We start from the raw sequence: 56,104 nt of genomic DNA, 5'->3' as shown, positions 1-56,104 counted from the left end.
TTGGCCGCGTGGCTGGCCACGGTGTTCACCATCCGCCGCGTGCTGATGGTGGGCGCGGCCGGCTTCGTGGTGTTCTCGCTGGCCTGTTCGGTCGCGCCCAACATCCAGGCCATGATCCTGGCGCGTACGCTGCAGGGCGCCTTTGGCGGCGTGCTCATTCCGCTGTCGTTCCAGCTCATCGTCACCGAGCTGCCGTCATCGAAGCATCCGTTCGGCATGGCCCTGTTCGCCATCGCCAACAATGTTGCCCAGGCGGCGGGGCCGTCGCTGGGCGGCTGGTTGACCGATGTGTATTCCTGGCGGGCGATCTTCTACCTGCAGGTGCCGCCAGGCCTGCTGCTGCTGGCGGCGATCGGCTGGTCGATCCGGCCCCAGCCCATGGCCCTGGAGAAACTGCGGACCGGCGACTGGGGCGGCATCATCGCCATGGCGCTGGGCTTGTCCGCGCTGCAGATCATGCTGGAGGAGGGCGGGCGCAAGGACTGGTTCTCATCGGCCTTCATCCTCGAAGCGGCGCTGGTTGCCGTAGTGGGCCTGGTGGCCTTTGTCACCATCGAACTTCGGCGCAGGGAACCTTTCCTCAACCTGCGGCTGCTGTCCAGCTATAACTTCGGCCTGGCCAGCCTGATGCAGTTCACCTTCGGTGCGGTGGTATTCGGGGTGGTGTTCCTGATCCCCAACTACTTTGCCGACGTGCACGGTTACAACGCCCGCCAGATCGGCCAGACCATGATCCCCTACGGCATCGTGCAGTTCATCATGTCCTTCGCCACCCCGCCGTTGATGAAGCGCACCAGTGTCAGGACCGCCATCGTGCTGGGCTTCATCATCATGGCGGTGGGCTGCCTGATGAACATCCACCTGGATGCCAACGCGGCCAGCAACGTTATCGTGCCGTCGCTGATCGTGCGCGGCATCGGTCAATCGCTGATCGTGGTGGCGCTGAGCGTGATGGCGGTGGAAGGCCTGGAGCGGTCCGAGCTGGGGTCGGCGGCCGGGGTGTTCTCGATGGTGCGCAACGTTGGCGGCGCCATCGGCATCGCGGTGGCCAGCCAGTTCATCGTCACCCGCGAACGCCTGCACGCCTTCCACATCGGCGAGGCGGTGACGCCGTTCTCGGCGGCCACCCAGGCGCGTGTCATCGAACTGGTACGGATGTTGGCCAAGGCACCGGTCGACGCTGCCTCGGCCCTGTACGGCAGCGGCCATGCACTGGAGCGGCAGCAGGCGTTCGCGTTGCTGGACAAGGTCGTGCATCGCGAGGCGCTGCTGCTGGCCTACAGCGATGCCTTCCTGGTGGCCGGTATCGCCATGCTGGCCTGCGCAGCGGCAGCATGATGCTGCGGGGGAAGCCGCGGCGTGCTTCGGGTGCGGCGCAGTAGCGGCGTCGGCCAGCGTCCGCGGTGGCGGCGGCATCGCATCAAGATCGACAATGGTGCGCGTCACGCGAACGATGCGGGAGGCGCGGTGTGCACGCTGATAGGGGCGCTGCCCCTACACCCCCGCTAGAATGCGCGCAGGACGCCATCCAGGGGGATGCATGGAGCGGGAATGACTGGAGTATCTGCCGCCATGCAGGGCCGCCGTCGGGAATTTCCGTGGATGCTTGTGTTCGGCGTTCTCTTATGGAGCACGCCATACGCTGAGGCCGAAGAATCCGCCCCCCTTTCTTTGCCTTTGATGGAGAAGGCGCCATGAACAATGAAGACTCGCTGTTTTTCACCTGCGGCCTGGTCGTAAAGGCTGGCACGGTCGTCGTTCCTGCACAGTACAACTCCCTGCCGGACGAACAGATGTCCAGGGTCGCCTTTTGCTTCGACGGGGACTGGGTGTACAACGACGTGGACAACGACGTCATCGGCGCCCTCTGCTTCAGGCGCAGCGACAACAGCCTGTGGATGCTTGGACGAAACGGCAACCTGCGGCATGTGACCTCTGGCGCGGCGGACTTCACCCTGGCCAACATCCGGGGAAAATTCCAAGACCATCGCATCGAAATCGGCCGGCTTGGCGAGCTGCTGTGCATACGGGAGATCGGCAACGAACTGTATATCTGCGGCCAGTCCTCCCAGGTCTATCGCTACGCAAACGGGGCCTGGTCGAACATGAGCCCGCCTGGGGCGAAAGTGGGCTCTCCTACCCTGGAGAGCCTGGACGGCCTGTCGCACAACGACATCTACGCGGTGGGCGAAAAGGGCCTCATCCTGCACTACGATGGGTCGCGCTGGAGCAGGCTGGACGCTCCAACCGATCGCCCGCTGTCGTGCGTTCGGTGCAAGAGCGGCGATGAGGTCTACGCGTGCGGCAACGATGGTGTGTTGCTGGTCGGAAACTGCAATGGATGGCGTGCAATCAATACAGGCAGGGCCATGAATTTCTGGGACATGGCGCTGTACAACGGGCAGCTGTACATTTCCCATGCGCATGGCCTGATTCGATACGACGGGCAAGACTTCGTCGATATCGACACGGGCATCAGCCCCGCTCCCGGCGCCCACAAACTCGATGCCCACGATGGACTGCTCTACTCCTTTGGTGCCGACCACATACTCGAGTTCGATGGCGATCGGTGGGAGCAGGTGATATGCCCGCACAACACCTGAGTTCGCCCGCTACATCGATAGTTCCACGGTGCCCCATCGGGGGGGGGCAGGGAGACGCGCATGCGGGTCCTGCAGTAGGGGGCAGGTTGTATGCCAATTCTAGGAAGGCACGCCGCGCAACTCCGCACATGCATCTTCAACGACGCTGAGGAAGCTGGGCAGTGAGAACTTCATCTTTGCATCGGCCTCAAGAATTCTGGCCAGATGAAAGAACTCGATTTCAAGCTCGCCATCAGTTCGCTCCCGATCAATGCGGCAAAGCAGTTGTGACGCAAATGATATTTCTGCAGCGAGCGATTCAAAGCTCGCAGGACTTACAATGTCAATTGAGAACTCGGCCATAGTCCACCTGTTTCTGATTATCCAAGAGTGTGCGAATCGAGCGCATCGGTTTACAGGCTCGGCGTTGTGGTGCCGGAGCCTCCGCAGCGTATAGCCCTGCGCCTTCCGGTTGGAACCGCCCTAGCCCCCACCCCGATCCAACTGCCGATACCCGATCGCCTCGGCCACATGCGCGGTGGCGATGGCGTCGCTGCCGTCCAGATCGGCAATGGTGCGCGCCACGCGCAGGATGCGGTGCATCGAGCGGGCCGACAGCTGCAGCCGCTCCACCGCGTCTTCCAGCAGTTGCTGGTCCTGGTGGGTGAGCCGGCAGTGTTCGCTCAGCTCGCCGGGCAGCAGCTGCGCGTTGGGTTTGCCGCTGCGGTCCAGTTGCCGTTGGCGGGCGGCGATCACGCGGGCGCGCACGGTGGCGCTGTCTTCGCCGGGCGGGGCGTCGTCGCGCAGCGCGCGCGGTTCCAGCCGCGGTACGTCCACGTGCAGGTCGATGCGGTCCAGCAGCGGGCCGGAGATGCGGCCGCGGTAGCGCTGGATGCTGTCCTGGCTGCAGCGGCAACGGCCGCTGCGGTCGCCGGCCCAGCCGCAGGGGCAGGGGTTCATGGCCGCCACCAGCTGGAAGCGGGCCGGGAAGGCTTCGCTGCGGGCGGCGCGAGCGACGATGACGTGGCCCGATTCCAGCGGCTCGCGCAGCACTTCCAGGGCGTGGCGGCTCCACTCGGGCAGTTCGTCCAGGAACAGCACGCCGTTGTGCGCCAACGAGATTTCGCCCGGCCGCGGCGACGAGCCGCCGCCGACCAGGGCGACCGCGCTGGCGGTGTGGTGCGGGGCGCGGTAGGGGCGCTGGCGCCAGCGCGCGGTGTCGATGCCGCTGCCGCTGCACGATGCGATGGTGGCCGTCTGCAGGGCTTCATGCTCGGTGGCCTCGGGCAGGATGCCGGGCAGCCGCGAGGCCAGCAGGGTTTTGCCGCAACCGGGGCTGCCGAGCAGCAGCAGGTGGTGGCTGCCGGCGGCGGCCACTTCCAGCGCACGCCGGGCGTGTTGCTGGCCGCGCACATCGCGCAGGTCGGCGATGGTGGCGGCGGCAACCTCGGTGGGCACCGCCGGCGGCAGGTTGCCGCTGGCCAGGCCGGCGCAGACTTCCAGCAGGGTGCGCGCCACGCGGACGTCGGCATGCCGGGCCAGTGCCGCTTCGCTGCCGTTGGCGGTGGCGATGACCAGGCTGCGGCCCTGTTCGGCCGCGGCGATCGCCGCCGGCAGTACGCCGTCGACGCCGCGCAGTTCGCCGGTCAGCGCCAGCTCGCCGAGGAATTCATGCTGGGCCAGCAGCTGGCGGTCGATCTGGTCGCTGGCGGCCAGGATGCCCAGCGCGATGGCCAGGTCGAAGCGGCCGCCTTCCTTGGGCAGGTCGGCCGGGGCCAGGTTGATGGTGATGCGCCGTTGCGGGAAGTCGAACTGCGAGCAGATCAGCGCGGCGCGCACGCGGTCGCGCGATTCGCGCACGGCCGCTTCGGGCAGGCCGACGATCTGGGTATGCGGCAGGCCGCCGGTCAGCATCACTTCGATCCGCACCGGCGGCGCGTTGACGCCGGCGCGGGCGCGGCTGTGCACCAGTGCCAGGCTCATGCGGTTTCCAGAAGACCGAGGGTAGGGCCGATGATGGCCGCGTGGCGTGCGTGGGTATGTAGGCCCAAGCCCTTGCCTGGGGTCGGTGTTCTGCCGGGTAGGGCGCGGGCCGCTAGACTGGGCGGCCCTGCCAGTACGATCTTGAACGACATGGATATGCAGCGCCGCCACGGCCCGGTCCGCCTTGTTGCCATCGACATGGACGGCACCCTGCTCAACCCGGCCCATCAACTCACGCCGCGGGTGAAACAGGCCATCGCCGCCGCCCGCGCGCAGGGCGTGCGGATCGTGCTGGCCAGCGGCCGGCCGGTCTCGGGGTTGGCGCCGTTCCTGGCCGAGCTGGGCCTGGAGGGCGAGCAGGATTACTGCATCGCCTGCAATGGCGCGCTGGTGCAGAACATCGGCACCGGCCAGCGGGTGGTCGAGTTTCCGCTGAGCTTCGATGACTTTTTGTTCTGCGAGCGGGTCGCGCGCGAGCTGGGCATCCATTTCCAGGCACTGGACGGCCGGCGCATGTATACGCCCAACCAGGACATCAGCATCTATACGGTGGCCGATTCGCATCTGTCCCAGGTGCCGTTGTCCTACCGACGGGTGGAGGACATGGACCGTTCGATGCAGTTCATCAAGCTGATGATGGTCGACGCACCGGAGGTGCTGGATGCGGCCATCGCAGGCCTGCCGGCCGCGCTCACCGACCGTTTTGCGGTGCTCAAGAGCGCGCCGTTCTTCCTGGAAGTGTTCGACCACCGCGCCGGCAAGGGCCCCGGCCTGCAGCGGCTGGCCGAGCACCTGGGGGTGGAGCCGGGGCAGGTGATGGCACTGGGCGACCAGGAAAACGATCTGACCATGCTGCAGTTCGCCGGCACCAGCGTGGCGATGGGCAACGCGATCGCGGCGGTCAAGCAGGCCGCGCGCTTCGAGACCGCGTCCAATGCCGAGGACGGGGTGGCGCTGGCGATCGAGCGGTTCGTGCTGCAGGCGCCGTAAGCGCGCCGGCTCAGGCGTCGGGCGTATCGCGGCGGCCTGCTTCCAGCGCGGCCACGGCCTGCTCCAGCGCCTCCAGCTTCTGGCGGGTCTTGAGCAGCACCGCACGCTGCACGTCGAACTCTTCGCGGGTGACCAGGTCCAGCTTGCCCAGGCCGGCCTGCAGGGCGCTCTTGAAGGTGGCCTGCAGTTCTTCGCGCGATTGGCGCAGGCCCGGCGGAACCATGTCGCTGAGGCGGCGGGCCAGGTCGTCGAGGTGGTTGAGGTCGATCATGCGGTGCTCCGCTGGGTGGTCGGCGGCAGGGCGCCATGACCGGGCTGAAGGGGTGTATACGGTAAGGATAATCCGCAGCGTGACGACCGGCACCGGCCGGGTGCATCGCGTTCATCGGCGGACAGGCGTTATCCTCGCTTGCCGGCAACAAGGAACCAAGCAGATGAAGATGGTCATGGCGGTGCTCAAGCCGTTCAAGCTCGACGACGTGCGCGAAGCGCTGGCCGAACGTGGTGTTACCGGGATCACGGTGACCGAGGTCAAGGGTTTCGGGCGCCAGAAGGGGCATACCGAGTTGTACCGCGGCGCCGAATACGTGGTCGATTTCCTGCCCAAGGTGAAGATCGAGGTGGCCGTTACCGACGGCCAGGTCGAGGAAGTGGTGGAAGCGATCGTCAAATCGGCCGGCACCGGCAAGATCGGCGACGGCAAGGTATTCGTCTACGACCTGGGCAGCGTGGTGCGCATCCGCACCGGCGAACTGGACGCCGACGCGCTGTAGTGGCGCGCCGCGGCCGGACCCTGTGTCAGGCGTGGCCCTTGAACCAGCGATAGAACCGCTTCCAGCCCACCCGCAGGCCGGCCACCCAGCGCGGGTCGGCCACCAGCGCGGCCTGCGCGGGGGTGGGTTCCAGGCCGGTCTTGCGCTGGCGCATCTTCAGCAGGTTCTTCATGTCGCTGCGGCGCAGCTGGCGCGATACCGGGTGCAGCGGCAGCCAGCGCGGGCTGCGCCAGGCCGAGGTGAAATCCACCAGCACCGGCACCCCGCCGCTGACCATCACATTGGTGCCGTGCAGGTCGTTGTGGGTGATGCCGGCCGCATGCAGGCGGCCCAGGGCGTACTGCAGCTGTTCGAACACCTCCACGCCCACCGAGGTGGCGCTGCTCAGGGTCTGGCCGGGAATGAACTCCATGCCCAGGGCCAGCCCGCCGAGGGTACCGAGCAGGGCCGGGGCGTGCTTCCAGCCGCTGAGCAGCTGCAGGATGCGCGCTTCGCGGCGCACCAGCAGGCGGGCCAGCGGGGACAGGGGAGTGCCGCGGTAGCGGGTGTAATCCTTGACCACTGCCGGCTGCCCGTTCAGGCAGGTGCGGTAGACATCGGGTTCCAGCAGGCGTTCACCGCGCTTGAGCAGCTCGGCGGGGGCGGTGTCGGGGACACACGGGGCAACGGGATGGGTCATGACGTTCTGGGCGACCCGGCGGTCGGCGCAATGCGTCAGGCGTACCGGTGCTGCTTTCAGTGGATAGCTAAGATTCCGTTAATTTTAGTACTCGGCAGTACACGAAACCAGTGTTTGTAGGAAAAATGTCGTAACCGGGGGTGGAACAGTTCGTCGCGCCGGACGCGGCAGTCCGTCCCCTTCGAACAGGGCTCCACATTCAGTCGGTTACTGCCGCCGACGCCGGCGTGATGCCGCGCAGGAACGCCAGCAGTGCATCGCGGAACTGATCCAGGCCCGGCTGCTCAATCGGGAAATGCCCGCATCGCTCAAGCAGCACCCGTTGGCGCGGTGCGGCCAAGCGGTTGAAGAAGGGGTCGCTGATCTCCACCGGCGTCCACGCATCGCAGGCGGGGTGGGCCATCAGCACCGGGCAACGGTCGAACTGCTCCGGCTCCAGTGCGGGGGCGGTGTCGAACAGCGAGGCCAGCAGGCCCAACGGCACGCGGTTGCCGCCGCCGAGCGGGTCACGGCAGACCAGGGCGGCCAGTGCCGGGTTGCGCGACATGCGCTGCATGTGGGTGAACCAGCGCACCGGCACGCGCAGGCCGCGGCTGACCCGGCTGACCCGGCTGACCCGGCTGAGCGGGCGCAGGGCGGGCAGCAGGTGGCGCATCCATGGCTGGCGGACCAGGGCGGCCTGCACGACCGGGTCGCGGGGGTCGGCCAGGGTGGTGGCCACCAGGCCGCGCACCCACGGCGATTCGGCCGCCACCAGGTAGGCCAGGTAGCCGCCGATGCTGGCGCCGAGCAGCACGATCGGACGCGGCCGCCGTGCGTGCTCGGCCGCGATCAGCGCCAGCAGGATGCGTTTCCAGGCGGCGTAATCCACCTGCGACCAGTGCCCCGCGCTGCGCCCATAGCCGGGCAGGTCCGGGGCCAGCACCTCATGGCCGGCGACCGCCAGGCGCTGCGCGAGCGGGGCGAACATCCGCCCGTAGCCGCCGGCGCCGTGGACCAGCACGACGGTCAGCGCGGCATTGTCGTCGCCGTGGCGATCCAGCTGCAGCAGCCCCTCCGGACCGCTGAATCGGTCCGCACGGGGTGCCCGCGCACCCTCCAGTGGGGCGAAAAACCCTTGGTAGGCCTGGCTGAGCGGGGGTAGGGGTGGTCGTGGGCAGGGTGTGGCATCGGCACAGTCTAGGCGAGCGGTCCGGCCACGCCGCGCGGAACCTGGCGCGATGCCTGCTTGACCGCAGCGCGGGGGGTGCCGACCATACGCTGTTGATTGCGACAACGGCGGCCGCCCCCGTCCCGGCACGTCCCCGCCCCTTGTCCCCTACCGGTGCCGGCCCCGCCAGGCACCGACCCCACCGCTTAGGGTCCAGGAATACCGATGACCAAGATCGTGCTGGCAGTGCTGTTCGTGGCCTGCGTGCTGTACATCCATTACCGCGGCAAGGTGCGCGCGCGCTGGTCGCGCCAGTTGCTGGACCATTCCAGCTTCATGGCCCCGATCAACGTGATCATGTACCTGTTCTCCAAGGTACCCACCACCCCGTTCCTGGACCCGGCCAAGGAGTTCCCGCAGCTGGAACCGCTGCGCCAGAACTGGCAAATGATCCGCGACGAGGCGCTGGCGCTGCGCGATGCGGACAAGATCGCCGCGTCCAGCACCTACAACGATGCCGGCTTCAATTCGTTCTTCCGGCGCGGCTGGAAGCGGTTCTACCTGAAGTGGTATGGCCCCTCGCACCCGTCGGCCAAGGCGCTGTGCCCGCAGACCACCGCGTTGCTGGAGTCGCTGCCGGACGTGCGCGCGGCGATGTTCGCCCAGCTGCCCTCGGGCAGCGAACTGCGCCCGCACCGCGACCCGTTCGCCGGTTCGCTGCGCCTGCACCTGGGCCTGGCCACGCCCAACGACGATGCCTGCTACATCGTGGTGGACGGCATCAGGAAGAGCTGGCGCGACGGGCAGTGGATGATGTTCGATGAGACCTTCATCCACCACGCGCACAACGAGACCGAGCACGACCGGGTGATCCTGTTCTGCGATATCGCCCGCCCGCTGCACCTGGGCCTGCCGGGGCTGTTCAACCGCGCGGTGGCCGCCACCCTGCTGGCCGGCGGCGCCTCGCCGAACCTGCCCGGCGATCCCACCGGTGGGGTCAACAAGGCCTTCGGCGGTGTCTACAAGGTGCGCCTGAAGGCCAAGGCCCTGCGCGAGCGCAGCGTGGTGGCCTACCAGGTGATCAAGTGGGGCCTGGTGCTGGCGGTGATCGCCGGAATCTGGGCGATCTGAGCCGGGATGGATGCGGTTGCCGGCCAGCGGCCGGCACTACCCCGGAACAACAAAAAAACCCGCGCTGTTGCCAGCGCGGGTTTTTTTGTTGGGCTTCCATCGCCATTCCATCCAACCAGGAGCCCCCCTTGAGTCAAGGGGGGCGCGCCGACAGGCGCAGGGGATGTGGATGCTGACAAGCCGGAGCCCCAGGGTTTGCGACGCAAACCCTGGGGTATCAACGCGAAGCGTTGATACGGCGCTTCAGCCTTTCAAGGCTGAAGCCATAAAGGGCGGGGTGACCAGCACGCCGGTATGCAGCGCGGCGGTGTAGTACAGGGTGTCGAAGGTCTTGGCGGCCGCGTCGGTCTGGCGGAAGTCGAAGCTGCTCTGGTCCTTGCGCGCCAGGGTCACGCTCCACCAGCCGGTCGGGTAGCACGGCTGCGGGAACGGCAGGGTCTTGAACGAACCGAAGCCGGCCTTGCCCATCTCGGCGCGCATTTCGTTGATCAGATCCAGCTGCATCAGCGGCGATTCGGACTGCTGCACCAGGATGCCGTCGGCCTTGAGCGCCTTGAAGCAGCTGGCGTAGAAGGCCTTGTTGAACAGGCCTTCGCCCGGGCCGACCGGGTCGGTGGAATCGACGATCACCACGTCGACGCTGCCCTCGGGGCAGTTGGCCATGTAGGCCACGCCGTCGTCGAACATCAGTTCGGCGCGCGGATCGTGGTTGGAGTCGCACAGTTCCGGGAAGTGCTTCTCGGCCATGCGGGTGACCTGCTCGTCGATGTCGCACTGGGTCACGCTTTCCACGCCCTGGTGCTTGAGCACCTCGCGCAGGGTGCCGCAGTCGCCGCCACCGATGATCACCACGCGCTTGGGCGCGGCATGGGTGAACAGCACCGGGTGGCTGATCATCTCGTGGTAGAAGAAGTTGTCCTTGCTGGTCAGCATGATGGCGCCATCGATGGTCATCAGGTTGCCCCAATCGGTGGTGGCGAAGATCTCGATCTTCTGGAACGGCGACTGGACCTCGTCGAGCTTGCCCTTCAGGCGGTAGCCGATGGCCGAGCCGGTGCGCTCGAAGTGCTCGATGTACCAGTTGTTGTTGTCAGTCATGGGGAAAGCTGTCCTGTTCGGAAGGGTAGGGGCCGGGCTGGCGACGGTGCCGCGTGGCGCTGGCCACGTCCGGACGGGTTGGCCCGTTCAGGTTTGGGGCCTGAGCACGGGCGCGGGCGCGCATGATAACGGAGCTGTCGCCGTATAGGCGTTATCATGCACCCCCTTTTTTACCAACCAGGCCCACTGAAATGACCGATTGGTCCCTCGACCAAGCCCGCAAGACCTACTCGATTCCGCATTGGGCGGATGGTTACTTCGACGTGGATCAGGCGGGGCACATGGTGGTGAGACCGACAGGCCAGGACGGCCCGGTGGTGTCCCTGCCGAAGATCGTCGATGCCGCGCGCGCCGCCGGCGCCAAGCTGCCGCTGCTGGTGCGCTTCCCGGACATCCTGGGCCAGCGCCTGGGCAAGCTGCAGGCCGCCTTCGCCCAGGCCCAGGCCGATTGGGAGTACCCGGGCGGCTACACCGCCGTGTACCCGATCAAGGTCAACCAGCACCGTGGCGTGGCCGGCACCCTGGCCAGCCACCACGGCGAGGGCTTCGGCCTGGAAGCGGGCAGCAAGCCCGAGCTGATGGCCGTGCTGGCGCTGTCGCGCCCGGGCGGGCTGATCGTCTGCAACGGCTACAAGGACCGCGAGTACATCCGCCTGGCCCTGATCGGCCGCAAGCTGGGCCTGCAGACCTTCATCGTGATCGAAAAGCCCTCCGAGCTGAAGCTGGTGCTGGAGGAAGCCAAGGCGCTGGAGGTGAAGCCGGGCCTGGGCGTGCGCATGCGGCTGGCCTCGCTGGGCGCGGGCAAGTGGCAGAACAGCGGCGGCGACAAGGCCAAGTTCGGTCTCTCGCCCCGCCAGCTGCTGGACCTGTGGAAGTCGCTGCGCGACACCGAGTACGCCGACTGCCTGAGCCTGCTGCATTTCCACATGGGCTCGCAGATCTCCAACGTGCGCGACATCGCCAATGGCATGCGCGAAGCCACCCGCTACTTCGTGGAGCTGTCGCGGCTGGGCGCGAAGATCACCCACGTCGACGTCGGCGGTGGCTTGGGCGTGGATTACGAGGGCACCCGGTCGCGCAGCTTCTGCTCGATCAACTACGGCCTGGCCTCCTACGCCAGCAACATCGTGCAGCCGCTGGCCAATGCCTGCGAAGAACACGGCCTGACCCCGCCGCGGATCGTCACCGAGTGCGGCCGCGCGATGACCGCGCACCACGCGGTGCTGATCGCCAACGTGTCCGAAGTGGAAGAGGCGCAGGAAGGCCGCGTGCCGGACCAGCACGACGACGAGCCGGCGGCGATCCGCCACCTGCGCGAAATCCATGACGAACTGGACCAGCGCCCGGCGGTGGAGCTGTTCCAGGAAGCCCAGCACTTCCATGCCGAGGGCCTGTCCAGCTACGCGCTGGGCCAGATCGACCTGCCGCAGCGGGCGCGTATCGACGACCTGTTCTACGCCATCGCCCATGCCGTGCGCGCACGCCTGAGCTATGACGAGAAGAGCCATCGCCCGGCGCTGGACGAGTTGAACGAGCGCCTGGTGGACAAGTATTTCGTCAACTTCAGCGTGTTCGAATCGATCCCCGATGCCTGGGCGATCGACCAGGTGTTCCCGATCGTGCCGATCGAGCGCCTGGACGAGCAGCCGCAGCGCCGCGGCATCATCGCCGACATGACCTGCGATTCGGACGGCATGGTCAAGACCTATGTCGAGAACGAGAGCCTGGACAGCTCGTTGCCGCTGCATGCGCTGAAGTCCGGCGAGAGCTACCGGATCGGTTTCTTCATGGTCGGTGCGTACCAGGAAATCCTCGGCGACATCCACAACCTGTTCGGCGATACCGACGCCGTGGAAGTGCTGGCCGACGCCGATGGCTACGCGATCACCCAGCAGCGTCGCGGCGACACCACCGATGTGATGCTGGACTACGTGGGCTACAGCCTGGCCGACCTGCGCGCGAGCTACGCCGCGCGCGTGGCGGCGGCGAAGCTGTCGCCGGCGCGTGCGCAGGAACTGTCCGAGGCGCTGGAAGCGGGCCTGACCGGCTACACCTACCTGTCCGACGAGCCGCTGGCCTGAGCCAGTGGCGACGGGTGATGGCCTCCGGGCCTCACCCGGCCGCCGGCAGCGCCGGGCCTGGCCCGGCGGTCCACCCCACGCATCCGGACCCTTCATGAGCGCCCGCGCGATCTTTCATCTGTTCCTGCATGCGGCCGTGCCCGCCCTGTTGGCCTGGATGTTCTGGCGCAAGCGTTTCCTGTCTGCGTGGGCGTTGCTGCTGCTGGGCTGGATCATCGATCTGGACCACCTGCTGGCCGACCCGATCTACGCCCCGAACCGCTGCAGCATCGGTTTCCACCCGCTGCATACCGCCCCGGCGATCGCGGTGTACGCGGGGTTGTGCATCCCGAAGAAGACGCGGCTGTTCGGCATCGGCCTGATCATCCACATCGTGCTCGATGCGATCGACTGCTGGTGGATGTCCGCCGGCCGGTAGATCCACGCCATGCGTGGATGACGTACAGCATCAGATCCGCTGCACGTGACCGGTAGTGCCGGCCGCTGGCCGGCTCCACGCAGCGTCGGGAGCCGGCCAGCGGCCGGCACTACCAACAGCGCCGCCAGCGACGGCGCGTTTTACCCCGCCGGCAACGTCAACGTCGCCCGCAATCCCGGCGCGGCATTGGCGAGCACCAGCGTGCCGCCGTAGCTCTCGGCGATGTCCGCCACGATCGACAATCCCAGCCCGCTGCCCGAAGCCCGCTCATCCAGCCGCACGCCGCGTTCCAGCACACGCTCCAGCTGCTCTGGCGGGAGTCCGGGGCCGTCATCGGCCACGGTGATGCGCAGTTGCATACCGTCCCGTGCCACGTCCACGCGCACCGCCTGCGCGGCCCACTTGCCGGCATTGTCGAGCAGGTTGCCCAGCATCTCTTCCAGATCCTCGCGCGCCCCGGCGAACACCCCGGCGGCGGCGCCGTCGCATGCAAAACGCAGCCCGCGCGCCGCATGCACGCGCTGCATCAGCCCGCACAGCGCGCTGGTCACCGGCGCCACCGGCGTGCGCTGCCGGCTGTCCGCGCCCAGGCCTGCGGCCAGATAGCGATCGATGCTCGCCTGCATGCGTGCGGTCTCGCTGCGCAGGGTCTGGCGCCAGTCGCTGCCGTCGCCTTCGGCTTCGGTGGTGAGCACGGTCAGCGGGGTCTTCAGTGCGTGCGCGAGGTCTTCGGCGCTGCGGCGTGCGCGCACCATCATGCGCTGGTGGTGGTCGAGCAGCGCGTTGAGCTGGCCGGCCAGCGGCGCGACTTCTTTCACCAGGCCCTGCTGCGGGAAGCGCACGTTCTCGCCGTTGCGCACCTGCGCGGCGATGCGCCCGAGGTCGGCCAGCGGCCGCAGGCCGTAATGCACCTGGGTGACCAGCACGGCGAACCACAGCGCGATCAGCACGGCCAGGGCGAGCGCGGTGCGCTGCCGGAAGCTGGCGACCTGGGCATCCAGCTGGCTGCGGTCGGTGGCGACCATCACGATCACCGGCGCGGCGGCGCGGGGCAGGGTGACCTGCTGGGCCAGCGCACGCAGCGGTTGTTTCAGCGGCCCGGTGAGATCGATGGCCTGCGCCGGCCCGGACCGCAGCCCGGCCGGCGCAGCGAGCGATTGGTCCCACAGCGAGCGCGATTGCGCGAGCGGGCGACGCTGCGGGTCCAGCACCTGCCAGTAGTCGCCGGAGAACACACGCCGGTAGCGCTCGTCGGCCAGCGCCTGGCGCCATTGCAGCCGGCCGTCGGCATCGGTCTCGGCCAGCGCCAGCACCGCGATCAGCTCGTTGCCCAGGCGCTCGTCCATCGCGCTGCGCGCCGAGCGCTCGAACATCGCGCCCAGCCACCAGGTGGCCAGTGCCGAGACCAGCACCAGGCCCAGCCCACCGGCGACCAGCAGGCGCGTGCGCAGCGACCCGGTGCTCATGGCGTCGCCGACAGGCGGAAGCCCTGGCCGCGGTGGGTGTGGATCAGTTCGCTGCCGAGCTTGCGGCGGATGCGCCCGATCAACACGTCGAGCGTATTGGAGTCCGGATCCAGGCCATCGTCGTAGACGTTCTCGCCCAGCCGCGCGCGGCTCAGCACGGTGTCGGGGTGGTGCATGAAGTAGCTGAGGATGCGGTGTTCCTGCGCGCTGAGCGCCAGCGGTGCGCCGTCCAGCTCGAAGCGGCCGGCATTGACGTCCAGCACCAGCGGGCCGCACTGCAGGCGCGGATGCGCGTGGCCGGCACTGCGGCGGATCAGGGCGCGCAGGCGCAGCAGCAGTTCCTCGGGCTGGAACGGTTTGGTCAGGTAGTCATCGGCACCGGCATCGAAGCCGGCCAGCTTGTCGTGCCAGCGGGCGCGGGCGGTCAGCACCAGCACCGGAAAGCCGCGCCCGGCCTGGCGCCAGCGCTCGATCACGCTCAGCCCATCCAGGCCAGGCAGGCCCAGGTCGACCACCGCCGCGGCGATCTCCTCGATCTGGCCCAGCTCCTCGGCCGCGCGGCCTTCGCTGCTGTGCATGACCACATAGCCGGCGTCCTCGAGCAGGGTCTGCAGGCGGCTGGCCAGCAGCGCATCGTCTTCGGCAAGCAGGATCCGCATCAGTCTTCTTCCATTTTCAACAGGCGGCCGCTGCCGGCGTCGTAGTCCAGCTCCATCACCACGCCGTTGGCGCCGAGGATCTCGATTTCGTACTTGTCCCCGTCCAGCTCCACTTCCACCAGTTGGCCCGGATAGCGTCGCAGCGCGTCGGCCAGCACGGTTTCCAGCGGCACATAGCGGCCCTGGCGGACCGCCTGGCGCACGGCCTGCTGCTGGCGCTGGCCACCGTCGAGCGCCCGCGCCGGGTCCGGCGTGGCGGCGGTCAACAGCAGGGGCAGCAGCAGGCTCAGGGCGGGCATGGGCAGTCGGGAAGGCAGCAGCGATGCACACGGTATACGTGTGCTGTCTAAACATTGTCTAACAGGCGGCCTCATGGTCCGGTTAACCCGGCTTGCCAGACTGGCGGCGCCGGGATCCACCGGTGACCCTTCTGGAGACCCCCATGAACATCCGTACCCTTGCCGCCGGCCTGGCGCTGGCCCTGGTTGCCACTCCGGCCCTGGCCGCCGACCTTTCCGCCGCCGATGTGCAGGCCAAGCTGCGCGCGGCCGGCTACACCCAGGTGCACCAGCTCGAACGCGAGGACGGGCTGTGGGAAGCCGATGTCAGCCGCGCCGATGGCAGCGTCGATGAGGTGATCATCGATCCGGCCAACGGCGAGATCTTCGATCCGCGCGGCAACCGCAGCGTGCTCGATGCCGGGCAGATCCTGGCGCTGGCGCAGAAGGCCGGCTACACCCAGATCGAATCGTTCGAGCGCGAGGGCGCCACCTGGGCGCTGGAGGCGCGCAACGCCCGCAACCAGCGCGTGGAGGTGCGCCTGAGCGGCTATGACGGGCGGGTGCTGTCGAGCAAGCGCGATGGCTGGTTCGACTGAGCACGGCGCGGCGCTGCAACGCAAACGGCCGGGTTGCCCCGGCCGTTTGCCTGTGTGGATCGCGGTGGCTGCCTACCAGCCGGCCGGCGGCGGGTAATCCCAGTAGCCGCCGCGCCCGTACCCACCGTAGCCACCGCCGTACGGGCCATAGAAGCCCGGGCCCTTGCCCTCGCCAACCCGGATGTTGAGGTTGAGGTTGTGGGTCTTGCCTTCGTCGGTGGTGTAGTTCTTGTTCAAATTCAGCTCGGCCTCGTTGTAGTGGCTGTTGCCGAAATTCTTCGAATACCCGATCCCGGTGGTGAAGCTGCCGTTGACCCGCAGCTTGTCGTCGGTGACCTGGGCGATGCCGTTGGCCGCGCCGGGGCGATCAACTGCGCGGCGGCCGGTCTTGTCGCCGTAGAACGTGCCCGGCGGGTCGCCGCGCAGCGTCGGATCGTTCAGGTACTGCATCGGTGCATCGGGCAGTGCCAGATTCAGGTCGGTCGCCGACTGCGGCCCGGTGGCACCGGCCGCGGACTGGGCCAGGGCAACGCCGGGGGCGAGCAGGCACAGCAGCAGGGAAAGCGGGCGGATCATGGCAGGGCTCCGGGGCGGACAGGTCGGGTGGCCGACGGCGTTGACGCTAGCACCGCGAGTTTGAATGATGCCTGTCATGGGCCCGGTTGCAAGCGGAACTTCAGCCCAGCCGGCCGAACCCGAACAATTCGGCCAGCCGATGCCGGCGCCCCTCGATGCGCGCGCGCAGCAGCCCGGCGCCGATCATCGAGTAGGTGATGCCGTTGCCGCCGTAGGCCATGGCGAACAGCACCCGCGGCCCCCACTGCGCATGCGCGCCGAAGAACGGCAGGCCGTCATGGGTTTCGGCGAAGGTGCCGGCCCATGAAAAGGCCGGCTGCAGCGACAGCTGCGGGAACAGCCTGGCGGTCTTGTCCAGCAACCGGACCGTCTTGGCCGCCACGCGCCGGTCGCGCCGCGCCGGGATGTCCAGCGCATCGTCCTCGCCGCCGACCAGCAGGCGGTGGTCGCCGGTGCTGCGCAGGTACAGGTAGGGCCGGGCCGATTCCCAGACCATGGTCTGGGCCAGCGGGCCGAGCAGGTCCGGGTCGATCGGGTCGGTGATGAAGGCGTAGCTGCTGCGGTTGCGGGCCACGCGCTGTTTCAGCCAGTGCTGGCCAGCATAGCCGGTGGCCAGTACCACGTGCCGGCAGCGGATCTGCAGGCCGGCGGCGGTGGTGGCGGTAACCCCGCGCGCGGTCGGCACCAGGGTATCGAGCACGGTGCGGTCGTAAATGCCCACGCCGCGTTTGCGCAGGCGCATCAGCAGCCGGTAGGTCAGCCGGTACGGATCCACCCGGGCGGCCAGGCCGCTGAGGATGGCGCCGGGCGCATCGATGCCGAATTCCTCCTGCAGCGCCGCGGCCTCCAGCCAGCGCACGTCGAAGCCATGGCGGCGGCGCAGCGCGAACTCGGCGTGCAGCACGGCGTGGTGGCCGCGCTTGCTGGCGTAGTACAGGCTGTGCATGCGTTGGCAGTCCACCCCGCTGAAGGCGCCGGCCACCGCGCGCAGGGCCGGGATGGCCTCGGCGCAGGCCTGGTAAGCCAGCACGGCGGCGTTCTCGCCGTACCGCTGGGCCAGGTCGACCAGATGGGTGTCGATCTCGTACTGCAACAGCGCGGTGCTGGCGGCCGTGCTGCCCCAGCCGATGTCGCGCTGCTCGATCACGGCCACTTCGTGGCCGTGCGCGGACAGTTCGTCGGCGATCAACGCCCCGCTGATGCCGCCACCGACCACCAGCACATCGCAGTGCAGGTTTCCCTGCAGCGGTGGGAAGGCGTGCATCAGGCCGTTGCTGACCGCCCAGAACGGATACCCGCTTTTGAGGTCCATGCTCAGGCCGTGGGCCGGCCGGTGTGCGGGGTCTGGATCAGGCCGGTCAGGTCGAAGCCCTGCTGGCGCGCCTGGGCCAGGTAATGTTCCTGCACGATGGGATCCAGCGCGGGGGTACGCGCCAGCAGCCACAGGAACTTTCGGTCCGGGCTGCCGACCAGGGCCACGCTGTAGTCCGGCGCCACCTGGATCACCCAATAGTCGCCCTTGGTGAACGGGATCCAGCGCAGGCCCTTGGGCAGGAAGCTGACTTCCAGCCGCGCGCTGTCGTTGCCCACCACGCAGGCCTCGCCGACCGCCTCCTCGACCTGTCCGTCCAGGCGGCAGCGGTTGTGCACCTGCATGTTACCGTTGTCGAGCAGGCTGTATTGCGCCGACACATCGGTGCAGTCCTCCGGCTCGTGGCGCATCGGCAGGCGGGCGATTTCATACCAGGTGCCCAGGTAACGCGGCAGCTTGAGGTCCGGTACGGTTTTCAGGTCGGCGTGCTCGTTCATCGCAGGCAGGTGGGGATAGTGGCCCCCACGATGCCGAGCGCGCTGCCATGAAGGGGTGAAGCCGAAGCGAGGGTGGCGTCGAGAACAGTGCGTTGCCGGTGCGTGGTGCTGCAGTCAGCGGCCCGGGGCTATGCTGCCGGTGGGCGTGTCGTGCGCCCGTTGTCGACAGCCAGGGAGTTGCGGATGTACCAGGTGATCCTGCTCAAGAGTGAAACCGGCTTTGCCCGCCAACGTTGGGAGACGCTGGACGAGGTGGTCGAGCACGAGGGCGTCAGCTATTCGCTGCGCGCCGGCCCACGCCAGCCGCTGCCCACCGACCACGCCTGGGATCCGGTGGCGGTGTATGCGCCCGATGAAATCAGCGAAGAGGAATTCCAGGACTGGTACCTGGCCCTGCAGCCACAGGTGGAAGAGCTGCGGCTCAAATACTGACGGCGCATACCCGGTGTGGACCGGCCGCGGTTTATAGTCGCAGGCAGGCGCGGTGGTCCGCGCGAACCCTGTGGTGCCGGTTTGTCCTTCCGTCCTTTCCGTTCCTTCCTGCGGCCGCTGGTCTGGCTGATGGTGTGTGCCTGGCTGGGGCTGGCTCCGATGGCCCTGGCCCAGACCGATGCGCCGGGCGAGGGCGATCCGATCGCACAGCTGGCCCAGGCCGACAGGGAATTCAAGCAGATCCAGGCCTCGCTTGACGATGCCGACACCCGCGATACGCTGCAGACCCTGTCCGACCGGGCCCTGGCCGTACAGCGCGACGCCGATGCCGCGCGCAATGCGCTGCAGCCGCAGCTGGACCAGATGGACGCACGGGTGGCGCAACTGGGCGGGGTCGCCGCGGGCACCGTCGAGCCCCGCGATATCGCCCTGCAGCGCAAGGCGCTGAACCAGCAGCGCAGCGACATCGCTTCGGCGCTGGCCCGCGCCAAGCTGCTGGCCGGCGACGCCAGGCAGCTGGGCGCGACCATCGAGAAGATGCGGGTCAGCCAGTTCAGCGAGGAACTGGCGCGCAAGGTCAATTCGCCGCTGTCACCGTCGTTGTGGAAGCAGTTCGCCACCCATGTACCGGCCGACTACCGGCGGCTGCTGTCGCTGTACCGGCAGGGCGAGAGCACCGCGCGCAAGGCGATCGCCGAGCATGGCTGGAGCGCGCCGCTGACCGGGCTGGCGGTGGCGCTGTTGATGTTCTTCCCGCTGCGGCTGTGGCTGCGCGCGGCCGGGCGCCGCTACGCGGCCTCCGAGCGAGCGCCCGACGGACGCCTGCGCCGTTCCGGCCTGGCGGTGTGGTTGCTGGTCGTGGGCACGTTGCTGCCGGGCCTGGCCGCGGTGGTGCTGGTGGCCGCGTTGCAGAACATCGGAGCGATTCCGCCGCGGCTAGAACAGCTGGCGGTGCACTTCCAGGTGGCCACCTTCGTGGCGGCCTTCATCAGCGCCCTCAGCGCCTGCCTGCTGGTGCCCAAGCGCCCCTCGTGGCGCCTGCTGACCCTGGACGACACCGCCGCCTGGCGCCTGCGCAAGTACGCCTGGTGCGCGGCCGGGCTGACCTTCCTCAGCATCCTGCTGGTGGAGATCAACCGTGCCTCGCGCACCAGCGAGATCACCACGGTGGCGGTGGACGGGGTGATCGCGATCGCCTACATGGCCCTGATCATCGCCATCCTGGTATCGCTGGCACGCCTGCATCACCGCCAGGCCGAGGAGGCGCAGGCCAAGCTGGATGCGCAGGCCGAGGGCGGGACCAAACCGGCCAAGGCGCCGGTGCGGCGCAGCGGCTGGATCATCCTGGCGCGGTTGGCCGGGCACGTGGTGGTGGCCGCGGCGGTGATTGCCACCTTGCTGGGCTACCTCAACTTCGCCTTGTTCGTGGCCCAGCAACTGGTATGGGGCGCGGTGGTGCTGCTGGCCGCCTCGCTGCTGCTCAAGTTCGCCGATGATTTCGCCACCTCGCTGCTGTCGCCGGCCAGCCGTGCCGGGCAGGGCATCGTGCTGACCACCGGGCTGACCGAGGCCCGGGTGGAACAGGCCGGCGTGCTGCTGTCGGCCGTGCTGCGGGTCGGGGTGGTCGTGCTGGCGGTGCTGGCCCTGACCGCGCCGTTCGGCAACCTCAACGCGTTCTTCGGCGCGATGGACTCGCTGTCCAACGGGCTGACCATCGGCACCACCACGCTCAAGCCCAGCAGCGTGCTGTACGCGGTGCTGGCGTTCCTGGTGGTGTGGGCGGTGATGCAGGCCTTCCAGAACTGGCTGACCAACACCTACCTGCCCAAGACCGAACTGGATGCCGGGGCGCGCAACTCGATCAGTACCGTGACCCGCTACCTGGGCATCATTGCCGCGGTGCTGTGGGGGTTGACCGCGCTGGGGATCGGCTTTGAGAAGCTGGCGCTGGTGGTCAGTGCGTTGTCGGTGGGCATCGGTTTCGGCCTGCAGGCGATCACCCAGAACTTCGTGTCGGGGTTGATCCTGCTGGCCGAGCGTCCGGTCAAGATCGGCGACTGGATCAAGCTGGGCGACCAGGAGGGCGATATCAAGCGGATCAGCGTGCGCTCGACCGAGATCCAGGTGGGCGACAAGTCGACGCTGATCGTGCCGAACTCGGAGTTGATCACCAAGACCATCCGCAACATGACGATGGGCAATGCGCAGGGCCGCATCCAGATCCAGTTCTCGGTGCCGTTGAACACCGACGTGGCGGCGTTGCGGCAGATCCTGCTGGACAGCTATGCCGAGCACCCGGGGGTGCTGGACAACCCGGCGCCGTCGGTGTTCATCGATGCGATCGCCAACGGGCAGGTGGCGATCAACAGTTTTGCGTTCGTGCCCAGCCCGCGGGCGGTGTACGGGGCGCGCAGCGACCTGTATTTCACCATGCTGGAGAAGTTTGCCGCGGCGGGGATCGCCTTGTCCTCGCCGACCGATGTGCATCTGGTGCGGGATCCGGGCTCAGCGCAGGAACGGCCGGTCTAACCAACGCAGCGCATGCCGGGCCCCGCTTGGTTGCTTCTGTTGCTGTTGCTCATGATTTTGAATTTGATCTACCTTCCCCCTTGGAGCGAGCCGAGCATCGCAGCGGCGTCGGGGGCGAAGAGGCGCGGGTGTTTGAGCGCAGCGAGTTCCGCGCCGTCCCCCGACGCCGCGAGAAGCGCAGGGAACCGGCGGGCGTAGCCCGACGGCGAGCGGATGGGGGCGTGTTCTTTGGTTACTTTCTTGCACGAGCAAGAAAGTAACTCGCGCCCCGAAGGGGCACGAAACGCTGTTGACGTTGGACTTCTACGCGAAGCGGAAACAACAATAACGACTACCCGCGGTTGCCGCGCCGCGACGGCACCAGCGCGAAGGTGTCCACGGCCAGCTTTTCGGCGTGGTTCAACCATGCGCGCACTTCCAGGTCATCCACTTCGTGGTCCAGGCCGAAGCTGACGTTGATGCGGCCGTCGGCATCGGGTTGTACCCATTGCTGGGCCACCACCACCTTGCGTTGCGACGACACCGCTTCGATCCAGAAGCCGCGGTCGGGCGACTGCTTGGCCACCAGTTGCAGCATGTACTGGCCGGCGCGGGTGCGGCGGCCCTTCTGGGTGATCATGTGCGCCTGGCGGATGCTCGGGCGCGGGCCGCTGGATGGGTCCAGCGGGCCGTCCACGGCAAAACCGCTGCGCAACTGGTCGTCGCGGTACAGCTTGATACCCTTGTCGCGGTTGACCAGCAGCGCGCACCAGTCGCCGTCGGCCGATCCATCCTCGAAGGCGGTGCAACGGTCCACGTAGGCCAGCGTGTTGGCCGGATCGGCCAGGTCGAACTGCTTGGAGGTGTTCTCCAGGTAGACCGACTTGAGGTCCCAGCGCTTGTCGTATTCCAGCAGCACCGGCGGTTGCACGTGCTGCAGGCCGATCACCACCTGGTTGTCCTGGTCGATGCGCAGCTGGCGGGTCTTGTCGCCCAGCCACAGCGAACGCGAGAACGCCAGGTAACGCGGGTAGTCCTTGCCGTTGTCGCGGAACACCGCCGCGCTGGCACTGTCCGACCGCTCCGGGTGCAGCAGCGAGCGGCCGAAGCCGATCGCATCGATGGCCGGATCGATCAGGCTCAGCAGGGTGGCGCCGGAGTCCAGGGTCGAGCCGGCCGGGGTGGCCAGCTGGCGCGGCGCGATGTCCTTGCCGAGGAACAGCAGCAGATTCTCGCGCTTCTGCTTGGCCAGGATGTGGCTGAGATCGTTCGGCATGGCCAGGTGATCGGAGGCGATCACGATCAGGGTGTCCTGCCCATACGGACTGGCCTGGATGCGGTCGACCAGCTTGGAGATCAACCGATCGGTGCAGTTGAGCGCATTGAGCATGCCGATGTTGCCGTGCGCGCTGCGGTAGCGGGTGCCCTTGCATGCCACCGGCAGGTGGCCGGCCGGGTGGTGGGTGTCCATGGTCAGGGTGGTGAGCATGAACGGCTCGCCCTTGCGCGACAGCTGCACGAAGCGGTCGTAGGCCTTGTCCAGCAGCACATCGTCGTGCACGCCCCACGGCGAGAAGTGTGCACGGGTAACCTTCTGCTTCTTGAACCAGGCCAGGTCGTCGACGGTGTCGTAGCCATGGGTGGACAGGAACTGGCCCTTGCCGGCGAACTGGCCGTTGGCGCCGCCCAGGTAATGGTTGGTATAGCCCTGCTGCTTGAGATAGTCGCCCAGGCACACCGCTTCGGGCAGGAAGCTGCCCATGCGGCCCATGCTGTTCTCATCTTCCTTGGCGGTGGTCAGCGGCACCCCGCACATCGAGGACACCAGCCCGGCGATGGTCCAGCCGCCGCCTTCGGCCGAGACCAGCCCGCGCACGTCCAGCGACTGGCTGGCCAGCCGGTTGAGGTTGGGCATCAGCGCCGGGAAGGTGGCTTCATCCAGGTAGGTGCGTTCCAGGCTTTCGCCGTAGATCCACACGATGTTGCGCGGCTTGCCCAGCGGCTGCTGCGGCACGCGGTATTCCGGCGCCACCATGCTGTAATCCACCGGGCGCATCTGCTGGTACAGGCGCTGCCCGTCGCGGTACAGCGGGCTGACCGCGATCGCCACCAGCCACATCAGCACAAACCCGCCGAACACCCGCCGGCCATGCACGCTGGCCGGCGTGCGGCGTACCCGGGCCACCGCCAGCGGCAGCAGCGAGACCACCGCCAGCACGATGAAGCCGGCGATGTAGCCCTTGAAATCGGCGATGCCGGCGCCCTCCATGTCCGCGCCCAGGTGATACAGGGTGGCCGCGTTGAGGCCGTCGCCGGAGAGTTTGTTGATCAACCACCAGGCACTGAGCGCCAGCAGCAGCAGCGACATCAGGCTGGCCTTCCACCACATCCATTTATCCGATGCGAGGAACAACCCGGTGAGCAGCAACAACGACAGCAGCAGGATCCAGAGCATAGGCGGTATCGGCAGCGGAGACAGGTGGTGATGGACGCCGGCACTGCGCGCTTCCCATCCGACCGGCTGTGCCAACCACACCTGCATGACAAGCCGATGACTGGATCATGCCTGCCCGAACCTGACTGAAATGTTTGTTGGAAACCGCGCGCGATGCACTACAACGCTTGGCGATTCCAGGTGTAAAACGTACGTGAAAATGCACTGGCGCCGCAGTGGACAGTCGCCTGCATGCGCGTTGGTGAATACGCCGGTACGCGACGCACTCAACGATGCCCGCGTTCTTCCTTGGCACGCGCGCGCCGATCGAACAGCACTGCGCTGGCGATGATGCCCAGGCCGAGAATCACGCCGATCAGCATCAGCATGAAGGCGATGGCGGGATAGCCGAACAGGTGCCAGCCGGTATCGACCTTCATCATCATTGCCGCGGCCAGGATCAGCGCGGCGGTGACGATGCCGGCCGAGACGCGGTTGGCGATCTTCTGCAGGTTCTCCATCAGCCGCGATTCCTCCAGCCCGGTCACCTTCATCTGCAGGCGGTTTTCGGCCAGCAGCGCCAGGATGTCCGACAGCTTGCGCGGCCCTTCGCGCAGCAGCTGCTGCACTTCCATCGCTTCGCTGGCCAGGTTGGCCGCCGACAGCGATTTCTTCAGGCGCGCGCGCATCACGTGCTGCAGCTGGCGCTCGACGATGCGGCGGGTGTCCAGTTGGGGCGACAGCAACCGGCACACCGCTTCCAGGTTCAGCAGCGCCTTGCCCAGCAGGCTCAGCTCCGGCGGCGTGCGCAGCCCGCTGGCGGTGGCGATGCGCACCAGGTCCAGCACCACCCGTCCCTCGGAAAACGTGTTGCTGGCTGCATAGCGGGCGATCATCTGGCCCGTTTCGCGCAGGTAGCGTTCTTCGTCGAACGCTTCCAGCCGGGTGCTGATGCCGATGATTTCATCGGCTACTTCCTCGCCGCGGCCGTCCACCGCGGCGAACAGCAGCTTGAGCAGGCGCTCGCGCAGGCGCGGCGGCATGTGCGCGACCATGCCCAGGTCGAAGATCGCCAGCCGCCCCTGCGGGGTGACGCGCAGATTGCCCGGGTGCGGGTCGGCATGGATTTCGCCATGCACGAAGATCTGGTCCAGGTAGCCGCGGATCAATGCGGCGGCCAGGGGCTCCATCGGCTCCTCGGTGCGCCGCACGTCCGGGATCATGTCCACGCGCACGCCCTGGGCCAGTTCCATGGTCAGCACCCGGTGGCTGCAGTAGTCCCAGACCGGTTGCGGCACCCACAGTTGCCGGTAGCGGCGCAGGTGCCGGCCGAAGCGGTGCAGGTTTTCCGCTTCGGCCTGGTAGTCCAGTTCCTGCATCAGGGTCTTGGCGAACTCGTTGAGCCAGTCGCGCAGGCGCACCCGGCGGCCGACCTGGGTGAGATGGTCGGCGGCCAGCGCGAAACTGCGCAGCACTTCCAGGTCCGAGCGCAGCTGCGCGGCCACTTCCGGCTTCTGCACCTTGACCGCCACCTCGCGGCCATCGTGCATCTGCGCGCGATGCACCTGGGCGATCGAGGCGCAGCCCAGCGGCACCGGGTCGAAGCTGGCGAACAGCTTGCCCACCGGGGCGCCCAGTTCCTGTTCGATGATGGCGTGGATGCGCTCGACCGGAATCGGCGCCACCTTTTCCTGCATCCGCTCCAGCGCGGTGGCGAACTCCACCGGAACCATGTCCGGGCGGGTGGACAGCATCTGGCCCAGTTTGACGAAGGTGGGGCCCAGCGATTCCAGGTCGGTGACGAACTGTTCCGGGTTGCCCTCCGGCGGCACGTCGTGGACGGCGCGTGCATCCAGGTTCATGCCGGAGAACACCCCGGAGTTCCGGTAGCGCAGCAGCAGGCGCAGGATCTGGCTGCGGCGGTTCATGCCCTTGACCAGCGACGGCGAACCGGGGGGAAGGGGCGAGGTATTCAAGCAGGGGCTCCGGGGCGGGGTCACCGGCAGTGTCGCCGGGGCGCGGTGGTGGGCCGGTGAATCCGTGCTGCGCTACCGCCCCGGCGCCCGGATCGGGCAGAATCCACGCTTCTGCTCGCTCTATTGGATTGCCATGGCCGGTGCCAGCCTGTTTGCCCTGCTCGATGACATTGCCGCATTGCTGGACGATGTGTCGGTCCTGACCAAGGTCGCGGCCAAGAAGACCGCCGGCGTGCTCGGCGACGACCTGGCGCTGAACGCGCAACAGGTGACCGGGGTGAACGCCAACCGCGAGCTGCCGGTGGTGTGGGCGGTGGCCAAGGGGTCGCTGGTCAACAAGGCGATCCTGGTCCCGGCGGCGCTGGCGATCAGCGCGCTGGAGGCCTGGCTGCGCGGCAAGGGCTACCCGGTGCCGATCGTGGTGCCGCTGATGATGATTGGTGGTGCGTTCCTGTGCTTTGAAGGCGTGGAAAAGCTGGCCCACCGCTTCCTGCACTCGCGCGAGGAGGACGAGCAGGAGCGGGCCGCGCGGCTCAAGGCGCTGGCCGATGAGAAGGTGGACATGGTGGCGTGGGAGAACGACAAGGTGAAAGGCGCGGTGCGCACCGATTTCATCCTGTCGGCCGAAATCATCGTGCTGTCGCTGGGGGTGGTGTCGGCTGCGCCGTTCCTCAACCAGGTCACCGCGCTGGTGGTGATCGCGCTGGCGATGACGGTATTCGTCTACGGCCTGGTGGCCGGCATCGTCAAGCTCGACGACCTGGGCCTGTACTGGTCGCGAAAGGGAGCGGCACTGGCCGCGCTCGGCCGCGGCCTGCTGGTGGCCGCGCCGTGGCTGATGAAGTTCCTGTCGGTGGCCGGTACCGCGGCGATGTTCCTGGTCGGCGGCGGCATCCTGGTGCACAACGTGCCGGCGCTGCACCACCTGGTGCTGGAGTGGGGCGGCAGCAACGCGCGCTGGGGCTGGCTGGTCGAGGCGCTGGGCAACATGGTGGTCGGCGTGATCGCCGGTACCGTCGTGCTGGCGGTGGTGATGGGCGTGCAGAAGCTGCGCGGGAAGAACGCCGCACACTGAGGCGCGGCCGTCCGCGTGGGATCGCCGCTGGCCGGGCAGGGCCCGGCACTGCCGGGGCGCGGTTTCAGGCGGCCTGCACGCGGTTCTTGCCCACGCGCTTGGCCGCGTACAGCGCGGCATCGGCGCGCCGCAGCAATGTGTCGGCATCTTCGCCCGGCAGCCATTGCGCCACGCCGGCGCTGAAATGCACCGGCACGCGCTGTTGGTCCAGCGGCAGCGGCCGCTGCGCCAGCGAACGCTGCAGCCGCAACAGGGTGGACATGCTGTCCGCGCCCGGGGTCTCCGGCAGCAGCAGCACGAATTCATCGCCGCCCAGGCGGGCGATCGCATCGGTGCTGCGCAGGTGCAGTTGGCATACCGCGACCAGGTGCCGCAGCACCGCATCGCCGCCGGCATGGCCGTACTGGTCGTTGGTCTGGTGGAAGTCGTCCAGGTCGATCAGTGCCAGCGCCAGCGGGTGCGCGTGGCGGCCGGCGCGGGCCAGTTCGCGCGCGAGCAGTTCATCGAAACCGCGACGGTTCATGGCACCGGTGAGCGGGTCGGTGCGCACCAGCCCGGACGCCTCGCGCAGCTCCTGCTCCAGTTCGGCGATGCGCTGCTCGGCCAGTTCCACCTCGCGGCGTGCATTGCCCAGGTGGTCGCGCGCCTGCAAGGCCTGTTCCTGCACCCGCCCGGTATCCTGCAGCACGTCCTGCAGCAGCTGGCTGAGGTCGGCGATGCTGCGCGCTTCCTTCAGCGCCAGCGCATAGCTGCTGATCCGGTCGTGGTACTCGCCGGTGCTGACCGCCATGCCGTCCAGGCGTTCGATGAAGCCGCCCATCAGGTGCTTCATCGCGGCCTTGGATTCGACGATGCCCTGCTTGAGCAGGCCCTGTTTATAGATCACCTCGCGCAGGTTGGCGCGCGCCTGCTCGACCGAATCGCGGTCCAGCGGCCCGCCGATCAGTTCGCGCACCGCGTGCACCTGGCCGTGCAGCCAGCTGCTGTCGTCGAGCAGCTCGCTGATGTTGTCCAGCAGCAGGTCGAACAGGCTCAGCAGCAGTTCCTGCTGTTCCTGCCAGCCTTCGCTGCGTACCCCGATCTGGTGCGACAGCTCGCGCAGGCGCAGCTCCAGCGGCTGCAGCGGCTGGCCGGGATGCCACAGCTGCAGGTCGGCGGCGATCCGGGCCGGTTCCTGCTTCAACTCGGGCATGTTCTGCAGCAGGCTGGCCACGGTCACGCCCAGGGTGTGGCGCAGCAGGTCGCGCAGGCGCAGGCTGTCGGGCTGACCGTCCGGGCTTTCCTGCTCGATGGTGCGGATGTACTTGTCGATCAGCTGGCGCATCGCGCGGCCGTAGCTGACCCAGTCGGCGCTGCGGTGCGCCGATTGCAGGCGCAGACCCATGTCGCCCAGCTCGCCGGGCAGGGTGGACATGCCGTTGGCGAACGCGGCCAGCAGCGGCTCGGGTGTTTCGATGCCGGCAAACAGGCGCTGCAGCATGGCGCTGCTGCCGCCCTTGGGCGTGGCGGCCGGTGCCTCCGCGTCCACTGCCGCGCGCCCGGCCTGGCGGCGCGACAGCAACCGGCCCACGGCGGTACCGGGGCTGGGGGGAGCATCGTGCGGGTCCGACATGCGGCAGGTCCTTGGCGTGTCACCGGCCAGGCGGCCGGACGGGGGGAAGAGGTTGGAACGGTATCGGCGGCGGCCACGCCGGCTTGAACCCGACGTTATGCCACGATGGTAGGCAGTCTGGAGCCAGGAGGGTGCGATGAAGGTGATGCTGGTGGGGGCGACCGGGCTGGTCGGCGCACAGGTGCTGCAGCAATTGCTGGACGATCCGCGCTGCGATGCCGTGGTGGCGCCGACCCGGCGGGCGCTGGCGCTGACCGACCCGGCCCTGCACAACCCGGTGGTGGACTTCGAGCAGCTGCCGGTCCAGGCCGGCTGGTGGGCAGTGGATGCGGTGATCTGCGCGCTGGGCAGCACCCTCAGACAGGCCGGCAGCCGCGCCGCGTTCGCCCGGATCGACCACGACTACCCGCTGCAGGTGGCGACCCTGGCCCAGGCCCACGGCGCGCATACCTTCGTGCTGAATTCGGCGATGGGGGCCAACCTGCGGTCGCCGGTGTTCTACAACCAGGTCAAGGGCCGCCTGGAACAGGACCTGCGTGGGCTGGCCTATCCGGCGCTGACCCTGGTGCGGCCGGGCCTGATCGGCGGGCAACGCAGCCCGCGGCGCACCGGCGAGCACCTGGCCGGCGTGGTGCTGGGGGCGCTGGGCCCGGTGCTGCCGCGCGCCTGGCGGATCAACCCGGCAGCCAACATCGCCGCGGCGATGGTCGAGGCCGCGCTGGCGTCGCGCCCGGGGGTACACGTGGTCGGTTCGGCGCAGCTGGCCTGAAGGAGGGCCGATCCGGACGCCGGCCGGCCCGCTGCGCTACCCTTTGTGCCCCCTATGCGGCTGCCGTCATGTCCGTCGAAAAGAACCAACGCGATCTCGAAGCCGGTATCCACACCGATCTGCAGGGGCGCCTGACCTACGCCGGCTACCTGCGCCTGGACCAGCTGCTGTCGGCCCAGCAGCCGCTGTCCAGCCCGCCGCACCACGACGAAATGCTGTTCATCATCCAGCACCAGACCTCCGAGCTGTGGCTGAAGCTGCTGGCCCACGAACTGCGCGCGGCGATCGGCTTCCTGCAGCGCGACGAGGTCTGGCAGTGCCGCAAGGTGCTGGCCCGCAGCAAGCAGGTGCTGCGCCAGCTGACCGAACAGTGGTCGGTGCTGGAGACGCTGACGCCCTCGGAGTACATGGGCTTCCGCGACGTGCTGGGCCCGTCTTCGGGCTTCCAGTCGCTGCAGTACCGCTACATCGAGTTCCTGCTGGGCAACAAGAACGCGCAGATGCTGCAGGTGTTCTCGCACGACCCGGCCGGCCAGGCCCAGCTGCAGGAGGTGCTCGATGCCCCCAGCCTGTACGAGGAGTTCCTGCGCTACCTGGCCCGCTTCGGCCACCCGGTGCCGGCCGAATACGCCGGCCGCGACTGGCGCCAGCCGCACGTGGCCGACGATGCGCTGCACCCGGTGTTCGAGCGGATCTACCAGAACACCGACCGCTTCTGGCGCGAGTACGCCCTGTGCGAGGACCTGGTCGATCTGGAGACGGCCTTCCAGCTGTGGCGCTTCCGCCACATGCGCACCGTGATGCGGGTGATCGGTTTCAAGCGCGGTACCGGCGGCTCCAGCGGGGTCGGCTTCCTGCGCCAGGCACTGGAGCTGACCTTCTTCCCGGAGCTGTTCCAGGTGCGCACCACGATCCGCAACGACGACCCGATGCCGCCGGACGCCTGATCGGCCATTGGCCGCAATAAGCCTATTCATATTTACCGGGCCCATCCGCCGTACGGTGCGGCAGGCCCCGCCGTTGCTGCGCTGCCGGTCCGAGGCCGGCAGTTGCAGATGCAAGTTCAGCGACCGTGCCGCCAGCGGCACCCATCAGCGTGTATTTGACGTGAACGTGGTTGGTCTGGGATTCTCCCGCGCTGCTTTCGCACATCGGACGTGCATGTCTTCCACCGAACCCAGGAATCCCGCATGAGCGTAGACGCCGCCGCGAAATCCATTCCCGATCCGGCGCTGCCGGAGTTCAAGACCACGCTGGGCCATCCACGCCCGTTGTGGATGCTGTTCATGACCGAATTCTGGGAACGCTTCGCGTTCTACGGCATCCGCTGGGCGCTGGTGCTGTACATCGTGGCGCAGTTCTTCGAAGGCGACTCGGCCGGCCAGGCCGCCGCCAGCCGCACCTACGGCGCCTACCTGGCGCTGGTCTATGCCGCGGCCATCTTCGGTGGTTATGTCGCCGACCGGGTACTGGGCTACCAACGCTCGATCCTGACCGGTGCGGTGATCATGGCGGCCGGCCTGTTCATGGTCGCCATGCCGAACAAGGAAGTGTTCGAACTGGGCCTGGCCACCATCATCATCGGCAACGGCCTGTTCAAGCCCAACATCTCCACGATGGTCGGCAAGCTCTATGGTCTGAAGGACGAACGCCGCGATTCGGGCTTCACCATCTTCTACATGGGCATCAACATCGGCGCGATGATCGCCCCGGTGCTGACCCAGTACCTGGCCGAACGCGTGTTCGGTACCCAGGCGATGCCGTCCTACAAGATGGTGTTCATCGCCTCGGGCATCGGCATGCTGATCAGCCTGGCATGGTTCTACGTCGGCCGCGCCGGCCTGAAGGGCATCGGCGCGCCGCCGGTGGGCGCCGAAGGCTACGGCCGCATCGTCATGGTGTTTGTCGGTGCGATCGTGGCCATCCCGGTGGCCTACTTCCTGCTGTCCACCGGCGCCACCGCGCTGGCCTGGATCCTGGGCGTGATGTTCATCGCGCTGGCCGTGCTGCTGCTGGTCGAGGGCATCCGGGAAGGCAAGGTGCAGCGCGACCGCGTGATCGCCATGCTGATCATCTTCACCTTCAACGTGATGTTCTGGATGTTCTTCGAACAGGCCGGTAGCTCGTTCACCTTCCTGGCCGACAACATCGTCAACCGCAACCTGAGCGGCTGGGAATTCCCCACCGCCTGGTTCCAGTCGGTCAATTCGGTGGCGATCATCACCCTGGCACCGCTGGTGGCCTGGATCTGGATCAAGCTGGGCCGCGCCAACCCCTCGATTCCGCGCAAGTTCGGCCTGGGCCTGCTGTTCAACGGCGCAGCGTTCGCGCTGCTGATGCTGGCCCTGTCGAGCATGGTGGTGGACGGCAAGATCCCGTTCTGGACGCTGTTCATGGTCTATGTAATCCAGTCGGTCGGCGAGCTGTGCCTGTCGCCGATCGGCCTGTCGATGGTGACCAAGCTGGCGCCGGTGCGTCTGGTCGGCTTCGGCATGGGGGGCTGGTTCCTGTCCACCGGCATCGGCAACAACCTGTCGGGCATCTTTGCCGGCGTGGTCAGCGGCGAAGGCGGCATGACCGTGGAATCGGCGCTGAAGGGCTATACGTTCGGGTTCTGGGCGTTGATCATCTCCGGTGCGGTGCTGTTCCTGCTCGCCCCGCTGATCAACAAGTTGATGCACGGCGTCAAGTGAGGTCTGCGATGCGCATGAAGGCAGTGGGGTGTTCGATGATCGTGGCCGGCCTGCTGGCCGCGTGTTCACCGTCGCCGGCGCCCACCGCCGCGCCTGCGCAGCCGCTGGACACCACCGAGCAGAAGGCACCGGTCGCCGATCCCGGCGAGCCGGTGGCCTCGGGCAATACCCCGGCCGCGGCGGACGTCGCCGCGATCGCCGGGCTCAACGCGCAGTTCGATCCGGGCCGCGATCCGGTCGCCGACCTGGCCACGGCCAAGGTCGAGGCCAAGCGCGGCGGCAAGCGCATCATGCTGGACGTGGGCGGTGAGTGGTGCTCGTGGTGCCACCTGCTGGATGCGTTCATCGAGGGCGATGCACAGATCCGCAGTTTCCGCGATGCCAACTACGTCTGGATGAAGGTCAACTACAGCGAAGACAACGAGAACGCGGCGTTCCTGTCGCAGTTCCCGGCGATCAAGGGCTACCCGCACCTGTTCGTGCTCGACGCCGATGGCAAGCTGCTGCACTCGCAGTTCACCGGCGAGCTGGAGGCCGACAAGGGCCAGCCCAAGGGCTACAACCGCGAGCGGTTCTTCGCCTTCATGAAGGAATGGGCGCCGCCGAAGGCGCCCTGAGCGAAGGCCGCGATATCGCGGCCTTTTTTTTGGTTCTTCGCCGATTTACGGGAAGTCAGCTGCGCACTAAAGCCTCAGATCAACGGCAATGACCTACGTATGCGCTGATTGGGCTGGCGCGGGTGGGTTGGCGGGACACGCCGTGAACCCATCCGTGGGGGCTTGGCGAAAACATCCATGTTTTCGACAGTCCCGCCAACCCACCCACGCCAACCCTCTACACATGGCTGGCACGCATGGAAAAGCGTAGGTCCGAGCCACGCTCGAACAGCGTGATGCCGAGACGATGCGTGTCCGACCATGGGTCGGACCTACCTGTGATGGGGTTGCCAGGACCTGGAGCAACGTCAGACCGTGGTCGGGCAGCTGTTGCTGTTGCCCGTGATTTTGATCTTGATCTACCTCCCCCTTGGAGCGAGCCGAGCATCGCAGCGGCATCGGGGGCGAAGAGGCGCGGGCCAAGCATGAAGCGTGCTGAGGGCTGTGCGGCAACACATGGGCGCGTGGCGACGCGTTGGAGCGACCGGCGCCCACTGGTCTGGGGGCGCGAGCGCAGCGAGTTCCGCGCCGTCCCCCGATGACGCGAGAAGCGCAGGGGACCGGCGGGCGCAGCCCGACGGCGAGCGGACGGGGGCGTGTTCTTTGGTTACTTTCTTGCACGAGCACGAGCACGAGCACGAGCACGAACACCAGCGCCGCAGGAGCGGCGCGGAACAGCGTAGCTGGCCCGTAGGGTGGCGCACAGGGATGTGCGCCATCAGAAAGTAACTCGCGCCCCGCAGGGGCACGAAACGCTTTTGACGTTATCCGCGAAGCGGAAACAGCAGCGGCAACAACCGGACAACGGCCGGGCCCACCGGGTGGGCTGTAGCCCCGGACATCGGCGAAGAACCTTTTTTTTGTCTGATGGTTGGGGGTGCCCGTCGGCCTGACGCGGAGGGTAGGGCCACGCCATGCGTGGCGGTTCTGGCATTCCGTCGCTGTGCCGCGCTGCGCGCGGTATCCACGCATGGCGTGGATCTACCCGGGCACCCCTTCATTTCCTGCTGCCCCTGCCGCTACCTCCAAGGACCTCATGCCGCGTTGTTCGTGGCAGGCAACCGACGGATGGATACGCATGCAGCCGGGCACCAGCGACAGCAGCTCTGAAACCCCCCTCGATGCACCGGCCGGCGTGAGCCTGCCGCCGGTGGAGGTACTGCTCGACGACCTCGGCGCGCCCGATGCGCCGGGCAGCGACGCGGCGGCCGATACCCCCGCCCCCGGCGCGATCCGCTACCGGCTGCCGCTGGTGGCCGTGCCGGACAACGTGCTGCTCAAGGCCGCCGTGCAGAAGCTGGTCGACCAGAAGGCGCAGCTGGACCTGCTCGCGCGCAACCCGGCCCTGGCCGGGCTGCTGCCGGCCGACTGGCAGGGCAGTGGCCTGCGCGCGGTGGACCTGCAGGGCCTCGTGCTGTCGGTGCTGCCGTTCCTGCACAACGCCGCCAAGGCCGACACCGCGCCGGCGCGGCTGCCGCTCAGGCACGTGCTGGGCGACACCGGGCGCTGGGGCCGCGACGACGTGGACGAGCCCAAATCGCTGGCGTTCTTCCTGGCCAGCGACGACCGCGCCAGCGCCGGGGCCAAGGACCCGGCCGAAGCCTACCTGGTCGGCGCGCTTGGCCTGGCCTGGGCGCACGAAGGACGCACCCGCCCAGGCTTCCTGCGCCAGATGGGCTACGACAGCATGGCCGCGCGGGTGAACATGCTGCCGTACCCGGCGCCGGCCCAGTTGGCGCTGTACAGCGTGGTGGCGCACGGCGTCAGCCAGGTCTGGTGCGTGCTGGACCGGCGCAAGCTGCGGCCGCTGTTGGCGCCGTGGATCAGCGTGCCGTTGTTGACCGCCTATGGCGTGGTGGCGCCGGCGTCCTGGCCGTCCTCGTTCCCCGCCGTGGACGAAGTGGCGCAGATGCTGGCCGCCGCCCGCGCCGGCAAGGGGCCGGCCGAAGTGGACCTGGTCAAGGTGGCGGCCAAGGTGAAGCAGGATGCCTCGGCCGAAACCTGGATGCCGGTCAGCCTGCTCCAGGTAGGTACCTGGGCACCGCGCTGGGGCTACTTCATGGCCACCTTCATCGGCTTGCCCTCGGCCCTGCTGGTGCTGGCCGCACTGGCCCTGCCCAATGCCATCGAAGCGGCCGCCGTGGCCGCCTCGCTCGGCTTCGCCGGCGGCGCCATCGGCGCGCTGGCCGCGCCGTGGGTGCACGCGCGGCGAAAACATCTCAGCTGAAGTGCGACGACCAACGGTCGTCGCCTACCGGAATGGGTAGGTACCCACCGTTGGTGGGTACGCCGTTGGATCATGCCTCATCCATTTTCTGCAGGCCTTCCCCGGCCAGGCGCAGGATCAGCGTCTCCAGCATCTGCTCCTCTTCCTCGCTGAGCACCGACATCAGCTTGCGGGTGATCTCGATCACCAGCGGGGCGATGGTTTCATACACCTCGAAACCGGCCGCCGACAGCGCCAGCACCGACCGGCGGCGGTCGTCGCCATGGGTTTCACGCCGGATGAAACCGCGCTCCAATAGCCGGGCCACGGCGCGGCTGACCGCCACCTTGTCCATCGCAGTGCGGTCTGAGACCTCGCTGGCCGACGAGCCCGGGTACAGCGCCAGGATGGTGATCACCCGCCATTCGGGAATCGCCAGCCCGTAACGGTCGCCGTACAGCTTGGCGATATTGCCGCTGACCCGGTTGGACAGCACGCTCAGCCGATACGGCAGGAACTGTTCCAGGTCGAGCAGGGCGTGCGATGCGCGGATGCTGCTGCTGGGATCGGGCGGGCTCATGCTGCGGTGCACCTTGATGGTGGTTTCATGTGAAACTATAAACCTTAGTTCCGGACTCCGCATTCTCGCGGGTCTGCCCGTCTCCCGCACCTGGTTTTTTCCGATGCGGATTTGCCTTGGAGCCACATCATGACCAGCCAGCCGAGCACCACCTCCCACGCCCCCAACCCGGGCATGCAGGTCACCACCTTCGAAAACCCGATGGGCATCGACGGTTTCGAGTTCGTCGAATTCGCCGCCCCGGCCGGACGTGGCGGCGAACTGCACACCTATTTCCGCAAGATGGGCTTCACCGCGGTGCTGCGCCACAAGCGGCGCGCGATCACCGTCTACCGCCAGGGTGCGGTCAATTTCCTGGTCAACGAGGAGCCCGATTCGTTCGCTTCGGACTTTGCCGAAAAGCACGGCCCGTGCGCCTGCGGCTTTGCGATCCGCTTCAAGAAGCCGGGCGAGGAGGTGCTGCAGATGGCGTTGGGCAACGGTGCCGAAGTGGTCGACTTCAAGGCCGACAGCAAGGCCGTGCCGGCCCCGGTGATCAAGGGCATCGGCGACTGCATGCTGTACCTGGTGGACCGCTACGGCGCGGACGGCAGCCTGTTCGACGCCGACTACGCACCGATCGAAGGGGTCAACCAGCACCCGACCGGCTTTGGCCTGACCTTCATCGACCACCTGACCCACAACCTGTACTTCGGCAACATGCAGCAGTGGTCGGATTACTACGAGCGCCTGTTCAACTTCCGCGAGATCCGCTACTTCGACATCAAGGGCCTGAAGACCGGCCTGGTGTCCAAGGCGATGACCGCGCCGGACGGCATCGTGCGCATCCCGCTCAACGAATCGTCCGATCCCAAGAGCCAGATCAACGAATACCTGGACGCCTACAAGGGCGAGGGCATCCAGCACATCGCCTGTTTCACCGAGAACATCTACGACACCGTCGAGGCCATGCGCGCGCAGGGCGTGGAGTTCCTGGATACCCCGGACACCTATTTCGAGGTGATCGACATGCGCGTGCCCAACCACGGCGAAGACGTGGCGCGGCTGGCCCGGAACAAGATCCTGATCGACGCCGATCCGGAAACCCACCAGCGCAAGCTGCTGCAGATCTTCACCACCAACAGCGTCGGCCCGATCTTCTTCGAGATCATCCAGCGCAAGGGCAATGAAGGTTTCGGCGAAGGCAACTTCACCGCGCTGTTTGAGAGCATCGAACGCGACCAGATCAAGCGCGGCGTGCTGTAACGTTGTCAGGGCCGGCCACCGCCGCCCCGACGGCGGCGCCGGGTTCCCTCCGGCGCCACACCCCGTTTCCCCGCCAGGACACGCACAGATGAGTACCTCGATCGCTTCGCGCGGCTACCAGACCGGTTTCGGCAATGAGTTCGCCACCGAGGCGGTACCCGGCGCACTGCCGGTGGGCCGCAACTCGCCGCAGCGGGTGGCCCACGGCCTGTACGCCGAACAGCTGTCGGGCACGGCCTTTACCGCCCCGCGCGGCAGCAACCGACGTAGCTGGCTGTACCGGATCCGCCCGGCGGTGGTGCATGGGGAATTCAGCGCGTATGCGCAGCCGCAGCTGCACGGCGACTTCGCCGCCGGCAGCGTGTCGCCCAACCAGCTGCGCTGGGACCCACTGCCGCTGCCGGCCACGCCCACCGATTTCATCGATGGCCTGTACACCGTGGGCGGCAACGGATCGCCCGATGCCCACCATGGCGTGGGCATCCACCTGTACGCGGCCACCGCCGACATGCAGGGCCGTTATTTCTACAACGCCGATGGCGAGCTGCTGATCGTGCCGCAGCTGGGCCGGCTGCGCCTGCTCACCGAAATGGGCGTGATCGAGATCGAACCGCAGCAGGTGGCGGTGATCCCGCGCGGCGTGCGCTTTGCCGTCGAGCTGCCGGATGGACACGCACGCGGCTATGTCTGCGAAAACTTCGGTGCGCTGCTGAAGCTGCCCGACCTGGGGCCGATCGGTTCCAACGGCCTGGCCAACCCGCGCGATTTCGAAACCCCGCAGGCCGCCTTCGAGCAGCGCGAGGGTGCCTTCGAACTGGTCGCCAAGTTCGGTGGCCGCTTGTGGCGCGCCGACATCGACCATTCGCCGCTGGATGTGGTGGCCTGGCATGGCAACTACGCGCCGTATCGTTACGACCTGCGCCGGTTCAACACGATCGGCTCGATCAGCCACGACCACCCCGACCCATCGATCTTCCTGGTGCTGCATTCGCCCAGCGACACGCCCGGCACCAGCAACATGGACTTTGCGATCTTCCCGCCGCGCTGGCTGGTGGCGCAGGACACCTTCCGCCCGCCGTGGTTCCACCGCAACATCGCCAGCGAGTTCATGGGCCTGATCCACGGTGCCTACGACGCCAAGGCCGAAGGCTTCGTGCCCGGCGGTGCCTCGCTGCACAACTGCATGAGCGGGCACGGCCCGGATGCGGCCACGTTCGAGAAAGCCTCGGCGGCCGACCTGTCCCGACCGGACGTGGTCAAGGACACCATGGCCTTCATGTTCGAAACCCGCGCGGTGATCCGCCCCACCGCCCAGGCGATGGACGCCGCGCACCGGCAGCGCAACTACCAGCACTGCTGGCAGGGCCTGAAGGCGAACTTCAAGGCGTGACATCGCCGGTAGGGTCGGATGCCAATCGACTGCCGCTGCCGCCGCATCACCCGGTGACGCAGGGAAACCGAACGCGATCATACGGCTCGCGGCAGCGTCCATGCGTTGATCGCATCGATCACTGCTACCGGCAGTCGATCGGGATCCGACCCTACCGGCGTACCGCGAGGCCGGTAGGGTCGGATGCCAATCGACTGCCGCTGCCGCCGCATCACCCGATGACGCAGGGAAACCGAACGTGGTCATACGGTTCGCGGCAGCGTCCATGCGTTGATCGCATCGATCACTGCTACCGGCAATCGATCGGGATCCGACCCTGCCAGGAAGCCGCGCCGCCTCGGCTTACGCCAGCACCTGCTGGAACCGGTCCACGCATTCCTTCGGCAGCACTTCCAGCAGGCGTTGCCGCACCCGTTCGGCATAGCCGGGCGAGGTGAGTGCCGGCAGCGCGTCCAGCGCGGTGTGCAGGCCGGCAATCACCGCCTCGTCGCTGCGCGCCTGCTGCAGCGCATGCAGCAGCGCGGCGGCGTGCGGGTGCCGTTGCAGTTCGAGGATGCCCAGCAGGTAGATCCGCGCGGCTACCAGCGAGCGCCGGCGTTCGGTGACCGGGGCAGCCATCGTCGCAGCCGGTACCGGGTCGGTGCGTGGCCGTGGCGCGGGCGTCGGTGCCGGTGCCGGTGCCGCCGGGGTCGACACCAGGTAACCGGCCTGGATCAGCTGGATCACCATCGCCGACGCCTCCGTGCCGACCAACGAGGTCAATTGCGCCAGGTCGCGCTGGCCATCGCACAGGATCAGCAGCCGGCGCTGGCGCATGTCCAGCGGCGCACGGTGGGCCTGCAGGGCAGTGCGGGCGAGGTCGGTCTTGCGCGGTTGCATGGGCGTGGGGTCGATGCGGTGCAGGCCGAGCCTGAACGTGGCACGTGAAACCGCGATGACAGTGCCCCATGCAGCCAATGCACGCGGTTCGCGCTAGGCTTTGCCCACTGACCGGAGAACACCCTATGAAGCAGCTGGCGAGCGTTGTGGCACTGGGCATGGTGCTGGCTTTGGGCGGCTGCGACCGCACGGTGGAAACCCCATCCAAGGACGCCGAGGCCGCCGTGCCGGCGCCGTCCGACCCGGCGCCGCCGGTGGCCGCGGGCGCTGCGCCGGCACCTGCCGCCGAGGCCGCCAGCGCAGGGCCGGCCCGGCTCGACGGTTATGGGCCGCTGGCCCTGGGCAGCACGCTGGAGCAGGTGCGCACGGCCTGGAAGGCGCCGCTGCAGGGCGAGGTTCCCGACGACTACTGCCACGCGCTGCGTCCGCAGGGCGCACAGGCCGGGGACGTGGTGTTCATGATCGAAGGCAAGCGCCTGGTCCGCTACGACGTGCGCAATGACCGCATCGTTGCCCCCGGCGGCGGCAAGGTCGGGATGTCGCTGGGGCAGCTGCAGACCCTGTACCCGGACCGCGGCGATGTCACCCCGCACAAGTACGATGAAAAGGGCCACAACCTGCGCGTGCGCGCGGCCACCGACGGCGGGGCGCTGATCAACTTCGAGATCGGCGGCGACGGTACGGTCACTGCCTGGCGGGTCGGCCAGACGCCGCAGGTGGACTACGTGGAAGGCTGCTCCTGAGATCGCCGGGCGGCCGGGCAAAGCCCGGCACGACCCTCTAGAATCGGCACATGCTTGCCACCGGGGATACACCGATGATCGCTGCCACTGCTTGGTTCGTGCTGGGATTGCTGCTGCTGGCCCTGGGCGGGGACTCCATCGTCAAGGCCGCCTCGGGGCTGGCGCAGCGCGTGGGCGCATCGCCGTTCGTGGCCGGCCTGCTGCTGGTCGCCTTCGGTACCTCGCTGCCGGAGCTGGTGGTCAACGCCCGTGCGTTCGTGGTCGGCGCCGGGGAGCTGGCGCTGGGCAACGCGGTGGGCAGCAATATCGTCAACCTGGGGTTGACCCTGGGCATGGCCGCGCTGGCCGCGCCGCTGCTGGTGCGCATGCGGCTGCTGTCGCCGCTGCTGGTGATGCTGGCGGTGGCCAGCCTGGCACTGATCGCGTTCGGCCTGGACGGGGTGGTCGCGCGCTGGGAAGGCGGCGTGCTGCTGTTGGGTTTCGTGCTGATGCTGGGCTATGTGCTGTGCCACGCGCGGCGCGAAGCGGAGACCGTGCAGGAGGCGGTCGCCGGCTATGCGATGACCCGCACCGGGCTGTTCCTCAACGTGGTGCGGCTGCTGTTCGCCGCGGTGGCCCTGTACTACGGCGCGCGCTGGATCGTACAGGCCGCACCGCAACTGGGCGCAGGGCTGGGGTGGTCGCCGTTGCTGGTGGGCCTGCTGCCGGTGGCGATCGGCACGGCATTGCCGGAAGTGGCCGCGGCGATCGCGGCGGCGCGGCGCGGGCAGGGCGACATGGTGCTGGGCCATGTGATCGGCTCGAGCCTGTTCAACCTGCTGGTGGTGATCGGTGGCATGGCCGCCTTGCGGCCGCTGGCGCTGCCGGCGTCGTTCGTGAAGCTGGAACTGCCGGCAGCGGTGGCGTTCGTGCTGGTGCTGTACCCGATGCTGCGCGGCGACCTGACCATCAGCCGCCGCGAGGGCGGGATCCTGTTGGTGGCGTTCCTGGCGTGGATTGCGCTGGAGCTTGCGCTGATCGGGTAGGGGCACGCCGCGCCCCCGAGGCCCACCGCGCCGATACGTAACAGGGTTCACGCGTGGCTGCTCTTCGGTTGGCACCGCCAAGCCACGCATAGCGTGGCTCTACCGTCTTTCGTCAACTATTGGCGCTTTTGTTCCGGGGGGACGGTTGGATCCGGACGCGTGGCGACGCGTTCGTCGTCATCGCGCCGCTCTGTCATCGTGCGCGGCAACGGCGGCGGCAACTGCTCTTCCCTGGCGGTCTCATGCCCCGGCAGGCTCGGCCGCGTTTCCATCATCAGCGACAGCGCCGCCTTGGCCATCATGTGCGCGCTGATCGGCGCGGTGATGAACAGGAACACGGTGATCAGCAGTTCGCGCGGCTGCGGGTCCTGGCCGAGGAAGATGTGGTAGCAGACCGATCCCACCAGCACGCAGCCCACGCCCAGCGTGCTGGCCTTGGTCGGCGCATGCAGGCGCTTGAAGAACGTGGATAGCTTCACCAGGCCGAGCGCGCCGACCAGGATGAAGAAGCAGCCGAACAGCAGCAGGATCGACAGCACGATCTGGATGAAGGTGATCATTCCACGATGTCCCGGCGCAGCACGAACTTGCTCAGCACCACGGTGCTGCCGAAGCCGAGCATGGCGATGATCAGCGCCGCCTCGAAATACACCGCCGAGTTGAGGTACATGCCGAACAGCATCAGCTCGGCGATGGCCGTCACCGACAGGGTGTCCAGGGCCAGGATGCGGTCGGGCACGGTCGGGCCGCGCAGCAGGCGCCAGGTGGCCAGCAGCATGGCCAGCCCGACCACGTGCATGCACACCACCATGGTGGTCTGGATGAAGGTGTAACCGGTCATGGGAAGATCTCCATCAGCGGGGCTTCGTAACGTTGCTTGATCTGCCGGACCAGTTCGTCCGGGTCGTCCAGGTGCAGCACGTGCACCAGCAGGTAGCGCCGGTCGTCGGACAGCGCCGCCGAGACCGTGCCCGGGGTCAGGGTGATCATGCTGGTCAGTGCGGCGATGCCATGGATGTTGGCGATGTCCAGCGGCAGCCAGATGAAGCCGGGGTGGATGCGCCGCTCCGGGCCCAGGACCTGGAGCGCCACGCGGATGTTGGACACCAGGATGTCCCACAGGGTCACGCAGATCAGCTTGGGCAGCGGCCGGAGCGAACCGATCCGCGCGAACTCGCGGTCCAGCCTGGCGGCGAACAGCGGCACCACCAGGCCCAGCAGCATGCCCAGCACGAACTGGCCGACGGTGAAGCTGTCGGACATCAGCAGCCAGAACACCAGCACCGTCACGCTCAGCGACGGCGAGGGGATCACGCGCTTGTACAGCGAAGGCTTGGGGCTCATGGCTGGCGGATCTCCGGGGTGGCCGCGCGCAACGGGCCGACATACTCCTGCGGGTGCAGCAACTGCCGGGCCATCGCATCGGTGTGCTGCATCAGCGGCCCGGCAAACACGCTCATGGCGATGCCATAGCTGAGCAGCAGGCCGGCGGCGAACAGTTCCACGGTGCGCGTGGGGGCCTTGCGCGGTTTGGGCGCGTCTTCTTCGACAATCGGCACGCGCCAGAACAGGCGGATGCCGGCGCGGGTGATGCCGACGATCACCATCAGGCTGCTGCCCAGCACCGCGGTCCAGACCACGGCGGTGTACTGCGCCGGCATCCCGGCCAGCAGCGCGGCCTTGGCCAGGAAGCCGGACAGCGGCGGCAGGCCGGCCACGGCCACCGCACCGATCAGGAACAGCACCGCCGGGGTCTGCTTGCCCGGCATCGGTGCGATGATTTCCTTTCTGTCGCTGGCCCCGCCGCGGCGGCGGCGGATCAGGTCGGCCACCAGGAACAGCGCGGCGGCCACGAAGGTGCTGTGCGGCAGGTAGTACAGGCCGGCCGACAACACCTGCGGGGTGCGCACCGCGAAGGCGATGAACAGCGTGGCCGCCGAAACCAGCACCAGGTAGGAGATCATCACCCGCAGCCGCGCGGCGGCCAGTACGCCCAGCCCGCCCAGCACCAGCGTGGCCAACCCGGCCCACAGCAGCCAGTCGCTGCCATAGCCGGCCATCGCCCCGGCGCCTTCGCCGAACCACAGCGAACTCACCCGCAGCACCGCATACAGGCCGACCTTGGTCATGATCGCAAACAGCGCGGCCACCGCCGCCGGTGCGCGCGCATAGGCTTCGGGCAGCCACAGGTACAGCGGCATCAGCGCAGCCTTGCTGCAGAACACCAGCAGCAACAGCCCCATGGTGGCCTTGACCAGCACCAGGTGGCTGGGCGGCAGCGCGGCGATGCGCTGGGACAGCTCGGCCATGTTGAGCGAACCCAGCGCGGCATACAGCAGGCCGAGCGCGATCAGGAACAGGGTCGAGGCGGTGACGTTGAACACCACGTAGTGCAGGCCGATGCGCATGCGCAGGCCGCGCCCGCCGCTGAGCAGCAGGCCGTAGGAGGCAATCAGCATCACCTCGAAGAACACGAACAGGTTGAAGATGTCGCCGGTGAGGAAGGCGCCGTTGAGGCCCACCAGCTGGAACTGGAACAGCGCATGGAAGTGGGGCGCGCGCCGGTCCCAGCCCGAGCACGCATGCAGCAGGCACGGGATGGCCAGCAGCAGCGTGGTCACCAGCATCCACGCCGACAGCCGGTCGGCCACCAGTGCAATGCCCAGCCGCGACGGCCAGTCGCCCAGCAGGTACACCGCGATGCTGCCATCGGCGGTCTGCGCGAACAGCAGCGCTACAGCGGCGGCCAGCGCGGCCAGCGTGGTCCACGCCACCGTGCGCTGCACCTTGGGGCCATACCGGCGGTGCTCGACGAACAGCGAACAGGCCGCACCGAACAACGGGATCAGGATGGGCAGGATCACCGCATGGTTCATGCGCCGCCCTCCCGGCCCGGCGCGGTATCGGCCGGCGCGGTGTCCTGCTCTTCCTCATGCGCGTCGACGTGGTCGCTGTGGTTGTCGCTGCGGCTGCGCATGGCCAGCACGATGCTCACTGCGGTCATCGCAAAGGCAATCACGATCGCGGTCAGCACCAGTGCCTGCGGCAACGGGTCGGTGTAGTTGCCCAGGTCGCTGTCGATGCCCTCGCGCAGCACCGGCGCCTTGCCCGATACCAGCCGGCCACCGGCGAAGATCAGCAGGTTGGTGGCGTAGGACAGGAAGGTCATGCCCAGGATGACGTCGAAGGTACGCGCGCGCAGCAGCAGGTAGATGCCGATCGCGCTCAGCACGCCGATGGCGCTTGCCAGGGCCAGTTCCATCAGTGCATCTCCCCGGTTTTTGCCGAACGACGGTTGGGATCGATCTCGCCCTTGCGGGCATTGCGCGTACGCGACGGCTTGATGGTGCCCATCATCGACAGGATCAGCATCGCGCCGCCGAATACCACCAGGTACACGCCGGTATCGAAGCCGATGGCGCTGGCCAGCGGAACCTCGCCAATGAGCGGGATATGCAGGTCCAGGTGGCCGCTGGTCAGGAACGGCACCCCGAACAGCATCGACGCACTACCGCTGACGATGGCGATCAGCAGGCCGGCGCCGATGCAGCGGATGTAGTCGAAGCCGAAGCGCGATTCCACCGAGGTGGTGCCCTGGATCACGTACTGGATCAGCAGCGGCACGGCCAGCACCAGGCCGGCGATGAAGCCGCCACCGGGGGCGTTGTGGCCGCGCAGGAACAGGAAGATCGACACGGTGAGGGTCAGCGGGAACATGATCTGCGCCAGATCGGCCGGCACCGGCAGCTTGATCGGCGGGCCCGGCATGATCTGCTCCGGTGCCATCCGCGAGCGCCGCAACATGGCGTGCACCACCAGGGCCGCGATACCGAACACGGTGATCTCACCGAAGGTATCGAAGCCGCGGAAGTCCACCAGGATTACGTTGACCACGTTCTGCCCATACGCCTCGGGCAGGGCGCGCGCGACCAGCTCGCCGGCCATGGTGTTGGGCGGCAGGGTCATCGCGGTATAGGCCGCGGCGGCCAGGCCACCGCCGCCGATCACCGCGATCAGCGCATCGCGGCGCTTGCGCCAGCGCGAATGCTCCGGCGCCGATTGGGCGGGCAGGTAGTTCATGCCCAGCAGCATCAGCACCAGGGTGACCATTTCCACCAGCAGCTGGGTCAGCGCCAGGTCCGGGGCGGACAGGAACACGAAGGTGAGCGACACCATCAGGCCCACGCCGCCCAGCACCAGCACCGCCAGCAGGCGCTGCCGGTACACGAACAGCGCACTGACCGCGCAGGCCATCATCACCAGCCACAGCGTCCAGCCCAGCAGCGGCAGCGGCTGCGGCGAGGGCCAGTTCGGCGAGCCGGGGCTGGCCACGAACGGGGCCAGCGCGACGATGATCGCCACCACCACCAGCGCCATCAGCATGCGCTGCAGGCTGCCGTTGGCCAGCGCCTGGGTCAGCCGGTGGGCGAAGCCGAACACCAGGTCCAGCTGCTTGTGGAAGATGTTGCGGCCGATCGCACGGCTCACCACCGCGTGCAGGTCGATCAGCCGGCGCAGCCCGAAGTACAGCGCGATGCCGCCCACGACGCCGGCGATGCTCATCATCAGCGGCGTGTTGAAACCGTGCCACACCGACAGGCTGTAGGCCGGCATCGCCGGGCCGAGGATCGAGGAGGCGGCCGCATGCAGCACCGGGGCGACCGTAATGGCCGGGGCCACGCCGACCGCCAGGCACACCACCACCAGGATCTCCACCGGCACCTTCATGAAGCGCGGCGGCTCGTGCGGTACCCGGTCCAGCCCGTGCGGCCCCTTGCCGAAGAAGGTGTCGTGCACGAAGCGCAGGCTGTAGGCCACGCCGAACACGCCGGCCAGCAGCGCGGCGACGGACATGGCCAGGCGCATCGTTTCCGGGCCGCCGGCGCTGAGCGCTTCGGCGAACAGCATTTCCTTGGACAGGAAACCGTTGAGCAGCGGAATGCCGGCCATCGCCAGCGAGGCGATGATTGCCAGCGCGCTGGTGAACGGCATCAGCCGGCGCAGCCCGCCGAGCCTGCGCATGTCGCGGGTGCCGGTCTCGTGGTCGATGATGCCGGCGGCCATGAACAGCGAGGCCTTGAAGGTGGCGTGGTTGAGGATATGGAACACACCGGCCACCACCGCCATCGGCGTGGACAGCCCGAACAGCATGGTGATCAGGCCCAGGTGGGAGATCGTCGAATAGGCCAGCAGGCCCTTCAGGTCATGCTGGAAGATCGCGTTCCAGGCGCCGATCAGCAGGGTGATCGCGCCGATCCCGCTCACCGTATAGAAGAACAGGTCGGTGCCGGCCAGCGCCGGGTGCAGCCGGGCCAGCAGGAACACGCCGGCTTTGACCATCGTCGCCGAATGCAGGTAGGCCGAAACCGGCGTCGGCGCGGCCATCGCCTGCGGCAGCCAGAAGTGGAACGGGAACTGCGCGCTCTTGGTGAAGATGCCGGCCAGTACCAGGAACAGCGCATAGGGGTACAGCGCACTGGCACGGATCAGATCCCCGCTGGCCAGCACCACGTCCAGTTCGAAGCTGCCGACGATGCGGCCGATCAGCAGCACGCCGCCGAGCAGGGCCAGGCCGCCGCCGCCGGTTACCACCAGCGCCATCCGCGCGCCCTCGCGGGCGTCCTGGCGGTGCGACCAGAAGCCGATCAGCAGGAACGAGCTGATGCTGGTCATTTCCCAGAACACCATCAGCAACAGCAGGTTGCCCGACAGCACCATGCCCAGCATGGCGCCCATGAACAGCAGCAGGTAGCAGTAGAAGCGGTGTGCGCTGTCGCGCGGGCTCAGGTAGTAGTGGGCATACATCACCACCAGCGCACCGATGGCCAGCACCATCCCGGCGAACATCCAGGCCAGCCCGTCCAGGCGCAGCGAGAAGGCCAGCCCGATCTGCGGCAACCAGTCCCCGAAACTGCGCACCACCCCGCCATCGAGGATGCCGGGGGTCATCGTGGCCAGCAGCGCCAGCCCGCCCAGCGGGGCGGCTGCGGCCAGCCAGGCGGCCGTGGCGCGGGAACTGCGGCCGAATGTGGCGACCGCCACTGCCATCAGGAAGGGCAGGGCGAGCAGCAGGAGCAGGCTAGGATTCATGCAGGGAATACGGGATTCACGAGCAGGTCGTTTAGTCTAACAGGCAGTCAATTGCTGCGGATACACCCGATTACGCCATCAATTGCATGTAACGTGCGTGATTCACTTTCCAGCCTGCCGCAACGGACCCATCCGGGACCGCCGGCAGCCGTATGGAAAGGCCCACGCGGCTTTGCCGAATCCGGTTCCCGGGCGGCGTGCCAGGCCAGCAGCGGCAGGGGCTGCGCGCTACCGCCGGGGGCGAGGAACATGAACGAATCGGATCTGGCGGCCAGTGCCCACCGCGATGCTGGGCGCCGCGGCGTCGCGGGCCGGTGAGCATCGGTTTCGTTCAGGAAAAAATTCGCCCGGTGCCGGGCGCCGCCCGGCAACGCCAGCGATCAATAACGCCAGCCCAGACGGCGGTACACCTTGGCCATTACCCAGGCCGGGCCGATCAGCAGATAGGTCAGGTCGGTGAGGAAGCTAGGCTTGCGGCCCTCGAACTTGTGGCCGATGAACTGGGCCACCCAGGCCACTACGAACACCCCGATACCCAGCCACAGCAGGGCGCGCAGGCCGATCTCGGCCTCCAGCAGCCGGCACAGGCAGCCGGAGACGAAGAACAGGGCGAGCATGCCCAGTCCCAGCGGGCGTGACAGCCGGTTGTAGAAGCACCATGCGCTGAACATCGCAAACGCGGCCCAGATGCCGTACTGGAACCAGGTGATCAGCGGCGGCAGGCACCACAGCATGGCGATGACCGACCACAGGATTGCCGGCACCGCCAGCACATGAATGCGCTGGTTCAGCACATTGCGGTGATCGTCGGAATAGCTGGCGAAATAGCGGTCGATCGGACGCGCGACGGTGGTGGCCATGTTCCCTCCCAGGACTGGCAGCAGCATAACGCCGCCTGCCCGCGCATGGCCGGGCCCCGGCCATGCGCGGTTGCCGGCATTGCCACCCCGGCCATGCGGCCGGGGTGGTGCGCCGGTCAGTCGACCGCAATCCCCGCCAGCCGCTGCAGTGCCTCGGCGTACTTGGCGCGGGTGCGTTCGATGATGTCGGCCGGGATGGCCGGGCCCGGGGCGGTCTTGCCCCAGTCCAGCGTCTCCAGGTAATCGCGCACGAACTGCTTGTCGTAGCTGGGCGGGCTGGTGCCCACCGCGTACTCGTCGGCCGGCCAGTAGCGCGAGGAGTCCGGGGTCAGCATCTCGTCCATGATGTACAGCCGGCCGTCGGCATCGGTACCGAACTCGAACTTGGTGTCGGCCAGGATGATGCCGCGTTCGCGCGCGTACTCGGCGGCGAACGTATAGATGCGCAGGGTGGCATCGCGCACGCGCTCGGCCAGGTCCGCACCCACCGCCTTGACCATCGCGTCGAAATCGATGTTCTCGTCATGGTCGCCGACCGCCGCCTTGGTCGACGGGGTGAAGATCGGCTCGGGCAGCTGCTCGGCCTGGCGCAGGCCGTCGGGCAGGTCGATGCCGCTGATCTTGCCGGTGCGCTGGTAGTCCTTCCAGCCGCTGCCGATCAGGTAGCCGCGGGCGATCGCCTCGACCGGGACCGGCTTGAGCCTGCGGGTAACCACCGCGCGCCTGGCATACAGCGCCGGGTCCACGCCGTCGGGCAGCACGCTGGCCACGTCGATGCCGGTCAGATGGTTGGGCATCAGGTGCGCGGTCTTGGCGAACCAGAAATTGGAAACCTGGCAGAGCATTTCGCCCTTGCCGGGGATCGGATCGGGCAGCACCACGTCGAAGGCCGACAGACGGTCGGTCGCGACCATCAGCAGGTAGTCCCCCGGCGGTGTGCCGGCGGGCAGCCGGTCGCGCGGAATGTCGAAAACATCACGCACCTTGCCGCGATGGCGCAAGGGCAGGCCGGGGAGATCGGATTGCAACAACGTGGTCGGCACGGGCACTCCTGAGGCTTCGTCATGACAGCTGTCCAGGGGACCCGGAGGGCCCGCACAGACAGCGGGCGGCCTAGTGTAAAGCCGGTTGGGCCCGCTGTGACGTAAAATGAGGCTCCTTTGTTGCCACGGCCGCCCAGACGACCATGCGCTGGTACGGAAAACTGCTCGGATTCATCGCCGGGGCCCTGCTGTTCAGGCCCAATCCGCTGTTTGGCGCCGTGATCGGCCTGCTGATCGGGCATGCCTTCGACGCCGACTGGTTCCGCCTGAACAAGGAGAACCCCTACCGCGAGCTGGGGCTGACCTCCGAGGCGACCGACGCCGAGGTCGACCTGGCCTACCGCCGGCTCATCTCCCAGTACCACCCCGACAAGGTCATCGGCGCCGCCCCGGAGCTGCGCCAGCAGGCCGAGCGCAAGTCGCGCCAGCTCAATGCCGCCTACGACCGCATCAAGACCCTGCGCAAGCGCTGATTCCGCGCGGCGCCCCCTTTCAACATCCTGAAGGCCCCGGTCATGTCCAACTGCATCATTGCTCCCTCCATCCTGTCCGCCGATTTCGCCCGCCTGGGCGAGGAAGTGGACAACGTGCTCGCGGCCGGCGCCGACTGGGTGCATTTCGATGTGATGGACAACCATTACGTGCCGAACCTGACGATCGGCCCGCTGGTCTGCCAGGCGTTGCGCAAGCACGGGGTGACCGCGCCGATCGACGTGCACCTGATGGTCGAGCCGGTGGACCGCATCATCCCGGACTTCGCCGAGGCCGGCGCCACCTACATCAGCTTCCACCCCGAAGCCAGCCGCCATGTGCACCGCACCATCCAGCTGATCCGCTCGCTGGGCTGCAAGCCGGGCCTGGTGCTCAACCCCGGCACGCCGGTGGACATCCTGGACTGGGTGCTGGACGACCTGGACCTGGTGCTGCTGATGTCGGTCAACCCTGGTTTCGGCGGCCAGGCCTTCATCCCCTCGGCGCTGGACAAGCTGCGCGTGGTGCGTCAGAAGATCGATGCCAGCGGCCGCGACGTGCGCCTGGAGATCGACGGCGGGGTCAAGGCCGACAACATCGGTGCGATCGCCGCCGCCGGCGCGGACGCCTTCGTGGCCGGCTCGGCGATCTTCAATGCGCCGGTCAGCTACCAGGACGTGATCGTGCAGATGCGCCACAACGTCGCCAAGGCGCGGGGCTGAGCCATGCCGGTGGCTACTGTGAACATCCGCGTGGCCAGCGCCGACGATGCGGCGCTGATCCTGCGTTTCATCCGCGAGCTGGCGATCTACGAAAAGGCCGAGAGCTCGGTGCAGACCGACGAAGCCGGCATCCGCGCCAGCCTGTTCGGGCCCGATGCCAAGGCGCATGCATTGATCTGCGAAGCCGGCGGTGAAGCGATCGGCTATGCGGTGTACTTCTACAACTATTCCACCTGGCTGGGCCGCAACGGCATCTACCTGGAAGACCTGTACGTGAGCCCGGAAAAGCGCGGCAGCGGCGCCGGCAAGGCGCTGCTGCAGCACATCGCGCGCATCGCCGTGGCCGAAAACTGCGGTCGTTTCGAGTGGTCGGTGCTGGACTGGAACGAACCGGCGATCCAGTTCTACCAAGCCGCCGGCGCGAAGCCGCAGAGCGAATGGACGGTATACCGGATGGAAGGCGAGGCGCTGCGCGCGTTCGCGGCGGGCTGAAAGAGCCGTACGCCGGCGGTAGCCATCGACCGTTGGTCGATGCAGGCTGGGGAAATGCAAAAAAAAGCCGCACCCTTGCGGATGCGGCCCTGGGAATGCTCGGAGGCTGATCCTGCCTCCATCCGTCGTCCCTGCTATGGCCTTCCATTCTCCGCACGCTCGATGACGCTTTGATGACGTTCACCCGTCCCGACGCCGGCCACTGCTAGCCTGCGCTTCCCCTGGAACTGGAAGTGCGGCATGCGTGGTCCCCATTGGCGCCTGATCCTCAACGGCAAGTCTGCCGGCAACGACGCGCTGCGCGACGCCGTGCACGCGCTGCGCGAGCGCGGCGTGCAGCTGGAGGTGCGGGTGACCTGGGAAGACGGCGATGCTGAGCGCCATGTGGCCGAGGCGATCGAACACGGCGTGGACACCATCGTCGCCGCCGGCGGTGATGGCACCCTGAGCGAAGTGGCGCAGACGCTGGCCCATCGCGACGAAGATGCCGCCACGCTGCCATCGCTGGGCCTGGTGCCGCTGGGTACCGCCAACGATTTCGCCAGCGCCGCCGGCATTCCGGACGATCCGCTGCAGGCGCTGGCGCTGATCGAGCACGCCGCGGCCCGCCCGGTCGACCTGCTCGATATCGATGCCGACGGCAAGCACTGGTGGTGCGCCAACGTGGCCAGCGGCGGCTTCGGTACCGAGGTGACGGTGGAGACCGACGAGGGCCTGAAAAAGATGCTGGGCGGGCTGGCCTACCTGATCACCGGGATCTCGCGGCTGGGCCGGATCGATCCGATCCAGGCGCGCCTGCAGGCACCGGGTTTCAGCTGGGAAGGTGGCTTCATCGCGCTGGGGGTCGGCAACGGCCGGCAGGCCGGCGGTGGCCAGGTGCTGTGCCCGGACGCACTGGTCGACGATGGCCTGCTGGATATCACCGTGATTCCCGACCTCAGTGGCGAGGTCGGCGCCACTTTCGCCGCCCTGGTCAAGGGCGGCAAGCAGGGCGCGCTGGAGCAGGTGGCCACGCGCATGCAGGCGGCGTGGGTGCAGATCGATGCGCCCCAGCCGATCACCCTCAACCTGGATGGCGAACCGGTGCAGGCGCGTCGTTTCCGCATCGCCTGCGTGCCCGCCCGGGTACGCATGCACCTGCCGGCCGACAGCGTGCTGCTGGCGGCCACGCGGGCCGACGCCGCGCTGCAGCCCGGCTAGCCGGCACACCCGCGCCCGGCCGGGCATGGCCGCAGGGCCGGCGCCGGGTTCCATCCGGTGCCGCCAATGCGGTACAGTCGCCGGGTGTCCATTCTGACGACCCCGCATACCCTTTCTTCCGCTCGCCGCTGGTGGCGATGGTGGCCTGTTGCCGTCGTCCGTCCCGCCACCGCCGTTTCCCGGAAGGAAAGTCGTCTTGATCACGTTCGAGCAGTTCCAGCAGCAGGCCGCTGAAGGCCACACCCGCATCCCCGTCGTCCGCGAAGTGCTGTCCGACCTGGATACGCCGCTTTCGGTCTATCTGAAGCTCGCCGACGGCCCGCATACCTATCTGTTTGAATCGGTCGAGGGCGGCGAACGCTTCGGGCGCTATTCCATCATCGGCCTGCCGGCGCGCCGGGTGTATGCCTTCCACGGCCACACCCTGACGATCAGCGAATCGGGCCAGGTGGTCCAGACCCGTGAGGTGGCCGACCCGTTCACCGAGGTCGAGGCGCTGCGCAGCGCCCACTCGGTGCCCAAGCTGGCCGGCCTGCCGGGCTTCACCGGCGGCCTGGTCGGCTGGTTCGGCTTTGAGTGCATCGGCTATATCGAACCGCGCCTGGCCGCGCCGCGCGGCCGCGACGAGCTGGGCACGCCGGACATCCTGCTGCTGCACTCCGAAGAACTGGCGGTGTTCGACAACCTCAAGGGCCGTCTGTACCTGATCGTGCATGCCGACCCGGGTCAGCCCGGTGCATGGGAGGACGCCCAGGCCAAGCTGGATGCGCTGGTCGCCAAGCTGCGCGCCCCCGGCGCCGGCTACCCCGCGCCGATCACCCGCGATGTGCTGGACGAGAACGATTTCGTCTCCGGCTTCACCCGCGAAGGCTTCATCGCCGCGGTCGACAAATCCAAGGAATACATCCGCGCCGGCGACATCTTCCAGGTGGTGCTGAGCCAGCGCCTGAGCGTGCCGTTCAAGGCGCGCCCGGTGGATGTGTACCGCGCGCTGCGTGCACTCAATCCCTCGCCGTACATGTATTTCCTCGATACCGGTGAGGTGCAGGTCGTGGGCTCCTCGCCCGAGATCCTGGTACGCCTCCAGGATGGCGAAGTCACCGTGCGTCCGATCGCCGGCACCCGCCCGCGCGGCGCCACGGTGGAAGAAGACAACGCACTGGAAGCCGAACTGCTGGCCGATCCCAAGGAGCGCGCCGAGCACCTGATGCTGATCGACCTGGGCCGCAACGATGCGGGCCGCGTGTCCAAGGCGGGCACGGTGGAAGTGGGCGAGCAGTTCGTGATCGAGCGCTACAGCCACGTCATGCATATCGTCAGCGAAGTGACCGGCAAGCTTCAGCCGGGCCTGAGCTATGCCGATGTGCTGCGCGCGACGTTCCCGGCCGGCACCGTCAGCGGCGCGCCCAAGATCCGCGCGCTGGAAGTGATCCGCGAGCTGGAGCCGATCAAGCGCAACGTCTACGCCGGCAGCATCGGTTACATCGGCTGGCACGGCGATGCCGATACCGCGATCGCGATCCGCACCGCGGTGATCAAGGACGGCCGCCTGCACGTGCAGGCCGGCGCCGGCATCGTCTACGACTCGGACCCGGGCAAGGAATGGGACGAGACCATGAACAAGGGCCGCGCGCTGTTCCGCGCCGTGGCCCAGGCCGCCAAGGGCCTGTAATACCTGTTTACAGGGGGAGTTTGGCTTATGAGGAAGCGCTCAGTTTGGTGGGTACGGTCTCAGCCTGCCGGGCGCCCCATCCGGTAAGATTTCTCTATATTCGCCGAACGTCTCTTCATGGCGCGGCAACCGTCCAAAAAACGAGGTATCTCATGCGCGTCAGGGAATGCACCATCGAGCAGGAGTTGATCGAGAAGCTTGGTGAGCTCAAGTACACCCTGCGCGCTGACATCCGTGACCGCGCAGCGCTCGAGAACAACTTCCGAAAGCACTTCGAGACTCTGAACCGGGTAAGCCTGACGGATGCCGAGTTCCATCGGTTGCTGGAGGAAGTCATTACCCCGGATGTCTTTACTGCCGCCCACACGCTCCGCCACCGCAACGCGTTCACCCGCGACGACGGTACGCCGCTGAACTACACCTTGGTCAACATCGGCGACTGGTGCAAGAACACATTTGAAGTGGCCAGCCAGTTCCGCATCAACAACGAATACAGCTATCGCCAGTATGACGTGCTGTTGCTGATCAATGGCGTTCCCGCCGTGCAGATAGAGCTGAAGACGCTGGGCATCAACCCGCGTCGGGCCATCGAGCAGATCGTCGAGTACAAGAACGACGCCGGCAATGGTTACGCGCGTACGCTGCTGTGTTTCATTCAGCTGTTCATCGTCAGCAATCGCGATGCAACGTACTACTTCGCAAACAACAACGCGCGCCATTTCAGTTTCAACGCCGACGAGCGTTTTCTGCCGATCTACCAGTACGCTGCGCCGGACAACGACAAGATCACTGGTCTCGATGCCTTTGCTGATGCCTTCCTGCCCAAGTGCACGCTCGGGCAGATGATCAGTCGATACATGGTGCTTGTGTCCAGCGAGCAGAAGCTCTTGATGATGCGGCCGTATCAGATCTACGCGGTGAAGAACATCATTGAATGCATCGACAAGAACCTCGGCAATGGCTACATCTGGCACACCACTGGCAGCGGCAAGACCTTGACCAGTTTCAAGGCATCGATCCTGCTCAAGGCCAATCCCGACATCGAGAAATGCCTGTTCGTGGTGGATCGCAAGGACCTGGATCGTCAGACCCGCGAGGAGTTCAATCGCTTCCAGGAGGGCTGTGTCGAGGAAAACACCAACACCGAATCGCTGGTGCGCCGCCTGGTGTCTGACGATGCTGCCGACAAGGTCATCGTTACTACCATCCAGAAGCTGGGCCGAGCGCTGGATTCGACCCGCGCCGACTATCGCCAGCGGCTGGAATCGCTGCGCGATCAGCGCGTCGTGTTTATTTTCGATGAATGCCATCGCTCCCAGTTCGGTGAGAACCACCAAGCCATCAAGGAGTTCTTCCCCAAGGCTCAGCTGTTCGGCTTCACCGGCACGCCGATCTTCGAGGAAAACGCCAGGTATAAACGCATTGAAGGCGACGAGCAGGCGCTGAAGACCACCGAAGATCTGTTCCAGCAGTCCCTGCATGAATACACCATCACCCACGCCATCGAGGACAGGAACGTTCTGCGCTTCCATGTCGAGTACTACAAGCCCGATGGGAAGAGCGTTCCAACGTCAGGTGCAACGCTGGCCAAGCGCGCCGTCGTCGATGCCATCCTGAGCAAGCACGATGCCGTTACCGGCGGACGGCGCTTCAATGCCATCCTCGCCACCACCTCGATCAACGACGCGATCGAATACTTTTGGCTGTTCAAGACCGCGCAGGCTGACAAGCGTGATGCTGATCCCGAATACGCGCCGCTCAGCATCTCTGCCGTGTTCTCGCCGCCCAGCGACGTCAGTGCGGATGTGCGCCAGTTGCAGGAAGACCTGCCGCAGGAACTGGAAGACAACAAGAAGGATCCGGATGCCAAGAAGGCTGCGCTCAAGTCGATCATCGGCGACTACAACGCGCGCTTCGGGACCAACCACCGCATCGAAGAGTTCGATGCCTATTACCAGGACGTGCAACAGCGCATTAAGGATCAGCAGTTCTCCAACGCCGACCTGCCGAACAAGGGCCGGGAAAAGCTGGACATCGTGATCGTGGTGGACATGCTTCTCACCGGTTTCGACAGCAAGTACCTCAACACCTTGTATGTGGATAAGAACCTCAAGTACCACGGTCTGATTCAGGCGTTCAGTCGTACCAATCGCGTGCTGAATGACACCAAGCCTTACGGCAACGTCCTCGACTTCCGTGGCCAGCAGAAGGAAGTGGATGCCGCCATCGCGCTGTTCTCCGGCGCCAAAGCGGACAAGGCCCGCGAGATATGGCTGGTGGATGCCGCGCCGGTGGTCATCGACAAGCTGAAGGACGCGCGCGCCAGCCTCGACAGCTTCCTCGCCTCGCAAGGGTTGGGCGGCAAACCTGAGGACATCGCCAACCTCAAGGGAGCGGCTGCCAAGGTGGCTTTCGTCAAGCACTTCAAGGAAGTGCAGAAGCTGCAGACCCAGCTCGATCAATACACCGACTTGAGTGCCGAGCAGCAGGCGCATATCGAGGCCATCCTGCCCCAGGACGAACTGCGTAGTTTTCGTGGCCAGTACCTGCAAAAGGCCGAGGAGCTGCGTGCGGACCAGAAGAAGCCATACAGCCTGGATGAAGATACGCGCAACGAGGTTGAGCAGCTCGACTTCGAGTTCGTGCTGTTTGCCTCCAGCACTATTGATTACGACTACATCATGAAGTTGATCGCTGACTACTCCGGCAAGGCGTCGGGCAAGGCCAGCATGAGTCGCGAGCAGTTGATCGGACTGATCGCGAGCGATGCCAAATTTATCGACGAGCGCGAGGACATCAGCGACTACGTGCGCGGGCTGAAGGCCGGTGCAGGCCTGGGTGAGGATACCATCCGCGCTGGTTACGAAAAGTTCAAGGCCGAGAAGTCGGCGCAAGAACTAGCCGCGCTATCCGGGAAGCACGGCTTGCCGATTACTGACCTACAGGCGTTCGTCGATGCGATCCTTGCGCGTCGCATTTTTGATGGTGAGCAACTCACGGAGCTGCTGGCGCCGCTGGACCTGGGCTGGAAGGCTCGCACACAGGCGGAGTTGGCGCTG

At 67.3% G+C, this 56,104-nt stretch carries 51 protein-coding genes (2 of these 51 cut by a window edge); 26 read left to right on the top strand and 25 right to left on the bottom strand.

From position 1 onward, the window contains the following. Together AC3ITM_RS17940 and AC3ITM_RS17935 are read left to right on the top strand one after the other, a co-directional pair. Nucleotides 1-1,338, top strand: partial view of a DHA2 family efflux MFS transporter permease subunit gene (locus AC3ITM_RS17940; protein WP_489266970.1) — the 3' portion only. 216 nt of this gene lie to the left of the window's left edge; only the last 1,338 of its 1,554 coding nucleotides appear in the window; its start codon lies beyond the left edge, outside the window; it ends in the stop codon at nt 1,336-1,338. A gap of 356 nt (nt 1,339-1,694) precedes the next feature. Continuing rightward, on the top strand, nt 1,695-2,603 hold the full coding sequence (locus tag AC3ITM_RS17935) for a beta propeller repeat protein (protein ID WP_489266968.1): 909 nt from the start codon (nt 1,695-1,697) through the stop codon (nt 2,601-2,603). Between the two features lie 99 nt (nt 2,604-2,702). Here the strand turns inward: AC3ITM_RS17935 and AC3ITM_RS17930 are convergent, their stop codons facing one another. Beyond that, nucleotides 2,703-2,945 (bottom strand): hypothetical protein, encoded by a 243-nt coding sequence (locus AC3ITM_RS17930; RefSeq protein WP_489266966.1) that lies wholly within the window; start codon nt 2,943-2,945, stop codon nt 2,703-2,705. A 120-nt stretch (nt 2,946-3,065) separates the two neighbouring features. Continuing rightward, nucleotides 3,066-4,565 (bottom strand): YifB family Mg chelatase-like AAA ATPase, encoded by a 1,500-nt coding sequence (locus AC3ITM_RS17925; RefSeq protein WP_489266965.1) that lies wholly within the window; start codon nt 4,563-4,565, stop codon nt 3,066-3,068. Nucleotides 4,566-4,715: 150 nt separating this feature from the next. Here AC3ITM_RS17925 and yidA point away from each other — a divergent pair, with 150 nt between their 5' ends. Next, nucleotides 4,716-5,555 (top strand): sugar-phosphatase, encoded by an 840-nt coding sequence (yidA, locus tag AC3ITM_RS17920; RefSeq protein WP_489266963.1) that lies wholly within the window; start codon nt 4,716-4,718, stop codon nt 5,553-5,555. 10 nt (nt 5,556-5,565) lie between these two features. On the opposite strand, the gene ubiK is transcribed toward yidA, so the two are convergent. Continuing rightward, on the bottom strand, nt 5,566-5,826 hold the full coding sequence (gene ubiK, locus AC3ITM_RS17915) for a ubiquinone biosynthesis accessory factor UbiK (protein ID WP_228886030.1): 261 nt from the start codon (nt 5,824-5,826) through the stop codon (nt 5,566-5,568). Between the two features lie 163 nt (nt 5,827-5,989). On the opposite strand from ubiK, the gene AC3ITM_RS17910 reads away from it, so the two are divergent. Next, nucleotides 5,990-6,328 carry a P-II family nitrogen regulator gene (locus AC3ITM_RS17910; RefSeq protein WP_228886029.1) on the top strand — a complete coding sequence of 113 codons (339 nt, stop codon included), beginning with the start codon at nt 5,990-5,992 and terminating at the stop codon, nt 6,326-6,328. A 25-nt stretch (nt 6,329-6,353) separates the two neighbouring features. Here the strand turns inward: AC3ITM_RS17910 and AC3ITM_RS17905 are convergent, their stop codons facing one another. Next, nucleotides 6,354-7,007: an RIO1 family regulatory kinase/ATPase domain-containing protein gene (locus tag AC3ITM_RS17905; protein WP_489266960.1), complete on the bottom strand. Its 654-nt coding sequence runs from the start codon at nt 7,005-7,007 to the stop codon at nt 6,354-6,356. A 199-nt stretch (nt 7,008-7,206) separates the two neighbouring features. Next, complete coding sequence (locus AC3ITM_RS17900) at nt 7,207-8,010, bottom strand: alpha/beta hydrolase (RefSeq protein ID WP_489266958.1); 804 nt, start codon at nt 8,008-8,010, stop codon at nt 7,207-7,209. Between the two features lie 372 nt (nt 8,011-8,382). On the opposite strand from AC3ITM_RS17900, the gene AC3ITM_RS17895 reads away from it, so the two are divergent. Further along, nucleotides 8,383-9,288, top strand: coding sequence for an aspartyl/asparaginyl beta-hydroxylase domain-containing protein (locus AC3ITM_RS17895; protein WP_489266956.1), 906 nt, complete (start codon nt 8,383-8,385; stop codon nt 9,286-9,288). A gap of 243 nt (nt 9,289-9,531) precedes the next feature. Here the strand turns inward: AC3ITM_RS17895 and speE are convergent, their stop codons facing one another. Continuing rightward, a complete protein-coding gene (gene speE / locus AC3ITM_RS17890) occupies nt 9,532-10,386 on the bottom strand; it encodes a polyamine aminopropyltransferase (protein WP_489266954.1) in 855 nt (284 codons plus the stop codon). A 191-nt stretch (nt 10,387-10,577) separates the two neighbouring features. On the opposite strand from speE, the gene speA reads away from it, so the two are divergent. Together speA and AC3ITM_RS17880 are read left to right on the top strand one after the other, a co-directional pair. Then, complete coding sequence (gene speA, locus AC3ITM_RS17885) at nt 10,578-12,467, top strand: arginine decarboxylase (protein ID WP_489266953.1); 1,890 nt, start codon at nt 10,578-10,580, stop codon at nt 12,465-12,467. A gap of 94 nt (nt 12,468-12,561) precedes the next feature. Further along, on the top strand, nt 12,562-12,885 hold the full coding sequence (locus AC3ITM_RS17880; RefSeq protein WP_489266951.1) for a DUF6122 family protein: 324 nt from the start codon (nt 12,562-12,564) through the stop codon (nt 12,883-12,885). A gap of 140 nt (nt 12,886-13,025) precedes the next feature. Here AC3ITM_RS17880 and AC3ITM_RS17875 read toward each other — a convergent pair whose 3' ends face one another. From AC3ITM_RS17875 to AC3ITM_RS17865, 3 genes are read right to left on the bottom strand one after another with little or no spacing between them, the layout of a single operon-like run. Further along, complete coding sequence (locus AC3ITM_RS17875; RefSeq protein WP_489266950.1) at nt 13,026-14,351, bottom strand: sensor histidine kinase; 1,326 nt, start codon at nt 14,349-14,351, stop codon at nt 13,026-13,028. Further along, nucleotides 14,348-15,010, bottom strand: coding sequence for a response regulator transcription factor (locus AC3ITM_RS17870; protein WP_489266949.1), 663 nt, complete (start codon nt 15,008-15,010; stop codon nt 14,348-14,350). The genes AC3ITM_RS17875 and AC3ITM_RS17870 overlap by 4 nt, the downstream gene beginning before the upstream one ends. After that, complete coding sequence (locus AC3ITM_RS17865) at nt 15,010-15,309, bottom strand: PepSY domain-containing protein (RefSeq protein WP_489266947.1); 300 nt, start codon at nt 15,307-15,309, stop codon at nt 15,010-15,012. The genes AC3ITM_RS17870 and AC3ITM_RS17865 overlap by 1 nt, the downstream gene beginning before the upstream one ends. A gap of 143 nt (nt 15,310-15,452) precedes the next feature. Here AC3ITM_RS17865 and AC3ITM_RS17860 point away from each other — a divergent pair, with 143 nt between their 5' ends. Continuing rightward, entirely contained in the window at nt 15,453-15,887 is a 435-nt protein-coding gene (locus AC3ITM_RS17860; RefSeq protein WP_489266945.1) for a PepSY domain-containing protein, read from the top strand. Between the two features lie 72 nt (nt 15,888-15,959). On the opposite strand, the gene AC3ITM_RS17855 is transcribed toward AC3ITM_RS17860, so the two are convergent. From AC3ITM_RS17855 to AC3ITM_RS17845, 3 genes are all read right to left on the bottom strand, one after another. Further along, nucleotides 15,960-16,463: a hypothetical protein gene (locus tag AC3ITM_RS17855; protein ID WP_489266943.1), complete on the bottom strand. Its 504-nt coding sequence runs from the start codon at nt 16,461-16,463 to the stop codon at nt 15,960-15,962. A gap of 100 nt (nt 16,464-16,563) precedes the next feature. Next, entirely contained in the window at nt 16,564-17,775 is a 1,212-nt protein-coding gene (locus AC3ITM_RS17850) for an NAD(P)/FAD-dependent oxidoreductase (RefSeq protein WP_489266941.1), read from the bottom strand. 2 nt (nt 17,776-17,777) lie between these two features. Continuing rightward, a complete protein-coding gene (locus tag AC3ITM_RS17845) occupies nt 17,778-18,272 on the bottom strand; it encodes a lipocalin family protein (RefSeq protein WP_489266939.1) in 495 nt (164 codons plus the stop codon). Between the two features lie 183 nt (nt 18,273-18,455). Between AC3ITM_RS17845 and AC3ITM_RS17840 the strand changes: the two genes are divergently transcribed. Continuing rightward, nucleotides 18,456-18,704, top strand: coding sequence for a hypothetical protein (locus AC3ITM_RS17840; protein WP_228885853.1), 249 nt, complete (start codon nt 18,456-18,458; stop codon nt 18,702-18,704). A gap of 129 nt (nt 18,705-18,833) precedes the next feature. Beyond that, nucleotides 18,834-21,233: a DUF3772 domain-containing protein gene (locus AC3ITM_RS17835; protein ID WP_489270135.1), complete on the top strand. Its 2,400-nt coding sequence runs from the start codon at nt 18,834-18,836 to the stop codon at nt 21,231-21,233. 331 nt (nt 21,234-21,564) lie between these two features. Here AC3ITM_RS17835 and AC3ITM_RS17830 read toward each other — a convergent pair whose 3' ends face one another. Continuing rightward, nucleotides 21,565-23,667, bottom strand: a complete 2,103-nt coding sequence (locus AC3ITM_RS17830) for a phosphoglycerol transferase I (protein WP_489266938.1) — start codon at nt 23,665-23,667, stop codon at nt 21,565-21,567. Nucleotides 23,668-23,933: 266 nt separating this feature from the next. Beyond that, on the bottom strand, nt 23,934-25,574 hold the full coding sequence (locus AC3ITM_RS17825; RefSeq protein ID WP_489270134.1) for an ABC1 kinase family protein: 1,641 nt from the start codon (nt 25,572-25,574) through the stop codon (nt 23,934-23,936). Between the two features lie 181 nt (nt 25,575-25,755). Between AC3ITM_RS17825 and AC3ITM_RS17820 the strand changes: the two genes are divergently transcribed. Beyond that, a complete protein-coding gene (locus tag AC3ITM_RS17820) occupies nt 25,756-26,697 on the top strand; it encodes a DUF808 domain-containing protein (RefSeq protein WP_489270133.1) in 942 nt (313 codons plus the stop codon). Between the two features lie 64 nt (nt 26,698-26,761). On the opposite strand, the gene AC3ITM_RS17815 is transcribed toward AC3ITM_RS17820, so the two are convergent. Further along, nucleotides 26,762-28,177 (bottom strand): GGDEF domain-containing protein, encoded by a 1,416-nt coding sequence (locus tag AC3ITM_RS17815; protein WP_489270132.1) that lies wholly within the window; start codon nt 28,175-28,177, stop codon nt 26,762-26,764. Nucleotides 28,178-28,445: 268 nt separating this feature from the next. Here AC3ITM_RS17815 and AC3ITM_RS17810 point away from each other — a divergent pair, with 268 nt between their 5' ends. The 5 genes from AC3ITM_RS17810 to AC3ITM_RS17790 all read left to right on the top strand — a co-directional run bounded on the left by AC3ITM_RS17810 (nt 28,446) and on the right by AC3ITM_RS17790 (nt 34,654). After that, nucleotides 28,446-29,078: an NAD(P)H-binding protein gene (locus tag AC3ITM_RS17810; protein WP_489266936.1), complete on the top strand. Its 633-nt coding sequence runs from the start codon at nt 28,446-28,448 to the stop codon at nt 29,076-29,078. A gap of 68 nt (nt 29,079-29,146) precedes the next feature. Next, a complete protein-coding gene (locus AC3ITM_RS17805) occupies nt 29,147-30,025 on the top strand; it encodes a tryptophan 2,3-dioxygenase (protein ID WP_489266934.1) in 879 nt (292 codons plus the stop codon). Nucleotides 30,026-30,268: 243 nt separating this feature from the next. Continuing rightward, a complete protein-coding gene (locus AC3ITM_RS17800; protein ID WP_489266932.1) occupies nt 30,269-31,771 on the top strand; it encodes a peptide MFS transporter in 1,503 nt (500 codons plus the stop codon). An 8-nt stretch (nt 31,772-31,779) separates the two neighbouring features. Further along, nucleotides 31,780-32,388, top strand: coding sequence for a thioredoxin family protein (locus AC3ITM_RS17795; RefSeq protein ID WP_489266931.1), 609 nt, complete (start codon nt 31,780-31,782; stop codon nt 32,386-32,388). 1,117 nt (nt 32,389-33,505) lie between these two features. Continuing rightward, on the top strand, nt 33,506-34,654 hold the full coding sequence (locus tag AC3ITM_RS17790; protein WP_489266929.1) for a hypothetical protein: 1,149 nt from the start codon (nt 33,506-33,508) through the stop codon (nt 34,652-34,654). A 70-nt stretch (nt 34,655-34,724) separates the two neighbouring features. On the opposite strand, the gene AC3ITM_RS17785 is transcribed toward AC3ITM_RS17790, so the two are convergent. Further along, nucleotides 34,725-35,213, bottom strand: coding sequence for a MarR family winged helix-turn-helix transcriptional regulator (locus AC3ITM_RS17785; protein WP_489266927.1), 489 nt, complete (start codon nt 35,211-35,213; stop codon nt 34,725-34,727). A gap of 129 nt (nt 35,214-35,342) precedes the next feature. Here AC3ITM_RS17785 and hppD point away from each other — a divergent pair, with 129 nt between their 5' ends. Next, nucleotides 35,343-36,458 (top strand): 4-hydroxyphenylpyruvate dioxygenase, encoded by a 1,116-nt coding sequence (gene hppD / locus AC3ITM_RS17780; protein ID WP_489266925.1) that lies wholly within the window; start codon nt 35,343-35,345, stop codon nt 36,456-36,458. 88 nt (nt 36,459-36,546) lie between these two features. Further along, on the top strand, nt 36,547-37,848 hold the full coding sequence (gene hmgA / locus AC3ITM_RS17775) for a homogentisate 1,2-dioxygenase (RefSeq protein WP_489266923.1): 1,302 nt from the start codon (nt 36,547-36,549) through the stop codon (nt 37,846-37,848). Nucleotides 37,849-38,190: 342 nt separating this feature from the next. Here the strand turns inward: hmgA and AC3ITM_RS17770 are convergent, their stop codons facing one another. Continuing rightward, nucleotides 38,191-38,727, bottom strand: coding sequence for a hypothetical protein (locus tag AC3ITM_RS17770; protein ID WP_489266922.1), 537 nt, complete (start codon nt 38,725-38,727; stop codon nt 38,191-38,193). A 125-nt stretch (nt 38,728-38,852) separates the two neighbouring features. Between AC3ITM_RS17770 and AC3ITM_RS17765 the strand changes: the two genes are divergently transcribed. After that, entirely contained in the window at nt 38,853-39,470 is a 618-nt protein-coding gene (locus tag AC3ITM_RS17765; RefSeq protein ID WP_489266921.1) for a hypothetical protein, read from the top strand. 74 nt (nt 39,471-39,544) lie between these two features. Then, a complete protein-coding gene (locus AC3ITM_RS17760) occupies nt 39,545-40,495 on the top strand; it encodes a sodium:calcium antiporter (RefSeq protein ID WP_489266919.1) in 951 nt (316 codons plus the stop codon). A 116-nt stretch (nt 40,496-40,611) separates the two neighbouring features. On the opposite strand, the gene AC3ITM_RS17755 is transcribed toward AC3ITM_RS17760, so the two are convergent. From AC3ITM_RS17755 to AC3ITM_RS17720, 8 genes are all read right to left on the bottom strand, one after another. Continuing rightward, entirely contained in the window at nt 40,612-41,055 is a 444-nt protein-coding gene (locus AC3ITM_RS17755) for a Na+/H+ antiporter subunit G (protein WP_489266917.1), read from the bottom strand. Then, the gene (locus AC3ITM_RS17750) at nt 41,052-41,336 is read right to left on the bottom strand and encodes a K+/H+ antiporter subunit F (protein WP_038685776.1); all 285 of its coding nucleotides are present in this window, start codon (nt 41,334-41,336) and stop codon (nt 41,052-41,054) included. Before AC3ITM_RS17750 ends, AC3ITM_RS17755 begins: the two co-directional genes overlap by 4 nt. Next, entirely contained in the window at nt 41,333-41,839 is a 507-nt protein-coding gene (locus AC3ITM_RS17745; protein WP_489266915.1) for a Na+/H+ antiporter subunit E, read from the bottom strand. Before AC3ITM_RS17745 ends, AC3ITM_RS17750 begins: the two co-directional genes overlap by 4 nt. Continuing rightward, nucleotides 41,836-43,371, bottom strand: coding sequence for a monovalent cation/H+ antiporter subunit D (locus tag AC3ITM_RS17740; RefSeq protein ID WP_489266913.1), 1,536 nt, complete (start codon nt 43,369-43,371; stop codon nt 41,836-41,838). Before AC3ITM_RS17740 ends, AC3ITM_RS17745 begins: the two co-directional genes overlap by 4 nt. Beyond that, complete coding sequence (locus AC3ITM_RS17735) at nt 43,368-43,757, bottom strand: Na+/H+ antiporter subunit C (protein WP_137190617.1); 390 nt, start codon at nt 43,755-43,757, stop codon at nt 43,368-43,370. Before AC3ITM_RS17735 ends, AC3ITM_RS17740 begins: the two co-directional genes overlap by 4 nt. Further along, complete coding sequence (locus tag AC3ITM_RS17730) at nt 43,757-46,585, bottom strand: monovalent cation/H+ antiporter subunit A (RefSeq protein ID WP_489266911.1); 2,829 nt, start codon at nt 46,583-46,585, stop codon at nt 43,757-43,759. The genes AC3ITM_RS17735 and AC3ITM_RS17730 overlap by 1 nt, the downstream gene beginning before the upstream one ends. 380 nt (nt 46,586-46,965) lie before the next feature. Further along, entirely contained in the window at nt 46,966-47,445 is a 480-nt protein-coding gene (locus AC3ITM_RS17725; protein ID WP_489266909.1) for an Mpo1 family 2-hydroxy fatty acid dioxygenase, read from the bottom strand. A 116-nt stretch (nt 47,446-47,561) separates the two neighbouring features. Then, entirely contained in the window at nt 47,562-48,488 is a 927-nt protein-coding gene (locus AC3ITM_RS17720; RefSeq protein ID WP_489266907.1) for a phosphoribosylaminoimidazolesuccinocarboxamide synthase, read from the bottom strand. Between the two features lie 143 nt (nt 48,489-48,631). On the opposite strand from AC3ITM_RS17720, the gene AC3ITM_RS17715 reads away from it, so the two are divergent. The 6 genes from AC3ITM_RS17715 to AC3ITM_RS17690 form a co-directional block, all read left to right on the top strand. Beyond that, nucleotides 48,632-48,961: a J domain-containing protein gene (locus AC3ITM_RS17715; RefSeq protein ID WP_489266905.1), complete on the top strand. Its 330-nt coding sequence runs from the start codon at nt 48,632-48,634 to the stop codon at nt 48,959-48,961. A 42-nt stretch (nt 48,962-49,003) separates the two neighbouring features. After that, nucleotides 49,004-49,681, top strand: a complete 678-nt coding sequence (rpe, locus tag AC3ITM_RS17710) for a ribulose-phosphate 3-epimerase (RefSeq protein ID WP_489266903.1) — start codon at nt 49,004-49,006, stop codon at nt 49,679-49,681. A 9-nt stretch (nt 49,682-49,690) separates the two neighbouring features. After that, nucleotides 49,691-50,173 carry a GNAT family N-acetyltransferase gene (locus tag AC3ITM_RS17705; protein WP_489270131.1) on the top strand — a complete coding sequence of 161 codons (483 nt, stop codon included), beginning with the start codon at nt 49,691-49,693 and terminating at the stop codon, nt 50,171-50,173. Nucleotides 50,174-50,413: 240 nt separating this feature from the next. After that, complete coding sequence (yegS, locus tag AC3ITM_RS17700; RefSeq protein WP_489266901.1) at nt 50,414-51,373, top strand: lipid kinase YegS; 960 nt, start codon at nt 50,414-50,416, stop codon at nt 51,371-51,373. Nucleotides 51,374-51,569: 196 nt separating this feature from the next. Next, nucleotides 51,570-53,045: an anthranilate synthase component I gene (trpE, locus tag AC3ITM_RS17695; RefSeq protein ID WP_489266899.1), complete on the top strand. Its 1,476-nt coding sequence runs from the start codon at nt 51,570-51,572 to the stop codon at nt 53,043-53,045. 152 nt (nt 53,046-53,197) lie between these two features. Further along, a protein-coding gene (locus tag AC3ITM_RS17690; RefSeq protein ID WP_489266897.1) for a type I restriction endonuclease subunit R crosses the window boundary here: on the top strand, nt 53,198-56,104 show its 5' portion. It continues 78 nt past the right edge of the window; only the first 2,907 of its 2,985 coding nucleotides appear in the window; it begins with the start codon at nt 53,198-53,200; its stop codon lies off the right edge, out of view.

The organism is Stenotrophomonas sp. KH_029 (assembly GCF_057839765.1).
The sequence above is the reverse complement of the archived record's forward strand: the minus strand, read 5'-3'. Positions and strand labels throughout refer to the sequence as shown.

Coding starts and splice junctions, on each gene's coding strand:
- AC3ITM_RS17770 (WP_489266922.1), bottom strand. CDS start 38,727: ATGCAACCGCGCAAGACCGACCTCGCCCGCACTGCCCTGCAGGCCCAC.
- AC3ITM_RS17825 (WP_489270134.1), bottom strand. CDS start 25,574: ATGAACCGCCGCAGCCAGATCCTGCGCCTGCTGCTGCGCTACCGGAAC.
- AC3ITM_RS17925 (WP_489266965.1), bottom strand. CDS start 4,565: ATGAGCCTGGCACTGGTGCACAGCCGCGCCCGCGCCGGCGTCAACGCG.
- AC3ITM_RS17760 (WP_489266919.1), top strand. CDS start 39,545: ATGATCGCTGCCACTGCTTGGTTCGTGCTGGGATTGCTGCTGCTGGCC.
- ubiK (WP_228886030.1), bottom strand. CDS start 5,826: ATGATCGACCTCAACCACCTCGACGACCTGGCCCGCCGCCTCAGCGAC.
- speE (WP_489266954.1), bottom strand. CDS start 10,386: ATGACTGACAACAACAACTGGTACATCGAGCACTTCGAGCGCACCGGC.
- AC3ITM_RS17860 (WP_489266945.1), top strand. CDS start 15,453: ATGAACATCCGTACCCTTGCCGCCGGCCTGGCGCTGGCCCTGGTTGCC.
- AC3ITM_RS17835 (WP_489270135.1), top strand. CDS start 18,834: ATGGTGTGTGCCTGGCTGGGGCTGGCTCCGATGGCCCTGGCCCAGACC.
- AC3ITM_RS17905 (WP_489266960.1), bottom strand. CDS start 7,007: ATGACCCATCCCGTTGCCCCGTGTGTCCCCGACACCGCCCCCGCCGAG.
- AC3ITM_RS17910 (WP_228886029.1), top strand. CDS start 5,990: ATGAAGATGGTCATGGCGGTGCTCAAGCCGTTCAAGCTCGACGACGTG.
- AC3ITM_RS17735 (WP_137190617.1), bottom strand. CDS start 43,757: ATGGAACTGGCCCTGGCAAGCGCCATCGGCGTGCTGAGCGCGATCGGC.
- AC3ITM_RS17790 (WP_489266929.1), top strand. CDS start 33,506: ATGCAGCCGGGCACCAGCGACAGCAGCTCTGAAACCCCCCTCGATGCA.
- AC3ITM_RS17830 (WP_489266938.1), bottom strand. CDS start 23,667: ATGCTCTGGATCCTGCTGCTGTCGTTGTTGCTGCTCACCGGGTTGTTC.
- AC3ITM_RS17880 (WP_489266951.1), top strand. CDS start 12,562: ATGAGCGCCCGCGCGATCTTTCATCTGTTCCTGCATGCGGCCGTGCCC.
- AC3ITM_RS17740 (WP_489266913.1), bottom strand. CDS start 43,371: ATGAACCATGCGGTGATCCTGCCCATCCTGATCCCGTTGTTCGGTGCG.
- AC3ITM_RS17725 (WP_489266909.1), bottom strand. CDS start 47,445: ATGGCCACCACCGTCGCGCGTCCGATCGACCGCTATTTCGCCAGCTAT.
- AC3ITM_RS17815 (WP_489270132.1), bottom strand. CDS start 28,177: ATGCTGCAGCGCCTGTTTGCCGGCATCGAAACACCCGAGCCGCTGCTG.
- AC3ITM_RS17820 (WP_489270133.1), top strand. CDS start 25,756: ATGGCCGGTGCCAGCCTGTTTGCCCTGCTCGATGACATTGCCGCATTG.
- AC3ITM_RS17745 (WP_489266915.1), bottom strand. CDS start 41,839: ATGAGCCCCAAGCCTTCGCTGTACAAGCGCGTGATCCCCTCGCCGTCG.
- AC3ITM_RS17895 (WP_489266956.1), top strand. CDS start 8,383: ATGACCAAGATCGTGCTGGCAGTGCTGTTCGTGGCCTGCGTGCTGTAC.
- AC3ITM_RS17875 (WP_489266950.1), bottom strand. CDS start 14,351: ATGAGCACCGGGTCGCTGCGCACGCGCCTGCTGGTCGCCGGTGGGCTG.
- rpe (WP_489266903.1), top strand. CDS start 49,004: ATGTCCAACTGCATCATTGCTCCCTCCATCCTGTCCGCCGATTTCGCC.
- speA (WP_489266953.1), top strand. CDS start 10,578: ATGACCGATTGGTCCCTCGACCAAGCCCGCAAGACCTACTCGATTCCG.
- AC3ITM_RS17805 (WP_489266934.1), top strand. CDS start 29,147: ATGTCCGTCGAAAAGAACCAACGCGATCTCGAAGCCGGTATCCACACC.
- hmgA (WP_489266923.1), top strand. CDS start 36,547: ATGAGTACCTCGATCGCTTCGCGCGGCTACCAGACCGGTTTCGGCAAT.
- AC3ITM_RS17855 (WP_489266943.1), bottom strand. CDS start 16,463: ATGATCCGCCCGCTTTCCCTGCTGCTGTGCCTGCTCGCCCCCGGCGTT.
- AC3ITM_RS17755 (WP_489266917.1), bottom strand. CDS start 41,055: ATGATCACCTTCATCCAGATCGTGCTGTCGATCCTGCTGCTGTTCGGC.
- AC3ITM_RS17850 (WP_489266941.1), bottom strand. CDS start 17,775: ATGGACCTCAAAAGCGGGTATCCGTTCTGGGCGGTCAGCAACGGCCTG.
- hppD (WP_489266925.1), top strand. CDS start 35,343: ATGACCAGCCAGCCGAGCACCACCTCCCACGCCCCCAACCCGGGCATG.
- AC3ITM_RS17800 (WP_489266932.1), top strand. CDS start 30,269: ATGAGCGTAGACGCCGCCGCGAAATCCATTCCCGATCCGGCGCTGCCG.
- AC3ITM_RS17715 (WP_489266905.1), top strand. CDS start 48,632: ATGCGCTGGTACGGAAAACTGCTCGGATTCATCGCCGGGGCCCTGCTG.
- AC3ITM_RS17730 (WP_489266911.1), bottom strand. CDS start 46,585: ATGAATCCTAGCCTGCTCCTGCTGCTCGCCCTGCCCTTCCTGATGGCA.
- AC3ITM_RS17840 (WP_228885853.1), top strand. CDS start 18,456: ATGTACCAGGTGATCCTGCTCAAGAGTGAAACCGGCTTTGCCCGCCAA.
- AC3ITM_RS17785 (WP_489266927.1), bottom strand. CDS start 35,213: ATGAGCCCGCCCGATCCCAGCAGCAGCATCCGCGCATCGCACGCCCTG.
- AC3ITM_RS17810 (WP_489266936.1), top strand. CDS start 28,446: ATGAAGGTGATGCTGGTGGGGGCGACCGGGCTGGTCGGCGCACAGGTG.
- AC3ITM_RS17750 (WP_038685776.1), bottom strand. CDS start 41,336: ATGACCGGTTACACCTTCATCCAGACCACCATGGTGGTGTGCATGCAC.
- AC3ITM_RS17795 (WP_489266931.1), top strand. CDS start 31,780: ATGCGCATGAAGGCAGTGGGGTGTTCGATGATCGTGGCCGGCCTGCTG.
- AC3ITM_RS17935 (WP_489266968.1), top strand. CDS start 1,695: ATGAACAATGAAGACTCGCTGTTTTTCACCTGCGGCCTGGTCGTAAAG.
- AC3ITM_RS17870 (WP_489266949.1), bottom strand. CDS start 15,010: ATGCGGATCCTGCTTGCCGAAGACGATGCGCTGCTGGCCAGCCGCCTG.
- yidA (WP_489266963.1), top strand. CDS start 4,716: ATGGATATGCAGCGCCGCCACGGCCCGGTCCGCCTTGTTGCCATCGAC.
- AC3ITM_RS17865 (WP_489266947.1), bottom strand. CDS start 15,309: ATGCCCGCCCTGAGCCTGCTGCTGCCCCTGCTGTTGACCGCCGCCACG.
- AC3ITM_RS17930 (WP_489266966.1), bottom strand. CDS start 2,945: ATGGCCGAGTTCTCAATTGACATTGTAAGTCCTGCGAGCTTTGAATCG.
- AC3ITM_RS17765 (WP_489266921.1), top strand. CDS start 38,853: ATGAAGCAGCTGGCGAGCGTTGTGGCACTGGGCATGGTGCTGGCTTTG.
- yegS (WP_489266901.1), top strand. CDS start 50,414: ATGCGTGGTCCCCATTGGCGCCTGATCCTCAACGGCAAGTCTGCCGGC.
- AC3ITM_RS17845 (WP_489266939.1), bottom strand. CDS start 18,272: ATGAACGAGCACGCCGACCTGAAAACCGTACCGGACCTCAAGCTGCCG.